This window comes from Clostridium sp. KLE 1755 (assembly GCF_000466465.2).
Classification (GTDB): domain Bacteria; phylum Bacillota; class Clostridia; order Lachnospirales; family Lachnospiraceae; genus Eisenbergiella; species Eisenbergiella porci.
The window spans coordinates 126,813-183,682 of the sequence record NZ_KE992671.1 but is presented as its reverse complement, the minus strand read 5'-3'; the positions used below and the strand labels follow the sequence as shown (position 1 = coordinate 183,682).

Here is a 56,870-nt window from a genome sequence, read left to right as displayed (position 1 = left end):
TGCGGCTGTACACTGGGAGAATATATCCGCTGCCGCAGGCTGACTCTTGCCGGCAAAGAGCTTGCCTCGACGAAATGCAGGGTGATCGATGTGGCGTTGAAGTATGGCTACGATTCTCCGGACAGCTTTGGCAGGGCGTTTTCCAGATTTCATGGGATTACGCCGTCACAGGCCAGGCTGAGCGGGGCAAAGCTGAATTCCTTCTCCCGTCTTTCCGTAAAACTTATTTTAGACGGAGGAAGCACGATGAATTACAGGGTTGAGACAAGAGGAGAAATTGAGGTTATTGTCAGAAAGAGGAACTTTTCCGATAATTTGGAGGAGAACAACAGGCAGTTGCCCGCATTCTGGGAGGAATGCAGGCGGGATCAGACGCTGGATAAGCTTTCTGCCTATCAGGCGGCGGAGGATATTTTTGGAAATGCCCTGATTGGCATGTGCCTGAGTGAGAATGCACAGGAGAAAGAAATCACTTATGCGATAGGCGCAGGCTATCATGGGGAGCCGGTGGGGGAAGGGCTGAGTGTGGAACGGATCGCGGCAAACACCTGGGTGGTTTTTGAAGGCACAGGCCCTATGCCCGGCGCATTCCAGGAGCTGCAGAAAAAAGTATATTCCGAGTTCTTCCCCGGAAGCGAATACCGGCCGCTTAGCGGCATGGATATCCAGGTATACCCGCAGGGCGACATGCAGTCGCCGCAGTACCGGTGCGAGCTCTGGATTCCGGTGGAAACGGATAAGCAGTTCCGTAAAAAAGGATGAGTGATTCCGACAAACAGTTAAGTAATTATAGCAGGGGGATTCAGGCTTTCTCGGGAGCCTGGATCCTCCTCGTTTTTTTCCCGTATTCCCCTGGGGAAAGGCCGGTAATGCGACGGAAGACCTTGGTAAAATAGCTTTGATCATCATACCCAACCATCTGGGAAATGTCCGTCAGGCGGTATTCTCCGCGGCGGATCAGCTCCTTGGCTTTGGTGATGCGCACATTGTTCAGATACCGGTTGAAGGTGGTTCCGGTTTCCTCTTTGAAAATGCGGCTCAGATAATCGGGGGACAGGGAAACGGCGCGGGCGGTATCCTCCAGCGTCAGGTGCTCCGCATAGTTGGTCCCTATGTGCTGGATGCATTTATGTATGATATTGGCATGCTTGGCGTCAGGGTAGGACTGGATGCTGTCCATAAAACGGTCAACCGTATGGTACAGCCAGTTGCTCAGGGCGCTGAAGCTGCCCAGGGAGGGGATGGTTTTCTGGCAGATATGGTTAAAGAGCATCGTCTCTTCTTCATCCGCCCCGTTTTCCGCCGCAGTCCGGGAAATCATGACGATAAGCTCCGAAGCCCTGGATTTCATCCAGTCCAGCCGTCCGCCTCCGGAAGCCAGAAGGGCGGCAAGCAGTTCCTTGAGCTGCTTGCGGGAGCTTTCCCGATCCCCGTGTGAGATTGACAATAGCAGGGCGCGTTCCTTTTCAAAAGGATAGCGGGGCGGGGCGTCCTGGTTTTTCAGGCCGGAGATATAGGCGCTGATCTGCCCCTGCAGAAGGTCGGAACGTTCGGCCTCCAGAAGCCTGTTTTCAGCGGAGACGTTATTCATGAAGCCGACGGCCATAAAAAGAAGAACAGACAGCTCCTGCACTTTTGTGGGCGGCATCTGCGGAACCTCCTTAAGAAGCCGGATCAGCTCCGTACGCGCTTCCTGAGTGAGCGGCAGATTGTCGGTGAGTTCACAGTCGATAAAGTCCTGGAAATCCACCATCATAAACGGCCCCACGGTGATCTTGGCGGTACTTTTCACCTCGCCGATGATAGGGGAGACAAAGCAGGTCAGTCCCAGGGGGCAGAAATAAATATACTTCCCGCCGAAACGCTCCGCCTCAGTCATTCCATAGTTATGGGCGCGGATACAGTTCTCATGGGGAAGCCCCGCCGCCTCGCACAGCGTACAGCTTCCGCATCCCTTCCCATGTTCATAAAAAATATGTCCGGCCGTATCCGAAACCGTACAGCCAAGCCCTGTGGACACCGAAAAAGCCCGTGCGCACTCCTGGGCCAGCTTGTGATCAAACGTATCCTGCACCATTAAAGAAGCCTTCCTTTGTAAAATACCGTGTAATTGTTCTATAAATTTAAGTGATCGTTCTATAAATTTAAGTGATCGTTTTATAAATTCAAAGTAATCCTTCGATCCATCCATAGCACCAATATTGCTCTATCTGCATTATGCCCGTGAATTTTTGGTATGTCAAGGAAACAGGTCGGAAAATTACCAAAACGGGCGAATAACTACAAGGAAAAAGAAAAGGAGGATGCTATAATCAGGGCAAATAATGTAGTCATACTCAGTAAGGAGGATTTTTTTTATGGCTGTCTTGGAGGAAATTTCACAGAATCTGCAGAGAGGCAAAGCGAAGATAGTAAAGGAACTGGTACAGCAGGCGATTGATGAAGGAATCCCTGCGAAGGAGATCCTGGAGAAGGGACTTCTGTCCGGTATGGATATTATCGGGGAAAAATTTAAAAATAACGAAGTTTTTGTACCGGAGGTGCTTGTGGCGGCCCGCGCCATGAATATGGGAGCTTCCCTGCTTAAGCCTCTGTTAGCTGACGGGGACAATACCTCGGCCGGCAGGGTCTGCATCGGAACCGTACGCGGTGACCTGCATGACATCGGAAAGAACCTGGTAAAAATGATGATGGAAGGCAAAGGCCTGGAGGTTATCGATCTGGGAACGGACGTATCTCCTGAAACCTATGTGGAAACAGCGGTTTCCCAGAACTGCCAGATCATCTGCTGCTCCGCGCTTCTGACAACTACAATGTCAGTGATGAGCGATGTGGTAAAAGAAGCTGAAAAAGCCGGAATCCGTGATCATGTAAAAATTATGGTGGGGGGCGCGCCTGTAACAGAAGCCTTCTGCGAACAGATCGGCGCTGATAAATACACAGCTGATGCGGCAAGCGCTGCGGATGCTGCTGTGGAAATCTGCAGGAGCCTGGCAGGTTAAGGAAAACGGCAGACAGCGGGGGAACTATGGAAAAAGAAGCATTGAGAGAAGAAGTGCTGCGCCTGGGAGCTTACCGGGCGGAATTTATTGAGACGGAACGGATTGAGGCGGATGCTTCCTTCCGCAAGCTGTGCGAATCCAACGCCTGCGGCAATTACGGCAGGAGTTACATGTGCCCGCCCGATGTGGGAGAGGTGGAAACCCTCATGGGCAGACTGAAGGATTATCGTCTCGCCCTTGTTTACCAGACAGTGGGAACGCTGGAAGACAGCTACGATTTTGAAGGAATGATGGAGGCCGGAAAACGGCATAATGACCTGGCGCAGCAGGTGCGGCGTCTGACGGAACAGCTTGACTGTGAGAAGACGCTTCATCTTGGGGCCGGCGGCTGCAGGGTGTGTGACGTCTGCGGTAAAAAGACAGGCGATCCGTGCAGGCATCCGGAGCAGGCAATGTCTTCCCTGGAGGCCTATGGAATCAACGTTTCAACGCTGGCTGCGCAGTGCGGAATGCGCTATATCAACGGCAAGGATACGGTAACCTATTTCGGCGCCGTGTTCTTTTCATAAAGCCGGGAACCGGGAGGATGGAGTTCATGAGTAGAAATATGAAGCAATGGCTTGCGCAGTTAAGGGAAATGCCGGAAAAAAAGGCGCTCCCCGTTTTATCCTTTCCTGCTGTGCAGCTGATGGGAATCAGCGTAAGGGAACTGATTTCCGACAGTGACAGACAGGCGCAGGGAATGAAGCTGGTTGCGGACAGGACAGACGCCGCGGCAGCGGTGAGCCTGATGGATCTTTCGGTGGAGGCGGAGTGCTTCGGTGCGCCGATTTCCGTAAGCGATGATGAGGTGCCGACGGTAAAAAGCAGCGTCGTATCCACGCCGGAAGAGGTGGAAGCGCTTGCAGTGCCGGAAATCGGCGCCGGAAGGACGCAGATTTACATTGACGCCATTAAGAAAGCGGCGAAGATGATAGAAGACAGACCCGTGTTCGCCGGGATTATCGGGCCGTACTCCCTGGCGGGAAGGCTTTTAGATGTGACGGAAATCATGTTTTATTGTTATGATGAACCGGAAATGGTGCAGCAGCTTCTGGATAAGGTGACGGAATTCCTGATTGCCTACGGACAGGCATATAAGGAAGCGGGAGCGGACGGCATCGTAATGGCGGAACCGCTGGCAGGCCTGCTCTCACCGGCGCTTGCAGAAGAATTTTCTGCGCCTTACGTCAAACGGATCGTGGAAGCGCTTCAGACGGAGGATTTCCTTGTTATTTATCATAACTGCGGCAACAGCACCATCCAGATGATAGATTCCATACTGGATACGGGCGCCGCGGCCTACCATTTCGGCAACGCCATCAATATGGCGGAGATGATGACCCATATCCCGCCAGATACCATAGCCATGGGAAATGTTGATCCAGCGGGACAGTTCCGGAACGGGACGCCGGAAAGCATCAGGGAGGAGACCTGGGCCATTATGGAGGCCTGCTGCAAATATCCTAACTTTGTCATTTCCTCCGGCTGTGATATCCCGCCGCTGTCCAAATGGGAAAATATCGACGCCTTTTTTGAAGCGGTGCAGGAATTCTACGAAAAAAAGCGGATGGCATGAGGATGCAGGACATGGAAAAGGTAACGGTAAACGGCCGGATTTTTCAGACGGAAAAAGGAACGGTGTTGGCAGATGTCCTCCGGGAAGCCGGAGGTTTGAAAATGCCCTGCGCAGGGAAGGGAATCTGCGGCAAATGCAGAGTCCGGGCGTCAGGGCTGCTCAGCGAACCGGATGAAACGGAAATAAAAAAGCTTACCAGGGCGGAGCGTGAAAACGGCATCCGCCTTGCCTGTCGTACCCGGGTGCTGGGAGAATGTGAGGTGTCCTTTGAAGAGGAGGCTACGCGCCAGACTCCGGAGGAAGCGCTTTTGGGGCTTCAGCCTGTGAGGCCTTTGTTTGAAGGGCTGGGCGCTGCGGTGGATATCGGTACGACGACGCTGGCGGCGGTGCTGTTTGATAAAAACGGCTTCCGGGCAAGGGCCGGGGCGGATAATCCCCAGTCTGTTTTCGGAGCGGATGTGATTTCCCGGATGGAAAAAAGCATGGCAGGGGAGCGGGAGGCGCTGGCCCTGTGTATCAAATCGGGGCTGACGTCCCTTTTGGAGGAGCTGGCAAATAAAGGCGGCTGTTCCCCGGTAGATATTGATACTTTGGTGCTGACCGGAAATACGGCCATGCTTTATTTTTTTACCGGAAGGGATCCTTCCGCCCTTTCCCATGCGCCCTTTGCCGCGGACTGGCTGGCCGGGGAATGGCTGACAGCGGAGCAGCTGGGTCTGCCGGGGATACAGGCGAGGGCCTGGCTGCCGCCCTGCGTGTCCGCTTTTGTGGGAGCGGATATTACCACGGCCATGCTCAGCGTACGGACGGAAAAGCCCGGAAATGACCGCCTTCTTGTGGATATCGGGACGAATGGGGAGATTGTGCTGTGGAGACAGGAAGGAATTTTCTGCTGTTCCACAGCGGCAGGGCCGGCCTTTGAAGGGGCGGGGCTGAAGATGGGAATGCAGGGAACGGACGGCGCGGTTGCCCATGTGCGGGTGGCGGAGAACGGGCTTGCGGCTGAGGTGATAGGCGATAAAGAGCCGATGGGCATCTGCGGCAGCGGCGTCATTGATGCGGTGAGCTGCCTGCTGCAGACGGAGGATCTGGATGAAACCGGCTATCTGGAGGATGAGGAAGCGGTGATTGCCGGGGAGGTCCGTCTGTTCCAGGAGGACATAAGAAAGGTCCAGCTTGCCAAAAGCGCTATCTGTGCCGGAATCAAAACCATGCTGCACCGGGCGGGCATGCAGCCGTCGGAGCTGCAGGAGCTGTTGGTTGCAGGGGGCTTTGGCAGCTTCATCCATCTGGAGAATGCGATTGCCATCGGGCTTTTGCCGGAGGTGGAGTTGGGGAAAATTACGGTGACGGGAAATGCGGCGCTTATGGGAGCGGCCATGCTGCTGCTGGATAAGGAAAAGCTGCCGGAGGCGGAGCGGCTGGCAGCGGTGGCACAGACTGTGGATCTGGCGTCGGATGCGTTCTTCAAAGAATGTTATATGGAAGGAATGCTTTTTTAAAAGCGCTTGTAACTGTTGGATTCCTTCACAGTTACAAGCGTTTTACTACTAAATGGGGATTATAAAATGACGAACAGAGAGAGATTTATACGGACCTTAAAATGCGAGCCCATCGGCGGCCAGGTGCCCACCTTTGAGCTGGTCTTTTTTCTGACCATGGAGGCCTTCGGCAAGGTGCATCCCTCCCACCGTTTTTATGAGCAGTGGAACCAGATGAGTTACCGGGAGCGCAGCCTTCATATGAATGAAATGGCCCAGCTTTATATCGATACGGCAAAAAGATATGGCCACAGCGCTATTTTTATCCATCCCAATCCCGGGGACGTTGAGAATATCCAGTGGCTGCTGGAGCTGATCCGGGAAAAAAGCGGGGATGAATATTACATAATGATGCACGGCGACCCCACCTGGGCCATTCCTGACGGAGAAAATATGATGGAATTTTCGGCCAGAATGTTTGATGAGCCGGAGAAACTGAATGAGGAGAGCAGGATCCGGGTGGACAAGTCCCTGGAGCTTGCCGCAAAGCTTGATGAAAAAGGGCATCTTCTGGACGGCTTTGCGCTTTGCTCGGATTACTGCTTTAATGTGAATCCGTTTTTCAGCCCGGATTCCTTTGATGAACTGATAGGGCCTTTCCTGAAGGAGGTCATTGCGGAGTACCGGAAGCTGGGGTATTATACCATCAAGCATACGGACGGGAATATCATGCCGATTCTGAAGCAGATCGCTGACTGCCGGCCGGACGCCATCCATTCCCTGGATCCCCAGGGAGGCGTTTCCATCCCTGAGGTGCGTAAGATTGTGGGGCCGGATATTGCGCTTGTGGGCAACGTTAACTGCGGGCTTCTGCAGACGGGCACTGATGAGGAATGCCGCGCGGATGTGCTGCGCGCGCTGCGGGAAGGCATGGCGGCGGGCAGGGGATATATTTTTTCCACCTCCAACTGCGTTTACACCGGCCTGCCTCTGGAGCGGTACGAAATGATGATGGACCTGTGGAGGCAGTACGGCAGCTACGATGCTTATGAAAAAAAGCTGAAACAGTAAAAAAGGCGGCTGGGTAACGGCTTGAAAATCCTGTGTGAAGTATCGCGTGAAGTCGCCCCTCTTGTAAATGTACCGTCGGTCGGCTAAAATGGAGCTATCGATGACGGGGAGGGGAATGCTATGGATATGGAAACCTGGTTTGCGCCGGCCATTGAAATGGGGCGGCTGGTCCGGCAGTACCGGATTGCGCAGGAGGACGAAAAAGAGGAACTGGAGCGTCGGATCCAGAATTCCGCGTATATCTCCCGGTTAAATACGATGCAGAGCTTTAACAGCGTGGATTTTTTACGGGGGATAGTGGAGGAGGATGCGGGCGGAGGCAAAGCTGAAGGAGAAGGAGAGCGGAAGCTGCGTCAGCCTGGGCAGCAGCCGTTTCGGCTTCAGGCAGGCCCGGTTTACACCGGAAGGATTTTTCCTGAACGGCGTGAAATGCAAACTCATCGGCCTGAACCGCCATCAGTCATGGCCCTATGTGGGCTATGCCATGCCGGAGCGGATACAGCGCCGGGATGCGCAGCTTCTGCGCCGGGAGCTGGGCTGCAATGTGGTTCGCACCAGCCATTATCCCCAGTCCAGGCATTTCCTGGATGCCTGCGACGAGCTGGGACTGCTGGTAATGGAGGAGATTCCGGGCTGGCGGCGCGTTACAACAGGGAAATATCGGGGCTTATCGGCATGGTGATCAAATCCGCAGGCGGCTGGGGAGAAACGGAAAACAACCTGGTGCTGGAGGGATGGCTTGGGGACCGCATCGTATGTAGAAAGGAAGTGGGTGAAAGCCGGTATGCCGCCGGAATCACCGCCAGGGCTGATGATACCGTCCTGTACGCAGACGGCGATACCTATGACGCCACCCGTATTACGGTGAAGGCGGTGGACAATATGGGAAATCTGCTGCCCTTTACCCAGGAATGTGTGGAAATCCGACTGGACGGCCCTGCCAGGCTGCTGGGCCCTGCGCGGTTCCCCCTTACCGGAGGCGTATCCTCCTTCTGGATCAGAACGGTGGGAAAGACCGGCACGGTGCGGATAGGCGTGTTGGGGGTGGAAAGCAAAGCAGAATGTACAGTTGATGTGAAATAGGGGAAACAGGAGAAAACTATTTCAGATTATGGATGCTCCGGAGGCCATGGGATTGCGTGGCCCGCCGGAGCTTTTTTGCGCCTAAAAATCAGCTCGTGTGTATTCGGAAGGCGTGATATTTTTATAACGTTTGAAAACCTTTACAAAATAGCTGGCATCGTGGAAACCGCAGTCAAAAGCGATTTCCGTAATCGTTTTATTCGTATAAGACAGCTGCTCGCAGGCGGCCTCCACACGGTAATAATTCAGGTAATCCAGTGGTGTGCGGTGGGTCAGCTCCCGGAAATAGCGGCAGAAATAATTGCCGTTCATATTTGCGCAGGCGGCAAGGTCGGAAAGCCGGATATCTTCCGCATAGTGCTCATCTATAAAGGTAAGCACATCCTTCAGATGCAGCACTTTTTTCTGGGTGCTGAGAGCGGGTGCTTCGGAATAAAAATGGTTCTGGAAAAGCTGGCCGAACAGCAGGAAGGTATAGCCCTGCAAAAGAAGCGTATAGCCCTCAGGCTTGAAACGCAGCAAATCCAGCATACTGCAGAGAATATCGTTGATTTGCGTGCATGCTGCAGGAAAATAATTATGGATAAGTATTTTCTGGTTCAGAAGGTCGAAGATTTTATGCTCATAAACTCTGGTGGATGAGCCGGACTGAAAAATAGTATCCAGATCCATCAGCAGACATTCATAACAGCAGCTTTGTGCTTCCAGGGGCGCGCCGCCGTGGGTGACGCCTGAGGAAATAAAAGCGCTGTCTCCGGGAGAAAGCAGCAGTTCACAATCTTCCAGCTGCAGCCGGAAATGCCCGGAGAAAACATGGACGATTTCACAGAGGGGATGCCAGTGATAAGGCATGGTGTAGCGGGGATGAATATAAGTAACATGGTAGAAAAAATAGGGGAAGTCCTGGCTTCCATGTCTTTGCTGCTCCGGATAGTCCAAAAATTTCATAAAAAAACTTCCTTTCCTTTTTCGATGCGGGCCCTAACCATATCTATATTTCCTTACTATAACACGAAAAGTGAATTTATTACCAGAAATCACTAAAATTTTACAAGAAGAAAAGGCTCCGGCACATTAAAATAATAGTATGCACAAGCGGAAAGGCCTGGGAGGAAACGTTTGTAAGTCCTTTCCAACTATGGATGGATACTATATCGCAGGAAAGCCTGCGGTATGCGGGAGGTATAAAAATGAAAAAGACAGTAGCTGCCATGAATAGCAGAAAAAAGAACCAGACCTGGAAACTGATGAAGAGAAACTGGTGTCTGTACCTGTTTCTGGTTCCCGCCGTGGTGTTTATAGGAATATTCTGCTATGCGCCGATGTATGGCGTACTAATGGCCTTTCAGGATTATTCGCCGGGGAAAGGGATAATGGGGAGCAACTGGGTGGGGTTAAAATGGTTCCAGACCTTTTTCCATCTGCCCCGTTTCTGGCAGATAGTGAAGAATACACTGGTGGTGAGCCTCTATTCCCTGGTGGTGGGCTTCCCTATCCCCATAGTGCTTGCGCTTATGATAAACAGTGTAAAAAGTACCAGATTCAAAAAACTGACACAGACGATAACCTATATGCCGCACTTTATTTCCACAGTAATTCTGGTCGGTATGATGTCGGTTTTCCTCTCTCCCAGATCGGGGTTTTTAAATCATCTGATTGCTATGCTGGGAGGACCGGATGACCTGTATTATATGGGCAGCGCCTCAGCCTTTGCACATCTTTATGTCTGGTCGGGGATCTGGCAGAACATGGGCTGGAGCTCCATAATTTATCTGGCAGCGTTGGCCGGCGTGGATCAGGAGCTGCATGAGGCGGCCATGGTGGATGGGGCGAACAAGCTGAAACGGATTATCCATATTGATTTGCCCGCCATTATGCCTACGATGGTTATACTGCTTATCATGAACGCAGGAAACATTATGAGCGTAGGCTATGAAAAAGTATATCTGATGCAGAATGATCTGAATCTTACCACGGCGGAGGTGATCTCCACCTATGTTTATAAAATCGGCCTGAAACAGCAGCAGTACAGCTACTCGGCGGCCATAGGGCTGTTTAACAACGCAATAAATTTTTTCCTGCTTGTGGTGGTGAATAAGATATCGAAAAAGGTATCCGGTTCCAGTCTGTGGTAGGAATAATAGGAGACAGGAGGAGACGATATGACGACGCAGGGATCCCTTTCCCGAAAAAAGAAAAAATTCCGGTTTACCCAGGATACGGTTTTTGACATTGTGGTTGCGGCAGCGCTGCTGTTGATAATAGTTATTATGGCATATCCGATTTATTTCGTTTTTGTAGCTTCTTTTTCGGATCCGGCGTATGTCAATAACGGGAGTATGCTGCTGTGGCCGAAGGGCTTTACGCTTTTGGGATATCAAAAGGTGTTCGAGGATGCCCGGATTTGGATCGGTTACGGTAACACACTGATTTATACGGCCGGGGGTACGGCGCTGGGGACACTTGTAACCATGATGGCAGGCTATGCCCTGTCCAGAAAGGACCTGCCCTTCCGTAATACTTTGATGGGTTATTTTGTGTTTACAATGTACTTCGGCGGCGGCCTGATTCCTTTTTATATGGTAATAAAGAAGCTGCAGCTGACCAATACAAGAACCCTGATGGTAATTATCAGCGCAGTGGCAGTCTATAATATCATTATTACCCGCTCCTTTATGGAAAGCAATATACCAGAGGAACTGCGGGATGCGGCCAGAGTGGACGGCTGCGGAAACGGACGGTTCTTTTTCAGAATTGTAATGCCGCTTTCCAAGGCGATTATGGCGGTACTGGTACTTTATATTGCGGTAACCTACTGGGATTCTTATTTTAATCCCATGATATTCCTTACCGACAGAAGCAAATATCCGCTGGCGCTGTACCTGAGGGAGATCCTGCTGACAGCGGCGACCGGGGCCGCCAATTCCATGACCACAGATGCGGATGCGGCGCGCAAGCTGCAGACCATGGTGCAGGTGATTAAATACGGCGTAATTGTAGTATCCACGCTGCCTATTATCTGTGTATATCCTTTCCTGCAGAAGTATTTTGTAAAGGGCGTCATGATTGGCTCTATTAAAGGGTGAAATCAATGGGTGACAATCCATTTTGATGAATAAAGAAGGAGGAATAGTAATGAAAAGAAAAGTACTGGCGATTTTAATGGCGGCGGCTATGACTATGACCGTCATGGCTGGCTGCGGCGGCGCGGCACCGTCGGAAACAAAGGATCCGGGGGCCCAGCCGCAGACCGGAGCCGATGCGGCGTCCGGTGAAAAGACAGGGCAGGAGGAAAAAACCACCTTTAAGATTGCAGTGGTGCTCCATCCCCTGACCAAAGATGAGGATTTTAATAATAAGGAAATCTACAAAAAAGCAGAGGAAGCCACGGGCGTACATATTGAGTGGATTCCCATTGCCTCCTCGGATGCGGAGGATAAGGTGAATATTATGCTGGCTTCCGATTTGCCGGATGCATTTCTCGGTCTGATAGGCGAGAACCAGATTGCGAATAATATGGATTCTTTTGCGGATCTGGCAGCTGACGATGTCCTGAAAAACTATGCGCCCCATGTGTATTCAGACTATGAAACGATTCCGGGCGGCCTTGACCTGGTAACTTGGCCCGACGGCTCCATCCGTTCCCTCATGACAGGCAGACAGACCAGCTATGAAAACGACGCTATGGGCATTATGTTTATGAACAAAGAATGGCTGGACAAAGCAGGAAAGGAAATCCCGAAAACAACAGAAGAATTTATGGATGTGCTCAGAGCCTTCCGGGATGGGGATATGAACGGCAATGGAGATCCTGCAGATGAAATTCCTTTTGAGCCTTCCCAGAGTGACTGGTGCTCCAAAATTATGAATGCGGCAAATCCCTGGGGAATTGCAGGAACCGATTCCGGGGATGAAGAAGCCTATAAGATGGTAAAGGACGGCAAAGTGGTGGGAACCGTCAACACAGATGAATTCAGGAGCTTCCTGGAATTTTCCCATCAGATGATCGAGGAAGGGCTGCTGGATATGGAAGCTTTTTCACAGACCTCGGAACAATACCATGCGAAATTGAACGAAGGAGTGGTAGGCTGTTATTATACCTGGACTCCCAATGGGGACATGAGCGATGCCGCAGCCGCCAATTATGTGCCTGTGGGAGAAATAAGGGCAGAGGACGGACCAGGCTACAAGAAGACCGGTGCACAGGATAAATTTGCGGCCAACCGGACAGGCTTTACCATTACCAGCGCATGTAAGGATGTGCCCAAATTGCTGGAGTGGTGGGATTATATATCCAGCACCACAGAACTGAAATATATCTCCCGTTTCGGCCCGAAGGGCGAGGCCTGGGATGTGGATGAAAACGGGCAGGTGTTCGAAAAGCTTCCCGACAGCCTGACAGATGATTTTACTATTGAAAATTATAAATATACCTATGGCATGGTGGATTACGGCCCGTTGATCAGGAAGGACGAAAATGCAGAGGTACTGGAGGATATTGCATGGACCTCCTGGTATCGGATCGAATGTGTGAAGGAAGTCCATGATTTCTGTATACCGGTGGAAGATCAGATCCCAATCCGGTTCGTGGATCCTGCCAAAACGAGTGAAAGAGCTTTTATGGAAACGGAGCTTTTTTCCTATATTAAGAATTTTACTGCCACAAGTATTCTGGAGGGAATCGATGATGCGGCCTGGGAGGCCCACCTGAAACAGCTGGATGCGATGCAGTATGGCGCCTGGCTGCAGTGGTATCAGGATTTCCTGGATCAGAAATTTTAAACTAAAGTAAGGGAGCAGGAGAGCGCCGGCAGTGTCTTCCGGCCGCTCTCCTGCACGGACAAATGTATGAAAATCAGAGAAATTACAGGAATAGATGGTGACAGAAGAGATTATTATTTGTACCCGAAGGCAGTCCCTCCATATGAAAAATCAGATTATATCGAGCAGGTGCTCCCGGATCGTTTCCGTTATCACAGCGGGGATGGGGATATGTGGCCGTTAACCTGGGCAGAGGATGATATGATTTACGGCGGCGCCGGGGATAACCGGGGCTGCCCTATGAATATCTGGAGAATAAAGACGCTCCGGTTTTTACCGGAAAAGCTGACCTGCACGGGACACTGGTGTATGGATGTAATCAATGAAAAGCCGGTGGATTTGAATAAATACTGCACGCCCGCGGCTCCTTATGTGAAGCCGTCCGGCCTTCTGGATATCGGCGGAACCCTCTATCTGAGCATTGAAGCTCAGAATTATGGGGATAACCCTTATTTTTGCAGACAGAGAAATCTTCATGGCTGGATTGTAAGATCAACGGACGCCGGCAGAAGCTTTGATCCGGAAACGACGCCCCGGGATTTTTTCCGGGGAAGGCTGTCTTCCTGCCATTTCCTGCAGTTTGGAAGAGGCTATTCGGGGGCGAGGGACAGTTATGTATATGCTTATTTTCCCTGTGATTTGGAGGATGGCGGCAGCTATTGGGAAAATAACGACGCGCTGCTGTTGGGACGGGTTCCCAAAGAAAAACTGACTGTGCGGGATTCCTGGGAATTTTATTGCGGGAAGGACTCCCTGCATCCGGCATGGAGCCGCGAAGAAGAGCTGGCCGTACCGGTATTTTCCTATTATAAAATGACCGGAGCCAATCATGTGGCCTATAATGCGGGCATACAAAGATATCTGATGGGAAATTACAGCTTTGTGGATGAGAACCTGAATCCCCGCCCGATTCATCAAATGCGCTATCCGGAATCCCATTACAGCCAGCTGACGCTTTATGAAGCGCCGGAGCCCTGGGGACCCTGGAAGCTGTTTTACCGGGATGACCGGTGGGGCAGCTATGGAGATTATCAGCCCAACTTTCCTGTGAAATGGATGACTGAGGATGGACGGATTGTTTATATGGTATCCTCCGGTTCCTGGGATGATTATAATTTTGTTGTGCAGAAGTTTGCGTTGAAGCTGAAAGGAGACAAAGCGTTTCCGGAAAAAGCGAAATATTTTTCCTATAAATTATAATGGGAAAGGTGCGTTATGGCAGCCGGATTCCCGGACGGGGGAGACGTCTCCTATTCCCCCATCTGGGTCCGGTACATCCCGGCATACCTGCCGTTGAGCTCCATCAGCTCTTCGTGGGTGCCTTTCTCGGCGATCCGGCCATCTTCTATCAACAGGATAAGATCCGAATCCCGGATGGTGGAAAGCCGGTGGGCGATAATAAAGGAAGTCCGCCCACGGGTGATTGTCAGCATGGCCCGGCGGATCCGCTGCTCCGTTACCGTATCCACGGAGCTGGTGGCCTCATCCAGAATCAGAATCGGGGCCTCCTGCAGTACGGCGCGTGCAATGGTGAGAAGCTGGCGTTCCCCCTGGCTCAGGGCGGCGCCGCCCTGGGTGAGTATTGTATCGTAGCCCTGGGGCAGGCGGCGGATGAAGGAATCAGCGCCGGCGGTTTTCGCTGCGGCCCGGATGCGTTCCGGCAAAACGTCCTTATTACCGTAGCTGATATTGTCCCGGACGCTCATGCCAAACAGCGCCGTATCCTGAAGCACCACGCCGAAGGTACGGCGCAGATCCTGCAGCCGGTACTGCCGGAGATCGCGGCCGTCTAACAGGATGCTGCCGCTGTTGACATCATAAAAACGGGTCAGCAGGTTGATGAGCGTGGTTTTTCCCGCGCCGGTGGATCCGACCACCGCCACACGGGTTCCGGCGGGCACGCGGAAGCTTACATCCTTTAAGACAGGTTCCTGCGCCTGATAGCCGAAGGTGACATGGGAAAATTCCACTTCCCCGCGGGGAGCCGTAAGCGGCAACGCGTCCGGCGCATCCGCAGGCTCCGGTTCCTCCTCCAATATTTCGAAGATACGTTCCGCGCCTGCCACAGCCGTCTGAAAGTTATTGTAAATATTTGCAATGTCAACAAAGGGCCTTGAAAACTGCCTGGAATACAGCAGGAAGCTGGAAATCAGCCCCACGCTGATCCGGCCGTAAGCCGCCAGGATACCGCTGACGACCGCCACAATGACGAAATTCAGGTTGTTGATTACATTGGTGAGTGGCATGAGGAAACCGGACCAGATTTGTGCCTTTGTAGCCACCTGGCAGAGCCTGGCGTTGCTTTCCTCAAACTGCTCTGTCATTTCGGCTTCCCGGCCAAAGGCCTTTACCATGTTCTGTCCGGAAATACTTTCCTCCACCTGTCCGTTGAGCTTTCCCAGAATCTGCTGCTGTTGGGCAAACAGCTTCCTCGTATGCTTTGTAATCGTGCGGGTCAGCAGAAAGATAAGCCATACGGATATAAAGGCAATACAGGTCAATGGCAGGCTGAGCCGCAGCATAATGCACAGTATGCCTATAATCGTAAAACCATATGTCATCAGCTGCGTAAGCGAATCCGAAATGGTGGTGCTGATATTGTCCACATCATTGGTCAGACGGCTCATCAGCTCGCCATGCTGCCGGCTGTCAAAGAAGGAAAGCGGAAGTGCTTTCATTTTTTCAAACAGCGTGCTGCGGATATGAAGAATGATTCTCTGCCCGATGGCCGCCATAAAAAACTGCTGTAAAAACCGTACCAGCCAGTCCGTCAGGTAAAGCGCCGCCAGCAGTATCAGAAGCTGCAGCGCGGGGTTACCCGTATCAATGGCGGTTACGGCCGTTCCGATAAGCAGAGGCGAGAGGATGGTTGACGCGCTGGCAACTGCGGAAAGCAGCATCAGCCATCCAAGCCCCTGTCGCTGGCCCTGTGTCAGCTCCCACAGCCTGCGCAGGGTTCCCTTCATATCCTTCGGCTTTACCACCGGCTTGCCGCGCTGGCCTTTTCCGAAGGAGGAGGGCGGCGGCGCCATTTCCTTACTCATGCCGGTCACCTCCAATCTGTGAAGTATAAATTGCCCGATATACCGGACAGCTGTCAAGCAGCTCCCGGTGGGCTCCAAAGCCCATGACCCTGCCGTCCTCCAGGCAGAGGATCCGATCTGTACGCATAACCGTGGAAATCCGCTGGCTGATGAGCAGTACTGTCATGCCCGAGCACTGTTTCCGCAGCATGGAGAGCACAGAGGCCTCCGTGGTGGCGTCCAGGGCGCTGGTACAGTCGTCGAGGATGAGGATTCGCGGATTTTTCAAAAGGGCGCGGGCAAGGGAAAGCCGTTGCTTCTGCCCGCCGGAAAGGTTGACGCCGCCCTGGCCGAGGTTCGTCTCATAACCGTCGGGAAAGCTTTGCACAAAGCCATCCGCACAGGCGATTTGGGCCGCCCGCCTTATTTCTTCGTCTGTGGCATCCGGCTTCCCCCAGCGGAGGTTTTCGGCGATGGTTCCGGAAAACAGCAGCGCTTTCTGAGGAACCACGGCGATTTCAGCCCGCAGCTTTTCCTGGGACAGCAGCGTAACATCCACGCCGTCTACAAACAGCGTTCCCGAGGTAGCGTCATAAAAACGGGGAACCAGATTTACCAGTGTGGATTTCCCGGAGCCTGTAGGCCCGATGATCCCTATGGTTTCTCCGGGCATGGCCGTAAAGGTCACATGCTCTAAAGCCGGCTCCGGCGTACCCGCATAGGAGAAGGTTACATCACAGAAGGAAACGCCGCCCTCCCCGGAGGGGGACTTGGCCTGGGGCGCCTGCTTCTGCGCGGGCTCTTCCATGAGGATTTCCTGAACGCGTCCGGCGGAAGCCACGGCGCGCACGGCCGTATTCAGGATATTGGAAACCATGCCCAGGGAGAAAAGCACCTGGGTCATGTAGTTGACCGAAGCCATCAGCCGTCCGATCTGTCCGTTATCCTGGCTGCCGGACAGCCAGAGCAGAACAACGATGCCCGCATTTACCGTCAGGTTAATCAGCGGCGAAAATACGGCGGCCACCCGCATGGCGGATACACCGGCGCCGGCAAAATCCTCTGCGGCACTCCGGAATTTTTCCCCTTCCTGCTCCTGGGCACAGAAGGCCTTGACCACCCGCACGGAGGATAAAAATTCGCGGCTGACCTCATTGAGCCGGTCCAGCTTACGCTGCAGCCGCCCAAACCTGGGATAGCCAAACCCCATATTGGCCGCTATCAGCAGAAAGGAGATACATAAAATTAAGATCATCATGGGAATCTGTTTCGGTGTCTGGAGAATGATCAGAGCGATTGCGCCGATGCAGGTAATGGGAGCCTTCATCATAATGCGCATGCTGCCGTTGATGAAATTCTGAATCTGTGTCACATCATTGGTGATACGCGTAATGATGGAAGATGGCTGCAGCCGGTCAATATTTTCAAAAGAAAGGGTCTGGACTTTCCTGTAAATATCGCTGCGCATTTCCATGCTGATTTGCTGGGAGGTGCGGCTGGCATAAATGTTGCGCATCACGGCGCCAAGGGCGCCCAGGGCGGCGATTCCCAGCATCATTGCGCCGTACATCAGTATTTTGGAGATGCTTTGTCCTTTAACCCCGTTGTCCACGATGTAGGACATGAAGGTGGGCTGCATCAGATCCGCCAGCGTTTCCAGGCTCAGGAAAAAAAGAGCCGTGGCAAACATACCGATATGCCGCCGGATATAAGTCAGGATCAGATTCATAAAGCTGCCTTTCCGATGCGGCATCTATAGGAGTGTCGTGCGCATCTTATCATAGTTTTTATTTTATATACGGAGAACCGTTCGTGTCAAGAAAGAAACGCACACAAAAAACTGCCGTGTACATAAAAAACTGCCGCTGCGGATCCAGATGAAAGTATTCCGGGCGGATAAAAATATTCCGGGCAGATAAAAATATTCCGGGCACGCAATATTATTCCGGGCACACAATATTATTCCGGACAGGAAGGGATTGCGCAGTCCTGGAAAAAGGAATAGAATCATTTTATAAATAAAAGCCCTGAAATCAGCAGAAAATTATGGTAACTGTGAAGGAGACTGAACGGTTATAAAATAGGTAGGATAGGGCGCTGGGGTCAGGAGAGGCAGCATATGGACAAAACGAAGGGTAAGGATCTGCACAAAGCAGTGAGAAACCGGGGAATGGTGCTGATAGCAATAGGAACGGCCGTGATGGGATTGGCGGTCTTTTTTTTGCTGCATATATATCAGAACAAGAATGAAGAAATATTCCGCACATTAATAGAGGAAAACCTGACCTCCACCCATCAGGGACAGGCGTCGGACATCAGGGGAATCATCCGGGAAACGGGAGGGCTGCTGGAGAAGCTGGCCGACGTGTACGCAGATACGGCGGAGGGCGGAGGAAGCGGTGCCTATCTGGAGGCCATACGGGAATTGGAATATTTGTATGAGGTTGATTATTACCCGGCGGAGGGGCTGCAGGAGGCGCTGAAGGCGGCCGGACTAACGGAGGGCGGCCGGGAAATCAGGAATCGCCTGGAAAAAGGGGAGACGGTGGTAAGCGATATTTTCCTGCATGGCGGAAAGGAGCCTGTCTATGTATTTTCCATTCTGGCACCGGCGGAAAGGGACGGCAGCTTCACAGGGGTGTTCTGCGCCTATCTGAACGCGGATTTGCTTTTGTGGACCTCGGAAAAACAGAAGTACGATCATGCGGACAATATGCTTTTAAGGCGCGGCGGTGAGCTGATACTGGACGGGAGTGACTATGTGGAGGGACTTTACAACCTGTATGACGATTTGGAGGAAATGAAAATTCCGGTGGCAAAGGTAGAGTTGGTGCGCGATGCCATGCAGTCGGACGAGACGCGGCTGGTGGTGCTCAAAAGCCCGCGGCAGGGAGAATTTTATATGCTGACATCTCCTTTGGGCTATAATGACTGGATGCTCCTGTCCATCACGCATTCCAATGAGGTGAGGGGCTATGCGGCGCCCATTATGAAGAATACGGTATTGCTGGTGGCGGTGCTTCTTATTTTTCTGGCGCTGCTTCTTGGCGGCGGCTGGTGCGTGTATGCCAGGCAGCGGGAAAAAATCCTGCACAGCCAGGCCAGGTATGAGCTTCTGGCGGAATTTTCCGACACCGTGCTCTTTATTTATGACTGCGCCGCCAAAAACCTTGTGTTTACGCCGAATATCACAAGCCGCTACCAAATCCCCAAGTCCGATGTCATCCGCCCCTTTGACGGGAATGCGCTTCTTACGCTGCTGCATCCGCAGGATGCGGAAATTCTGCGGGATATGCTGAAAAATACGGATCAGTTTGGGAAAAATCAGGCAAAAAGCGTAACGCTGCGATTCCTCAACAGGGAAGGGGAGTACCGGTGGATGCGCTGCCAGGGGCAGCTGCTGCAGGATAAGCACGGCAAGCCGCTTTCCGTGGTGGGGAAGCTTTCGGATGTGCATGAAATGAAAGCCAAGGAGCAGGAGCTGATTGAAAGCTCCTCTGCGGATGCCCTGACCGGCGCATTGAACCGGAGGGCGGCGCAGGAACGGATTGAAGAGCTGCTGACGCATGTGCGCTGCGGTTTCCTTTTCATGCTGGATGTGGATGATTTCAAGAAAATCAATGACAGCAGGGGACATACCGCAGGGGATGCGCTTCTGGTCAGCCTTGTGGAGGGGATCAGAAAGGAATTCCGGCAGGAAGATATTACGGGGCGTATCGGCGGCGATGAATTCGTGATCTTCATGCCCGACACCGGGGACGCCGCGGTGGCCTGCCAGAAGGCGGAATCGCTCCTGGCCAGGCTTCCCGCATTAGGAGAAGGAATGTCGGTCAGCATCGGCATCGCCGCGTTTCCAGCGGACGGCGATACCTACCAGGCGCTTTACGAAAAAGCGGACGCCGCCATGTATCAGGCAAAAAGGCTGGGGAAGCACAGATATTCTTTATTCACGGAAGACTCTGCCGGCAGCTGAAATAGGCTGCCCGGCCTCAGGGCTGTTTTTCACGAAGCGGCAGCAGCAGATCCAGCTGGAAATCTTCCGGCTCCGTGTTTTCCAGCTCCACATGGTTCACATAGTTCAGATGCTCCTCCAGCATGCCGCACATATGCTCCTGATCCTTCATATCCCCGGCAAATTCATATTTTTCGCTCTGATTTGCCCAGATAAAGAGCTGTTCCCATTCATTAAAATTGCCGAAGGCAATCATATGGGCGGCATACAGGCCGCCGGCAAAATGTTTTTTGATGAGCGGGGCGGGAACCTCCATATCCTCGGGAATGGTTACCCACGCTTCATAGCCATGATAGCCTGTTTCGTCAACCGGGTTAGGATGGTTGAAGCCATAGCGGCGCAGATCGGGCTTGATTTTATGAAGCTTATTTTCCCTTACAAAGCCGTCAAGCAGGGTATTTACGTGGTTTTCAGGCTCGTCCCCCACATAGTGGGCTGCGGCAATGGCGGCGGGGGGCAGGTAGATGACCCGTATATCTGTGGGCTGCGACAGGCTGATGTTGGCCTGATTCAATTTTTCCATAGTCTGATCCTCCTTAAAATTAATGCTGACAAGGGCAAGGGATTCGATGGATTCCAGCAGAATATCGTCCTTTTCCAGGAGGCTCTGCAGCGGAAGCCCTGTGGCGTTGGCAAGCTCGTTGGCAAAACGGCTGAGAATTTCACGGATGGTGGAAAGCGCGGTGATTTCCTCGTCCAGTTCGTTGATGTTTTTCTGAAAAATCTCCACGGCTGTGGCGGCATTGGGATTTTGCAGGATAATCTTAATCTGCCGGACAGGAATGCGCAGCTTGCGCAGCAGCAGAATCCGGCGGAGGCGGCAGACGGTGTTTTCATCATAGATGCGGTAGGCGTAGCCCTCCTTCCGGCGGCTTTCGATTAATCCGGCTTTTTCATAATAACGCAGCATTCTTGTGGAAATCCCCAGGATTTTTGATACCTGGCTGATAGTCATGGGTTCCATATTTATTACCTCCCTGTAAATGCAGTATAAACTACGACACGGTGTTAAAGTCAAGGCTTTGTTACAGCATACGCCTGCCCTGTGCAGGCTGCTACACCTGGCCGGGGCTGTGGCTGTTATGCCTGGCCGGGGCTGTGGCTGCCATACCTGGCCAGGCGCGGCATTGACAGAAAAATGCGCCGACCTTACAATGGGAAGAAAGATAATTACGGAAGAGAAGGGAAGAAAAACGGTGCGTATATTGATAGCGGACGATGAAGAGGAAATGACGCAGGCGCTGTCTGCGATCCTGAAGCATGAGCATTATTCGGTGGATACGGTCCATGACGGACAGGCGGCGCTGGATTACGGCATGGCGGAGAGCTGTGACTGTCTTGTGTTGGATATCATGATGCCGGGGCTTGACGGCCTTCAGGTCCTGAAGAAGCTGCGGGAGAACGGCATTTCCACCCCGGTGCTGCTTCTGACGGCAAAGGGGGAGGTGGAGGACCGCGTCGCAGGACTGGACTGCGGCGCGGATGATTATCTTCCCAAGCCCTTTGATGTGCGAGAGTTCCTGGCGAGGGTGCGTTCGCTCACCCGCAGAGGCGGCACCTTTACGCCGCAGATTCTTACGGTTGGGAATATAAGCCTCAACCGTTCCACCTTTGAGCTGAGCAGCGGCGGGACAGCCGTGCGGCTGGGAAACAAGGAATTTCAGATGATGGAGCTTCTGATGCGCCGTCAGGGGCAGTTCATTTCCACAGAACAGTTTATGGAGCGGATCTGGGGCTACGAATGCGACAGTGAAATCAATGTGGTATGGGCATATATCTCCTATCTGCGCAGGAGGCTTGCCTCCCTGGGAGCCGATGTGAAAATAACGGCCAGCCGCGGGCGGGGGTACATGCTGGAGGCGGAGGGCGGACAATGAACCGGCCGGGCAGAGGAAGCCAAAGGGGCGGAGGAAGACATAAAAGGGCTGCGGATTTTAACGGCGTATTAACGGAGGATTTTAAATGATACAGACGCTTCGCAGAAGGTTTATTCTGACGGCAATGCTTTCCCTGATGGGGACGCTTTTTTTGATTGGGATTGCCATTAATCTGGGAAACCTGTTCCGGATTATCCGGCTGGCGGATACTGCCATTGAGCTGCTTTACCGCAATGGCGGCGCCTTCCCTCTGCCGGATGCCGTTGTCCCCAATGTGGCCGGGGGGTTCCAGATTACGGAGGAGACGCCCTTTGAGACTCGTTACTGCATCGTCTACCTCACAAAAAAGAGAGAGGTGATAGAGGTTGATATCGAGCACATTGCGGCCCTGGATAGGGATCGTGTGGAGGAGCTGGTGGGAGATATCGTAAAAGAAGGGAAGAAAAGCGGTTTTGTGGGCTATTACCGCTACCGGGTCTATGAAGAGGCGGACAAAAATACGATTGTGGTGCTGAACTGTTTTTTACAGCTCCAGTCGGCCCATAACGTGCTGCAGGTAACCCTGCTGGTGTTCCTGTGCTGTGTGGCCATTGTTTTTTTCCTTCTGCTGCTTCTCTCAGGCAGGGTGATGCGTCCCTTTGCGGAAAACATGGAGCGCCAGAAGCGTTTCATCACGGATGTTTCCCATGAGCTGAAAACGCCCCTGGGCATCATTTCCGCCAACATGGGAGTGCTGGAAATCGTAAACGGAAAGGATGAATGGATCGAAAGCACCCAGAACCAGGTCAGGCGGCTGGACAGCCTGATCAGGGATTTGATTGAGCTGGCAAAGTCCGAGGAAATGGGGAAGGCCGGGGAGCTGCGGGTTTTTAACGTAAGTGAAGCTGCCCGGAATGCGGCGGATACCTTCCGTACGTCGGCGCAGGCGCAGGGTAAACAGCTGGAAACCGCAATAGAGCCGGAGCTTTATATGAAGGGGCAGCAGGAGGCCATCCTGCGTCTGCTGACGGTGCTTCTGGACAATGCGGTAAAATACTGCGATGACGGAGGAACGGTGAGGCTGACGCTGAAAAAGAAGGGACGCCAGCTTATGCTTCGGGTTTCCAATCCCTGTGCGGATCTGGATGCTTCCCAGCTGCCGCGCCTGTTTGACCGTTTTTACAGGGCCGACAGTTCACGCTCCCGTAAGAGCGGGGGCTACGGCATCGGCCTGTCCATTGCCAGGGCGGTGACGGACGGGCATAAGGGAAAAATCAGCGCGGAATATGAGGACGGGACCGTCTGCTTTACAGTGACGCTCCCCAGGCAGTAGTTCACAAAACTTTCACATAAGATCCTGCGGACCAGGGCGGTCTGCGGGATCTTTTTTTAAGTTCATTTATACTTCGCGGGCTATAATCGGAAGCAAAGAAAAGGCGGCTTACCGCCGTTTCATAAACCGAAAGGAAAAGGAGAGAGAATTATGAAAGCTATCACAGCAACGCAGAACAAAACAGCAGCGCAGATAATAACGGCCCTTTTTATCATGGCTGTCCTGTTTTTTACCGCCGGAGGGAAAGCATCCGCCGCTGGAGGGCTGCAGATGAGCACGGGCTATCCGGGCATGACGGTAAATGCAGGGGATGATCTGAGCTTTTCCCTGGATTTTTCCAATACCACGGGAGCGGGGATGGCGGTATCACTGGAAACGGTTTCCCTTCCTGAGGGCTGGGAAGGTTATTTTACAGGCAATGGAAGCGAAGTGAGCCAGGTCTATGTAAAGAGCGGCGACAATGCGGGGGCGGCCGCCTATTCCCTGTCCATCCCGGACGATGCGGCCAGCGGAGATTACGAGGTGGTGCTGCGGGCCTTTGCGGGCGCGGAAGCAGAGGATACGCTTACATTAAAGCTGAAGGTTGCGGCGGAGGAAATCGGAAGCAGCAGCTTCGAATCCCAGTATCCGGAGCAAGAGGGCGCATCCGGAGCCAGCTTCAGCTTTGAAGCTTCCCTGGTGAACAACAGCGCGTCCCAGCAGAACTACAGCTTTTCCTCCAATGCGCCTGCCGGCTGGACGGTGAGCTTCACCCCTTCCGGAGAGAGCAGCCCGGTGAACAGCATTACGGTGGAGCCGCGCCAGAGCCAGACGATCACAATCGGCGTGACGCCCTCCGTGGATGCGCAGGCCGGGGATTATACCATTTCCTGCTCTGCAGTTTCTGCGGGAGAAACGTTGAAAACAGATCTTAAGGCGACGATTACGGGAAATTACTCCCTGGATGTTTCCACGCCCAGCGGCAGGCTGAGCACCGAGGCGTATCCCAACAAGCAAAAGGAAATTACGCTGAAGCTGACCAATAACGGCAATACGGATTTGAAAAATGTCAACCTTACAGCAACCACGCCGGACGGATGGAGCATGAGCTTCAGCCAGCCTGCGGTAGAGGTCATCGAAGCGGGCGCTTCCGTTGAAGTTACGGCCAGACTGACACCCGGAAAGGATGCGCTGTCCGGTGACTATGTGGTGACAGTAAAGGCGGCCGGCTCCGAAACCTCAGATACAGCGGAATTCCGTATTTCCGTCAAGACGGAAACGGTATGGGGGATCGTGGGAGTTCTCCTGATTGTCTGTGTATTCGCGGGCCTGGGCTGGGTATTCCATAAGTATGGGAGACGATGATTATGGAAGATACAATCATTAAAATAGAAGGGCTGACCAAGCGCTACGGCAGTATTACCGCGGTGGACAGTCTGTTTCTGGATATCCGGCGGGGCGAGGTATTCGGCCTGCTGGGGCCCAACGGCGCGGGGAAAACAACCACAACCCTGATGCTTCTGGGGCTGACGGAGCCTACGGCCGGAACTGCCTTCATCGGAGGCTTCGACTGTACCCGGAACTCCCTGCAGGTAAAAAAAATTACCGGTTATCTGCCGGACAATGTAGGCTTTTATCCGGATATGACGGGCCGCCAGAATCTTCGTTTCACCGGCCGCCTGAACGGCCTGGACGGGGAAGCGCTGGAAAAGCGGATTGAGGAGATGCTAAAAAAAGTGGGCATGTGGGAAGCCGCAGACCGGAAGGCGGGCACCTATTCCAGAGGAATGAAGCAGCGGCTGGGGATTGCGGATGTGCTGATGAAGGATCCACAGGTAATCATTATGGACGAACCCACATTGGGAATTGACCCGGAGGGTATGCGGGAGCTTCTGGGGCTGATTCACAGGCTGGCAAAAGAGGATAAGAGAACCATCCTGATTTCCTCCCATCAGCTGCACCAGATTCAGCAGATCTGTGACCGGGTGGGCATTTTTGTCAAAGGGAAACTGATTGCCTGCGGCTCCATAAACGATCTGGCGGTACAGCTGCGCAGCGCAGGCAATTATGTGCTGGAGCTTGAGGCATGGCCCAACGACAGGGCACTGGAACGCCTGCTGGCCGGTATGGAGGGCGTTAAACGGATTACCCGGGAAAACGGAATGCTTCTTGTGCATTCGGACAGGGACTGCCACACTGCAGTGATCACGGCGCTGCTTACCAATGGCTATGATATGCGCAGGCTGCGCCAGCGCGGCGGTGATCTGGATGAAATCTACAGTAAATACTTTGAAATGGCAGGTGAACAGTATGAAGGCTATACAGATAAAAGAAAGACTTTCAGGGACGGCATCAGGAGCGCTGTCAAAGCTAAAATCGGAAAGAGATAACAGCTCCATGCACGGCCTGCTGGTGCTGTTTCGCAAGGAACTGACGGATCATCTGAAAAGCGCCCGGTTTCTTTTGATGCTGGCTCTTCTGACGCTGACGAGCATGGCAAGCCTTTACGGCGCGCTGGGCAGTGTCCGTGATGCCGCGACGGAGAGCAGCGAATTTATTTTTTTAACGCTGTTTACCACAGGAGGAAAATCCATTCCCTCCATCTCCACCTTCCTGGCCTTTTTGGGGCCGCTGGCAGGTATCGTCTTGGGTTTTGACTGTGTGAACAGGGAACGTTCGCTGGGAACGCTGAACCGCCTGACGTCACAGCCCATTTACAGGGATGCAATCATTAATGGGAAATTTATGGCAGGCTTTGCGGCCGTTTTTATGATGGTGTTTTCCCTGGGGATACTGGTGAGCGCCATCGGACTGCTTGCCATCGGGCTTCCTCCGTCGGTTGAGGAAGTGCTTCGTATTACGGCGTTTTTGCTTTTTACGGTATTTTATATTTCCTTCTGGCTGGGGCTGTCCATTCTGTTTTCCGTTTTGTGGAGACATGCGGCGACAGCGGCCCTGGCGGGAATCTCCATCTGGATTTTCCTGTCCTTTTTCATGAGTATGGTGGCGGGAGCGGTTGCCGATCTGGTCTATCCTACGGAGGGCATAGAAGGCATGTTCCATATGATGGATAATTATAACCTTCAGCTGGGACTGAACAGGATTTCCCCTTATTATCTGTTCGGGGAGGCGGCGGCCACCATTTTAAATCCCAACATCAGGAGCATAGGCGTAATCACCAATTCCCAGCTTTCAGGCGCCATTGCGGGATATCTGCCCTTTGGGCAGAGCCTGCTTCTCGTCTGGCCCCATCTGGTGTGTATGGTGGCGCTGACGGCGGTATGTTTTGCACTGTCTTATATTGGGTTTATGAGGCAGGAGATCAGGGCATAGGACAGATGTATATAAAAATAAAGAGAGGCCTCCGCAGTCACGGGAGCCTCTTTTTTAACGCCCGGCTGAACATGGGGGATTATCCGGCCGCAGGGGGAGCCGCCATATTCATATTTCACGGGAAGAAGAGTTAAGCTGGGAATCATGGAATAATCCTGCGTCAGAACCCTTTCCATGCATTTTCCGCCAGCTGCTTAATGAGATGGCAGACAGGGGAAACGAACAGCCTGCCGTCCTCATTTCATTTCCGAATTTGCGGATACTGTCAAAGGAATCAGCCATTCTGGCCAAATAAACACAGTTTTTTGCACTTAAAGGCGGAAAATAATTGTGACCCTTGTGATTTGAAAGGGTCTATGTTATATTTACTGAGAGATAAACTTTGATAAAGTACAGTATTAACAGGGACCGGAGCCTGGATCAGACTGCAACGCTGTACCGGAGCAGACAGAAGGAACGGATTTTAATTGAGGGTATCCTACAAAGGAGTATAGCACCATGAACGTTTCCAAGAGAAAAAATTCCAAATTAATGCTGGCTGGGATTACGGGGATCTGCGCTTTGGCAGTCCTGCTTACCATAGCCGGCATTTTGTCTGTACGGCGGATGCAGAATACCGCAACCATGATTTATGAGCATCCCTACACAGTGTCCAATGAAGCACGGGCCATGCGGTCAAGGCTTTTGGACATGAAGGGTTTCATAGCCACCCTGCTGGCAGACACCAGGGAGGATCCCGAACAGCTCGCCAGCAAACTGGAAGAGCGCTATGAAATGCAGGAAGAATCCATAGGCATTATCACGCAGAAGTACCTGGGACCGGAGGAGGATACGGCTGCCTTAAAGGAGGCCATGCAGGCTCTGGAAGATGCGCAGGAGGAAGCCGCGGCCGATGTTTCCGGAATGACTGAAGAGGAAATCCTCCAATATGTGGATGAGAAGCTGCATCCTAAATATGATGCTGTAAATGACTGCCTGATTACTATTATTGCGTTTGCGGATAAAAAGGTGCAGGGACTGGAAAAGGTATCGGCGGATACCGCCAGTATGACTGTGGCATCCCTGGCACTGCTGACCATTGTGCTGCCTGCTTTTTTCCTGGGCCTGATGCTGCGGGAAAGAAGGGGGATACAGGAGATCAGGTACCGGGAGCGTCTGTTTGACATACTTTCCACCAATGTGGACGATATCTTTTTTATTTATAATAAGGAAAAGGATAACCTGGAATATATCAGCTCCAACCTCTGTCGGATCACCGGCATTGAAAAAGAAGCCTTTGATCTGGCCCCTGATTATATGGAGCAGCTGATCCTGGAAGAAGATAAGCCTGCCTACAAAGAATTCCAGCGCCAGGCAGGTTCCGGGACTTCCAGGGTAGTGGATCTGCGAATCAGCTTTGTCCCCGGGGAAATCAAATGGATGCGGCTGCAGCTGTATCCGGAAAGCGTAAAGGGCAAGGTAGTGCGCTATGTTATTTCCCTGTCGGATCAGACGGAAAGCATGAAAATCCAGCAGGCGCTGAAGGATGCCCTGCTCAATGCGCAGAATGCCAATGCGGCCAAGCAGAATTTCCTTTCCCGCATGAGCCACGAAATCCGTACACCCATGAATGCGATCATCGGCATGACCACCATTGCAGGCGCCTATATTGAAGACCGCGGCCGCGTGGAGGACTGTCTGGAAAAAATCGGTTATTCCTCCAAGCATCTGATGTCACTGATTAACGATGTGCTGGATATGTCCAAAATAGATGAAGGAAAAATGACCATTGCCCATGAGGTATTTAACCTGGAAAATGTAGCGGAGTCCATCACCTCCATCATCTATCCCCAGGCGGCGGCCAAAGGGCTGAAATTCACCATGCCCCTGGTGGATCTTACCGAAACAGTCCTGAAGGGAGATTCCCTGCGGCTGAACCAAATCCTGCTGAACCTGCTGTCCAATGCGCTTAAGTTCACGCCGGAGGGCGGAAAAATCAGCCTGGAAATCAGACAGCTTCGGAAAAAAGACGGAAAGGTGCGGCTGCGCTTTACGGTGAGTGACGACGGCGTGGGTATGAGCAGTGAGTTTATGGACCGGCTGTTCCTTCCTTTTGAGCAGGAAAGCGCTGTGACCGGGCAGAAATACGGCGGAACCGGCCTGGGAATGTCCATTACCAAAAACCTGGTGACCCTGATGGGCGGAACCATCACCGTGCACAGCCAACAGGGAGAAGGCAGCTCCTTCATGGTGGAACTGGATTTTGATATTGCTGAGAGCGAAGAAAAAAAGACGGCAATCGGCGAACAGGAGCTGGCTGCGCTGAAGGTGCTCATAGCGGATGATGACAAAGACAGCTGCATCCATACCTCGCTTCTTCTGAAGAATCTGGGGATCGTGTCAGACTGGGTGCTTAACGGAACGGATTGTGTGGAAAAGGTGCGTATTTCCCACAGGACCGGGGAGGACTATGACGTCTGCCTGATTGACTGGAAGATGCCGGATATCGACGGTGTGGAGACAACACGCCGGATTAGGGAGTTTGTAGGCCCGGATACGCTGATTATCATCATCACTGCCTATGACTGGTCCTCCATTGAGAAGGATGCCAGGGCGGCAGGGGCGAACGCCTTTTTATCCAAGCCAATCTTTGAGTCCATGCTTTATAATGTGCTGCTTTCAGCCACCGGGATTGACAAAACGGTGAGATTCCAGCTTTCCCAGATGGAAATAAAGCATCCGGAGCTGGAAGGACGCTGCATCCTGCTGGCGGAGGACAATCTGCTCAATCAGGAAATCGCTGTGGAATTGTTGAGAATGAGCGGAATTGAAGTGGAATGCGCCTGTAACGGCAAGGAAGCGGTGGACAAGTTCCTGATGGAACCGTTAAAATATGACGCCATCCTTATGGATGTGCAGATGCCGCTGATGAATGGCTATCAGGCCACGGAGCTGATCCGCCGGGCAGAATGTCCCAGGAGCGCTACGATCCCTATCATTGCAATGACGGCGGATGCGTTCCATGAGGATATGGTCAAGGCTGCCGCATCGGGAATGAATGCCCATATGGCCAAGCCGATAGACCCGGAGCAGCTTTACCATCTGCTTAAGGAAAAGATTTTGAAAGAGTAGGAACGGCCGTATATTTGATAAAAATAAGCCCCCCGGAGAGTTTCCGGAGGGCCTTTTTATGATTAGGGCAATGCCGTTCCCTATTCCTGGGGGCCGGCAGTATGGTGCATGGAAAGGGGTTTTACATTAAAGTTGGAACGATACTCCGTCTCCTGCCAGAAGATATCCTCCGCTACCAGACATTCCGGGTTTAATGTAACACCGTCAAGCATCAGCTCCTTGAACTTTTTGTAGCCGGCGCGGTCAATGAGGTGGCCGCCGTGGAGATATTCGGGCTTGTAGTTCATTACCCAGGCGGAGAACTTCTGCCAGTTTCCAAGAACGCTTAATACCACATCCTCAGTGGCCCAGTTGAGGAACATTTTTCCTGTACGGGGTGTCTGACGGCCGGTGCGTCCTCCCAGGATCACGCGGTAGAACTTGGTTTCCTGACGTGTCCAGGCGCTTGCAGGACAGGCTCGTACGCATTCTCCGCAGCCCACGCAGCAGCAGGTGTCCTTTTCTATTTTCCCGGTATCCTCGTTGAGCTTGAGAACCCGGGTGGCTCCCTTTTCACAGGCCCGGACGCAGGCGCCGCAGCCGATGCAGCGTTCCGGGTGATAGGTCATGCGGGCGGTGCCGATGATGCCGAAATCGCATATATGCGCCTTATTGCAGTCATTGGGACAGCCTGCGATATTGATTTTGATATGATAATGGCTGGGGAAAATGAGCGGTTCAATTTTCCTGGCCAGCTCAAAGGTGTTGCAGTTGCCGCATATACAGTGGTAATTGCCCACGCAGGCGGTGATGTTACGGGCGCCGATGGTGGGATAGCCTCCCTCCGGATCCCACTCCTGGGGCTGTCCGGCAACCGTGTCCATATCCACGTCACACAGAGAGGTATCCACCTCTTTTATGTAATCCTCCAGATAGGCGTTGACCGCAGGAATATTCTCGTACCGGATTCCCGTAATATCAAAGGTCTGGCGGGTGCCGAAATGGAAATTGCCGTCACCCCAGGTGTTGGCGATGTGTTCCACCGTGCTGAGGTACTTCGCATTGATCATCCCGCCGGGCACACGCATCTGCAGCATGAATTCCCCCGGAACCTTTGACTGGCGGAAACAGTTCAGCCGTACCTTTTTAATGTCTATATCTTGATTCATCGTTTTCCACTCCTTCCTCAGTCCACCAGATTGCGGGCAACCGTATAAGGGAACACCGGGCCGTCCAGGCACACATAAACCTCATCGATCCGGCAATGGCCGCATTTGCCTACCGCACAGGACATTTTACGCTCAAAACTCATCCAGATGTTTTCCGGCGCCACGTCGTTTTTCAAAAGCTCAAGCCCCGTAAATTTCATCATCGGAGGCGGCCCGACCACAATCACGGCGTAATTTCCGTCAAAGGAAGCAAAAGGTATTTCCTTTACGAATTCGGTTACAAGACCGGTGCGCCAGCCTTCCTTTTCGCCGGTATCCAGCGTATAAATTGTATGGAACGTTTTCCTCCACTCTTCCAGGTCATTGTGAAAAACAATGCCGGATTCATCCTTAAAGCCGCTGATCAGATGGATGTCCGGAACGAAGCCGGGCGTCTGCGCGCACATGCGCAGCAGGGAACGGACAGGGGCGATGCCGGTGCCGCCGGTAATGACAACGAGATGCTTCCCGGCAAATTCCTCCACAGGCCAGCCTTTTCCGTAAGGGCCGCGCAGGAAGAGCGTGTCTCCTGCTGTTTTATGAAAAATGGAATCGGTCACCTTGCCTACCGAACGTATTGTGAATTCCAGCCAGTCATCCCCCTGGGCGGAAACGGATATGGGAGCCTCGCCGATTTTAGGGATGGAAAGCTGCATAAACTGTCCGTGCGAGGGTTTGGCATCCGACTGTACCCGGAAGGTCCACTCATGCTCGCTTTCCCTTGTTACGCCCAGAATTGTGCAGGGCTTGGGCTGAACGGGATTTATCATCATAATGTCACACTCCTTTCCGGGCCATGTCGGCCTTGATTTCTTCCACGGCGGCATTCATCTTATTTACCGTTGCGGAGATGGAAATAAACTCCGGACAGCGGTTCGTGCAGCGGCCGCAGCCAACACACATATGGCTTTCTTTAAAACGGGCCTTATAATCATAAAATTTATGTAAAACCTTGAAACGCATCCGGTCGCCCGGGGTAGAACGCAGCTCCCGCTGTCCCGCCATCTGATCAAAGCCCTCTATCTGGCAGGAAGCGCTGACGCGGCGGCGTTCGCCGACCTCCGGATTATCTCCGTAAATTACGTCCCGCGTGGTAAAACAGGTGCAGGTGGAGCAGGCTACCGTGCAGCTGCCGCAGGAGATGCAGCGGGAATCGAATTCCTTCCACATAGGATGCTTTTTCAACGCCTTGCGCACCTCAATGTCGCTTAAATCAGGCGGCGTCACCTTTAATTCATTTTCCTCCACAAAGGCAGGCGTATAGTCTTCCTGGGGCATTCCGTCAAAATAAGGGGCAAAGCTTTCATCCTCCACACCCACGACAACGCCCTCCGGTGAGAAGCGCAGGGCAATGGCGTAATCATCCGTCCGGTTCGTGCCCATGGAAACACAGAAGCAGGTATCGTCACCGCCGCCGCATTCCATCAGGGCGAAGGTCACCAGCTCCCTCATCCGGGTATAGTAAAAATCATCATAGCCGCCGTTGCCCGCATATATCCTGGCCTGGATCTTCTGCGCATTGATATCGCAGGGCCTTGCCAGAAGAAGAATCGGTTTTGCGGCCACCTTGCTTGCCCGGTATTCATCCTCTGTAAAATAGAAGATAGTCTGTTGAATCGGAGTAAGAACCTCCTTGGCGGGGTAGTCTGATTTCACATCCCATACGATGTCGGAAAAACGTTCCACCTCGGCGTATCGAACAATATCGGTATCCGAATAACGTCCCTGCTTGGGAAAACGTCTGGGTGCGAAGACGCGGTAATCCTTCCGGAGCTTCTCCAGAACCGCGTCAGCCTGTGTGATATTGAGCGAGTAACCCATGCTGCTGACCTCCTTAATTCCCGCAGACAACGATCCGGATAGATGTGATAACATCTGGCCGGAACCTGCTGTGAGGGTCCATTGCCTCGCAGCTTGCTGCGTATCATGTTTGATGGACTTTTTTGTAGCGGTACTGATTTAATTTTAACACCCTTCTCTTATGATAGATAATGATTAATAATTATCGAATCATAAATTAAACTTATGAGTTGAACACGCCGGACATGCAGAAACTTTTTCCGTAACTGTCCGGACATCTGAATTGTTACACTTTTTCCCTTTTATACGTGCATAAGTGACAATTTTTCTTTCTTTTGTGATATAATCTTTAAATGTATATAAAAAGAAAGCTTGCGTTGAATTGCTGCGGCTAAGAACGGAAAAATACGGGACAGAGGAGGAAAGGCAGTATGGCAGAGAACGTTTTTCTGGAGAACAAAAGAAAGCTCAGCCTGACTGAATACATGAATTATAATACCAACGACAGGGGAAATCTGGGGGATCAGCTCCCGGTGGCCGTATACAGGCTTATGGAATATTCCATACGCGAACAGCTGGCGGAACAGCTGGGGGAAGAGGAGCAGGTGCGTATTTTCCGAAAGGCCGGTTTTAAGGCCGGCGCCTATTTCGCGGAGAACATACTGGATATATCCCTGCCGCTCAACGCATTCATAGCGTCGCTGCAGTCCAAGATGGAAGAGATGAAAATCGGCGTCCTGCGGATAGAAAAATTCGATGAAGAAACAGGAAGGATCATGCTTACCGTATCGGAGGACGCGGACTGCTCCGGCCTTCCGCTGCTGGGGGAAACGGTATGTAATTATGATGAAGGCTTTATCGCCGGTATTTTATCCTCTTATACGGGAAAAGAGTATTCTGCCGTGGAGGTTGATTGCTGGGCGACAGGGGATCGTGTATGCCGGTTCCGTGTGGAACCGGAAGAGAAGAGGTAGGAGATGGAAAAGGATAATTGTGAGCTGCTGTTTGAATACCTGAGAAGTATTCTGTATGATCAGCAGATCCATGCGCTTGATGTCAAGGAGCTGGACGAGCCTTATCAAAAGCTTGGGAAGGGGCTTGCATTCCTGCAGCAGGCGGTGGAGGAAATGCTCGCGTATACGGAAGACCTTTCCCGGGGCAATCTGTCCGGGGCTTATCCGTCCCGGGACAATTTCCTGTGCGTTAATCTGAAAAATCTCCATGCCAACCTGAATCATCTGACCTGGCAGGCAAAGCAGGTGGCGAGCGGGGATTACTCTCAGCATGTTTCCTATTTGGGAGAATTTTCGGAGGCCTTCAATACCATGACGGCCCAGCTGAAGGAGCGGGAGACACAGCTGAAGGAGGAAGCCCAGAAGGTCCAGAAGCGGGCGCAGGTCATTGAGGAATATAATGATCTGCTTGTGGAGATGACGCGCAGAAGGAAAGAATGGATTGTGGTGGTGGATGCACAAAACAGGGATATTGTTTACTGCAACAAGAGAAAGGATGAAAAGCGGATCGATCCTGAGTTCTGTGAAAAATGCCGGCACAGGCTTTCCTTCAGAAATGATATTTTGAACTGGCAGGACAGCGAACAGTATAAGGTATGGGAGGCGGGAGATGAGGAGCAGGGATATTACCGCATCACAACCTTCCATATAGAATGGCGGGGACAGAATGCCTATGCCCATATCGTGGTGGATATTACCGATGAAAAGCAGGCGGCCAACCGCCTGAACAGCAAAGCGTATATGGACCCGGGCACCGGCATCCATAACAGGCTGTTTTTTGATGAATATATGGAAAGCGTGCTGGAGGAGGGCAGGGAAGTGACTCTCTGCTATCTGGATCTGGACGGCCTGAAATATGTAAATGACCATTACGGACATAACCAGGGGGATAATTATATCCGCAGCTTTGTTTCCCTTATGAAAAGTTCGGTCCGCTCCACGGATATTTTCGCCAGGATCGGCGGGGATGAATTCTGTGTGGTGATACCGGAGGTGGAGAAGGAAACGGCGGAGAAGAAGTTTGCGGAGCTTCTGGAGCTTTTTGTGGCGGAAAACAAAGAGGAGTATCCGGTGAGCTTCAGCTACGGCGTAGTGGAAATCAGGAGAATTGGAAAACGGATGACGCTGGAGGAGATTATCAAAACGGCGGATGCGCAGATGTATGAATGCAAAAGGCGGAACAAGGAGCGGTATCCCAGGGGCTGAGAAGCCGCCCTTCCGGCAGTGGATATATTTTTTATTCCCAGGTTCTTTTTAATACGTAAGAATAATAATAAAAGAAAGTAAAAACAGAAAAAACTTATGAAACGGAAAGCAGACACTTCATTTTACAGAAAATTTTTAACTATCTATGTGGCTCTTGTACTGCAGAATGTGGTAACTCTGAGCGTTAACCTGGCAGACAATATGATGCTTGGCTCCTACAGCGAAACGGCGCTGTCCGGCGTGGCGGCGGTGAACCAGATCCAGTTTATTTACCAGCAGCTGCTTATGGCCCTGGGAGACGGGCTTGTTATTTTCTGCAGCCAGTACTGGGGAAAGCGGCAGACGGAACCAATGAAAAAGATTTCGGCAACGGCCATGCATGCGGGCCTGCTGATCGCGATACTGCTGTTTGCGCTTGTCAGTATTTTCCCGCGCCAGGCGGTGGGGATTTTTACGACAGAGGAGAGCATCATCCGTGAGGGCGTAAGCTATCTTTCCATTATCCGCTTTACCTATCTCTTTTTTGCTGTCACCCAGATTCTGCTGGCCACGCTGCGCAGCGTGGAGGTGGTGAAAATCGCCTTCTACCTTTCGGTGATGACGTTTTTTGTCAACTGCGGAATCAATTACGTGCTGATATACGGCCATTTCGGTGCGCCGGAAATGGGGGCCGCGGGTGCGGCGATAGGGACGCTGGCGGCGCGTATGACGGAGCTTGTAGTACTGATTATCTACATTATCAAAAAGGAAAAGCAGCTGCATCTGAGCATTCGCAGCTATCTGCAGCATGACCGTGTCCTTTCCGGGGATTACTTCAGAGTGACGGCGCCCATGCTGGTGGTGCAGGGGCTGTGGGGCGTGAATACCGCGCTGCAGACCGTCATCCTGGGCCATATGACTGCGGCGGCCATTGCAGCAAACAGCGTTGCCTCCACTATTTTTATGATGGTCAAGTCCATGGCTGTGGGTGCGGCCTCCACCGCTTCCATCATCATCGGGAATACGATAGGTACGGGGGATATCGCTCTGGTAAAAAAATATTCCGGAAGGCTGCAGCGTATTTTTGTGGTTATCGGCCTGGTGTCAGGGCTTCTTCTGTTCCTTATCCGGGTGCCCATTCTGCAGCTGTATGATCTGTCCGCCTCCACCAAGGAGATGGCCAATACCTTCCTTATCATACTGAGCGTTGTGGTCATCGGCATGTCCTACCAGATGCCGACCAACAACGGCATTATCCGCGGAGGCGGGAACGCCATGTTTGTTGTGAAGATGGATCTGATCAGCATATGGGGAATCGTGATACCGCTGTCATTTGTCATGGCCTTTGTGGTGAAGGCTTCGCCGGCGGTAGTGGTCTGCTGCCTGAATGCGGATCAGATCTTCAAATGCATTCCGGCGTTTCTGGAATCCCATTATGGGAACTGGATTCGGAAGCTGACAAGGGAATAGCGGGGATCCGGCAGGGCCGTGAAAACATTATAAACATTATTAATAAGGAAAAGAGAGGGATTATTTCATGAAAGAAACAGAATATGCAAGGGCAATGAAGGATCAGGCCTGGGTGAAAAACAGCGATATCGCCGCGCAGGCCTGTGCGCCGGGTGTGGAGCGTAAGGTGCTTGCGTTCACGGACGGGCTGATGTGCGTGGAGAATCATTTTATGGAAGGGGCCAGGGGCGCTGTGCATCACCATCCCCATACCCAGATAACCTACGTGGTATCCGGGCAGTTTGAGTTTCAGATAGCAGGTGAGAAAAGAATTGTGAATCCGGGTGACAGCATGCTGAAAAAGGATGGTGTGGAGCATGGGTGCGTCTGTCTGAAGGAGGGAATTCTGCTGGATATTTTCACTCCGATGCGGGAGGAGTTTTTGTAATAAAGTGTCGTTGACAACGGCTGAGCGGTGTGATATGCTGGTTGGCAATATATAAGAACCGGTTAACTGTCAGGAAGGGAGAGTTGATATGGCATTTTATTACGAGGAACCATCCAGAACGTTCAGTGAATACCTTTTAGTTCCGGGGTATTCATCCACCAGGTGCATTCCGTCTGAGGTCAGTCTGAAGACCCCGCTGGTCAGATTCGCCAGGGGCGAGGAACCTGCGTTGTCCATCCAGATACCCATGGTGTCCGCGATCATGCAGTCTGTTTCGGATGACAGGCTGGCGGTGGCGCTGGCGCAGGAGGGCGGCCTGTCCTTTATTTATGGTTCACAGTCCATTGAGGATCAGTCGGAGATGATCCGGAGGGTGAAGCGCTACCGTGCCGGCTTTGTGGTGAGCGACTCCAACGTATCACCGGATATGACGCTTCAGGATGTGCTTCGGATCACTGAACAGACCGGCCATTCCACCATTGCCGTTACGGAAGACGGCAAAGCGGGTGGCAGGCTGCTGGGCATTGTGACGAATAAGGATTATCGTGTCAGCCGCATGGAGCCGGATATGAAGGTAAGCGAATTTATGACGAAGTTCGAAGACCTGATTTATGCGGACGAGGATACAACGCTCAAGGAAGCCAACGATATCATCTGGGATCATAAGATCAACTGTCTCCCTCTGGTGAATAAGAAGCAGGAACTGGTTTATCTGGTATTCCGCAAGGACTATGACAGGCATAAGAAGAACGAGCATGAATCCATCGATGCCTCCAAGCGTTATCTGGTGGGCGCGGGCATCAATACCAGGGACTATGCGGAAAGGGTTCCGGCGCTTCTGGAAGCCGGCGCGGATGTGCTCTGTATCGACAGCTCGGAAGGCTTTACGGAATGGCAGAAGATCACCCTGGATTATATTAAGAAGAATTACGGGGACAAGGTGAAGGTGGGTGCAGGCAATGTGGTGGACGCCGAAGGCTTCCGCTTCCTGGCTGATGCCGGAGCCGACTTTGTAAAAATCGGAATCGGCGGCGGGGCCATCTGCATTACCCGTGAACAGAAGGGTATCGGCAGAGGCCAGGCGACAGCCGTAATTGAAGTGGCGAAGGCGAGGGACGAGTATTATAAGGAAACCGGTATTTACGTTCCCATCTGCTCCGACGGCGGCATTGTACATGATTATCACGTTACGCTGGCGCTGGCCATGGGCGCGGATTTCGTTATGTTGGGCAGATATTTTGCGAGATTTGATGAAAGCCCCACCAAGAAGGTGAATATCAACGGCAGCTACATGAAGGAATACTGGGGGGAAGGAAGCGCCCGGGCCAGGAACTGGCAGCGCTATGATATGGGCGGAGACAAGAAGCTTTCCTTTGAAGAAGGCGTGGACTCCTTCGTGCCCTATGCCGGGAGCCTGAAGGATAATGTAAATCTTACGCTGAGCAAGGTGCGTTCCACCATGTGCAACTGCGGTGCATTGACCATCCCTGAGCTTCAGGCAAAGGCCAAAATCACCCTTGTTTCCTCCACAAGCATTGTGGAAGGCGGAGCCCATGATGTTATGCTGAGGGATAAACGTTAATATTGGGTAACTGTGGGTGTAACGAATAGTTACCATATTTGATAAAAAAGGAGAGGAGCCGCCGGCGCCTCTTCTTTTTTATCAGTTGCGGTGTTTTGGACAGGACCGGCGGAAGGGAAAGGTTTTTTAATCGTTGTCATTCTTTTATGCTATGATATAATTAACTGAGCATAAGTGATAGCATTTATTTTGTTGGGAAAAACATGGCATAATTATTAAAGCGGTCAGAAAAGCGGCAGGGCAGGGAGCTTTCGGCACAGGCGCAGCTGCCCAGGGGACTGATTAAAAGATTTCGGATCAACGGGGAAGGATGAAAGCAGGAGAGCAGATATGAGCGGACAGAAGATAAGGATAGTGAAAAAGAACGATGAATTTTCCATGGAATATCAGGTGGGCGATATTTTTGAAATAGACAGTACCTGGTATGGCGGAGTGAATGTGACCAGCAGGACGGGCATTCCCCTTTCCCTGGACAAGGAGGAGTATGAGCCATGGGATGAGGAAGCCGCCGGGGAACGTGAGGTTGACCGGTATTCCTATGAGCTGGGCGTAATGGATGTTTTCTGTGAGATGACGGCGGCGGGAGTGAAGAAGCTGGCCATGAGCCATCCCTGTGACACCAGGCAGGAACGCAACAGCTATCTGCCGGAAGTAAAGAAGCTTTGTAAAAAATACGGGGTAAAATATTACCCGGAAGACGAGGCCTTTATCACGGAGTTATTCCCTGCGCAGGCCAACCGGGGCAAATATAATTTCCTTTTTTACTATACTGACGATGTGCTGGAGGAATATCTGCGGCTGAAGGAGGAACAGCGGAGGCTGCAGGAAACCGGCGGGTATACAAAGCAGAAAAGCTATGAGACAGCCTGTGCGTTCGGGCGGCTGCTTTCCTATTCTCAGGAGGGGATAGAGCGGCTGATTCAAAAGGCGGCGGAAGCGGACAGGAAGGAATAGGAGAGGCGGGTGAAAAGACTTGCTGTATGAAAAAATAAGAACCCGCCTGGCCCGGGGCGCATGTATCCTCCTGACAGTGTTTCTGTGCTGTCCGCTTTCCCTGCAGGCTGCGGGAACGGAAAAAGAAAATGAGGATCCGGCACAGCCGGCGCAGGAATACCAGGCGTACAGGCAGCGGTTTGACGCGATTGACAAGCTGGGGGATATTCCGGCGCAGGGGTTTAGGATCATTGATACCCAGGCGTTTCCGGTAACGCTGGAGCCTTATGGGGAAGTGATTTTCATTCCGGCGCTAGATACGGAATATAACCGGTTTGCCCTGTTCCTGACGGACGGGGAGGACCGGGTGGTATACAAAACCGACAGACTGGAAACCAACAACCGGAACCGGGGCATGCTGGAGCAGCCCAATAAAGGCATGGCTGCGGTTTCCTTCCAGGATTTGAACGGGGACGGCTACACGGATATTGTGCTGATTACCTCCTGCATCAATGAAAACAGCTCCCGCCCGGAGAAAACCTATAAGGTAGGGGATGTTTTGTTCGGAAGCAGGGACGGCTTCTACCAGGACTGGCGGATTTCCGATAAAATCAACCGCTTCAGCATGAATAAAAGCATCCGGTTCATCACCTCCTTTGTGCGGGACGGCAATTCCACGGAATTCCTGTATACGGCCATGACGCAAAAGGAGCTGCTGGATCATGGCTTCCGGATTATAGAAGAACAGTGCTACTGGCGGAATTTTGAAAAAATGGGTAGGCTTCAGGTGGTGCCGGGAACCTATACCATGGCGGATTATAATGTATTTATGATTTATCTGGTGAATGAGCAGGGTTACATCGTCTGGAGCTTCCAGCCCATGGGGGAATATGATAATCTGTATGCGCTCAAGGGCCTTGTCTGCAAGGATGTGGACGGGGACGGCCTGAAGGACATCATCGTGCTGGGCCGCTACAGCTATGAAAGCGAACAGGCGGAGGCGGTGATTGGAACGGAGTTTGAGATCTATTACCAGAGAACGGGAGGTTTTTCCGCCGATACGGAGTATAAGAAGCTGTACCGGATTGGGGAAAACGTCACGACGGAGGAGCTGGTGCTAAGGGCGCGCGCCTATTGGGGCTGGTCCGTGTAAACAGGGGCCGGAAGGGGCCGGAGCCTGCCGGGAAACAATTGTTTGGGAAAGGAGCATCATTGTACCGATGATAAAAATACTGATAGTGGATGACGAAAAGCCCATCTGCGATTTGATAGATCTGAATCTTTCCGCCTCAGGCTACCAGTGCCGGACTGTCCAGGACGGCCTGGAGGCGCTTAAGCTGATAGAGGAGGAGAACTTTGACCTGATTTTGCTTGATATCATGCTGCCGGGTGCTGATGGCTACGACATCATGGAATACATCCGGCCCATGGGCATTCCGGTCATTTTCATCACCGCAAAGCATGAGGTGCGCGACCGGGTGAAGGGGCTGAAGCTGGGGGCGGACGATTATCTGGTGAAGCCCTTCGACGTGGTGGAGCTTGTGGCCAGGGTGGAAGCGGTGCTGCGCCGCTATAACAAAACGGAGAGGCTGCTCAGCGCGGGCGATGTGGTGGTGGATGTGGAAGCGCGCCGGGTGACCAGGGCGGGAGTGCCCGTGGAGCTGACGAACAAGGAATTCGGCCTGCTGGTGCTTTTTATGAAAAATAAAAATGTAGCGCTGTTCCGGGAGACCCTGTATGAAAAGGTCTGGGAGGGCGAGTACTACGGGGACAGCCGGACGCTGGACCTGCATGTACAGCGCCTGAGAAGGAAGCTGGGATGGGAGCATAGTCTGGTAGCGGTATACAAGGTGGGATACCGCTTAGAGGTGCCGCAATGAAATTTTCAATCAAGCTGCTGCTGTGTACGATGATCGTCATGGCGATTGCCTTCGGATTCAGCGGATTTTATTTTGTCAATTATGTGTTTGAGACCGCGCTGGACCGGGAGGTGGGGCAGGCGCTGGATGAAAACAGCATCCTCCGGTTCGCCTTTGAGACGGCCGCGCTTAACGTGCCCGCAAAATACGATGTGCTTCAGGATCATACCATAGAGCAGATCGCCTCCAACATGGAGACCGGCGGCCATGACAGCAGCCGTCTGCTGCGCCTGTCCGACGAGGAAAAAAACGTGCTCTATATCAGCAGCGGCTTTGAAGCGGACAACGGCCTGCTGGGCCAGACGGATGAAAATACCAAAACCTACAGGGTGATCAGGCAGGAGGACAGCTATTATATCCAGACCGGGATAACGGTGAATGCGCTGGACAGGATCCTGTATCTGGAAACGCTGAAGGATGTGTCTGAGGTTTTCCGGGAAAGGCAGCTGGGCTTTTCCGTGTACCGCCGGGTGACGATACTGATGCTGGTATTCGGTACGGTGCTGATGCTGGTGATTTCCTCCTGGCTGACCAAGCCCATCCGCCTGCTTACCAGGGCGACGAAGCGGATGGCGGCGGGAGATTATGGTTATCGGGCAAGGCAGATCAGCAATGACGAGCTGGGACAGCTGACTACGGATTTTAACCATATGGCAAATGTGCTGGAGGAAAATATCAATAAGCTGGAGGAGGAAATCCAGGCCAGGGAGGATTTCGTGGCTGCCTTTGCCCATGAGCTGAAGACTCCGCTGACGGCTATCATAGGCTATGCGGACATGCTGCGTTCCCGTAAGCTGGATGAGGAAAAAAGCTTCCTGTCCGCCAATTATATATATACGGAAGGAAAGCGGCTGGAGGCCATGTCCCTGCGGCTTCTGGATATCATTGTCACCAAGAAGGAGGAAGTGCAGTTCCAGCTGGTGCCTGCCGCTTCCCTTTTCGATTATCTGAAGGATATGTTTGCATCCCATACGGAGATGGAATTTCATTTTCAATATGAGTCGGGTATGGTGAGGGCCGAGGCCAACCTGATCAAGTCGGTGCTGGTGAATCTGCTGGATAACGCCTGCAAGGCTTCGGAGCCGGGAAGCCCTATTGAGGTGAGGGGGAAGCTCACGGAGAGAGGCTACCGTTTTGAGGTAAAGGACATGGGCGTGGGGATCCCCAGGGAAGAACAGAAAAATATCACCAAAGCCTTTTACATGGTGGATAAGTCACGCTCCAGAAGCAAGAACGGGGCCGGCCTGGGCCTGGCCTTGTGTGCGGAAATCCTTCTCCTTCATGGGAGCAAGCTGGAAATAGAAAGTGAACCGGGGAAAGGCTCCTGTATCAGCTTTGTCCTCCCGGATAAAGGAGGAATGGAATGAAAAAAAACATGAGGAACATTGCCTTTCTTCTGTTTGTGTGCCTGGTCATGGCTTTTTCCATCTGGGGGCCGGAGGCCATTGCGGAATACCGTGACAGGGAGATTCTGGGCGTGACCCATGCCCAGACAGTGGAAACGGCAGGCGAAGGCTACCGCTATACCTTAAGCAGCAACGAGCGGCTTTATATTCTGGCGAAATGCCTGAACAGCCAGTCCTTCCCGGAAAGCGATCAGAACGCCATGACCCGGAAGGACGAGGACGGCCTGGAATATCAGGAGCCGGAAGGAAGCTATGCCTTTGTAGTCAATCACAGAGGGCCTTCCGGAAAGGAAATTACGGATGCGGAAATCATAGAATCCTGTAATGAAGGACTGCAGATATTGAAGGATTTGGGGATACTTCCGGATTCCGTCAGAAAGGTGGAAGCCTCTGCCTACGACGCGGTGCTGTATTCCGCCATTGACGTGCCGGAGCCGCAGAACAACGTGGCGGTCTGGAAGGTGAGCCTGTCAACCAGCCAGAAAAATGCCAGAAAAGAAAACCGCCTCATTGATGCCTATATTGACGCGGATGATGGCAGAATTTATGAATTTTACGCCAGATCCTCCATGCGCTGGGAGGAAATGGACCCCGATGAAATCATTGCCCGGTGGAGCGAGTACATGGGCCTTGAGGCGCCGGAGGTTTATGAGGATCAAAATCCCCTGCTGGAAACCACCCCCTACTTTAAAAAGTATGTGTTTGCAGGCATGGGAAACGAAAAAACGATAGTCACAATCGGCTTCTATGAGGGGATTAACGAATTTTTCCTGAAGGTATCCAAATGATGAGACTTTGATGCAGATATGAGGCGGAGCCGGTGCAGTTTCGGGGGAAGGGCTGAACCGGCTCCGGTAATGTCTGTACAATAAATTACTTTACCCGGAAGGCCTTCGGCGAACGAAAATATACAAGAACAAGCGCCGCCGCAATATATATCACCGTAAAGCCGAGTACGCCCAGCGTAAACAGGCTTCCGGTCACTTTGATTTCCAGGCAGAGGAAACAGAGAGCATACATAATGATATTGATGACGGAAAAAAACGGGTTTTTTATCTGCAGGCTCTCCGAATAAGGCTGGAAAATGTAGTACAGGCACAGGTGATGGGCGGTAAAAAGGACGGAAAGCAGCAGGATGGCCAGACAGAACAGCAGCATATCCGCCGTAAAAATGCTGACGCCGCACAGCAGGCGGAAAATAACGGCGCAAGGGCACAGGGCGCCGGCTATGACCGCGTCATAAAGGGATACATACATCAGCCGCACCCGGAAATTCTTCAGTATGGTATCCGGCCTGCGGTAAAAGGAATAATGGAGCATATCCTTGTCGCAGTTATAGAACATGGCCCGGCAGGCTTTGTCCGCTACCGTGAGAAAATACATGATATAGACGAAGGAGGGCAGCAGGGAGGTCATGTTTTGCCCAAGCTTCACTGCCGCGGGCCGGTTCAGAAGCAGGAAGACAACGGAGAGCGCAAAGATGGCAGCCACTGCGATCAGGCGGTAGTACACCGGGCGCAGGAGCTGTCGTCTGTGTCTGGCAAAAAACAGGCTGTTAAAATAGGCATAGCCCCGCAGCGCCGATGTATGCTGTTTTACGGACAGGGAAAGCTCCGCGTCCTTTTCCCGGACCTCCACCTCTTTGAAGGAAGAAGCGGAAGAGGATTTCATTATGGTTGTCAGCAGAAAATTAATATCAATGGAATGAATCAGTTTTTGCTCATAACCTTTATAGCCAGTAATAATGTAATACAGACTGAAGCCGCCGCAGGCCAGCCAGAATACCATACTGACCGGATGCAGCAAAAATGACGCCGGCAGGGAAATCCCTGACAAAGGAAGCAGGTAAGCCCCGGCCAGTCCGATACCGATAATGGCCCAGCTGCATGCCATATTCCGGTAGTACACCTTGCCGGTCCTGTCAAAAACAAACAACTGGAACGCTTCTCCCATACCGCGGGCAGCCGCCAGCAGAATCCACAGAAACAGCCCCTGTACCGCCGTCCCTCCACAAAGTAAGGAAAAGAGGATAAGAAAAGGCAGGTAATAGAGGAAAAAAGGGACATATTTCAGACAGAGGGCCGCATGCGTATAGCTGCGTACATCGCCCTTCATATATTTCAGCAAGGTGATTTTATCCCTGGTTACGGTGAAGATCTGGCTGTCTCCCAGAGAACCGATAATACAGTTTAAAAAGAAAAGGATATGCGCCATCAGGGAAAAGGTCTGTCCTTTCCATACGGGTACTTTTCCGGACAGCAGCTGCGCTGGCAGCAGGACAAAAAACAGAAGATACAGCGGCTTGCCTGTAATGTCAACAAGCTGGCGAACCAGGAAGGCGCCGGCAGCCAGTATTTTTTTCGCGGAATAATTGGCGTACACCGAATCAGGGACCAGTTTACCCGCCAGGGGAAGGCGTTTCAGATAATAGAGAAAGGCGTTAACCCAAAGGGCGGTCCTCATAAAAATGATTTGTTTCAGTGTATTAATCATGGGCATTTTCATCCTTTAATAATTCTATCAGCCTGGCTTCAAAGTCAGGGCTATCCAGCAGGGAATGGTCGAGCCGGCTGAGCCGCCCGTCACTGAGCACTACGATTTCGTCACACAAATCTGTGGCAAGCTGCAGGATATGGGTGGAAAAAATAAGAATATGATCCGGCCGGATTTCACGGAGAAGCTGTTTGATTTCCAGGGCCACCACCACGTCGAAGGAGGTAAGCGGCTCGTCCAGTAAAATCACAGGCGGGCGGGCTATGAGGAGCATGAGCATCTGCACCTTGTTTTTCATTCCGTGGGAATACCCCTTGATCAGCTTGTGCCTGTCGTGGGCATCGATTTTTACCATATCAAAATAGTCATCAATTGTCTTTCCCACAGGGACATTTCCTTCATGAAGATCCATAAAAAAACGTATGAATTCATAGCCGGTAAGAAAATCCGGCAGAATGGGCGTGGAATATACATACCCCACCTGATCCGGCGTAAGCGGCCGCGGCGCGCCGTCGCCGTCAAAAAGCAGCGCGCGTCCTCCGTCCGCGGGCACCTCATCTGTCAGGCAGTTAAAAAGAGTGGTTTTGCCAGCTCCGTTTCTGCCCAGGAGGCCGTATATTTTGCCTTTTTCAAAGGCAAAGGTGCAGTCCCTGAGCACCTGCTTGTCGCCATAGGCTTTTCTTATGTTTTCCAGTTGCAGATCCATGCTTTTTCTCCTTTTCATCTCGCAGGACACAAAAAAGCATGGCCCGTATTCCCGGAGGAACGCGGACTATGCCTGTGTGTTCCTGTTTTTAACAGGCTGCCGTTTAAAAAACAGGTATGTGTATATATGTTTGGGGCAGCGTCACTGTGGGCGTCGTCCATGGGGAAATTCCTTTCTTTGATAAAACACTGAGGATTAATGTTGTCCCTATTATAGGGGAGCGGGTGAGGGAGAGCAAGAGACAGGGCGGTTTCTTTACATAAATTTTACATGGGAGAACCGTTGTTATGGCTTTCATTGTCAGCCTGCAGGCGCAGGGAAATGCAGGCTGGCAACGAAAGCAGAAAGACGCCGGATTTTCTATACGTACCGGAAGCGATTACGGAAAAAGCATTGCTTTTGCCCCTTTATAATGAAGCAGCAGGTGTTCCAGGGGTGTGCGTCCGGCAGGAATGACGGCGCTGTCGCTTTCCAGGGTATAGGAGCCTTCATAGGAGGAGGCATCGATAATATCCCTGACGTTTGCCCAGTTTACCATTCCTTCTCCGGGAGCGAGGTGTTCATCGTTGATACCCATGTTATCGTGAAGGTGAACCGCAAACAATCGGGATTCTTGTGCCGTTCTTCAGAAGGGGTGAACAGTAACCAGAGGGGCGCGAAGGAAGGTGGTCTTTTTAGTAGTTTTAGTAGTTGTTGATAAAGGCGGAGCAGGCATGGTAGAATGAAGAAAACAATTATTTTACTGTACATATTTGGGCGTAACAAGGGAGGGCGGTGCATGAAAAGATTAAATTATGGGATATTGCTAGCAATCAGTATTTTGGTTGCAATATGGTTTTACTGGACGGGAATGGGGGAGGAATTACTGAATCGGATATCAGATAAATTTATGGAAGAAAGAGGCGATAAGTCTCTGCTTGACGCCGCAGTGAGAAAATTCAAAAGAGGCCGGGAACGTTGAATGAATTCGGAAAATCCCGGATAAAGATATAAAATATTCTGAACAGATATGAAATCGGGGAGAAAAATTTGTATAAGGACACTAAATGGGCGAAAGAAATTCTGGCGCAGCAGGATGAAAATGGTCTGTGGGGAAATTTCCATACATTAAGTAAGCCATCCAAAGCGCCAATCACAACGGAACAGGCGCTGCGCAGACTGTATGTTTTAGGCTTTGATATCAATGATGAGGTGATTGCCAGAACCGTTACATATATGAGCGATTGCCTGAAAGGCAGGAAACAAATGCCGGACAGGCGGGAAAAAATGCATAACTGGGATATTTTTACGGAGCTGATGCTCGCTGTCTGGATCAGGAAATTCACATTGGCAGATAGGAGCGCGAACCGTGTTGCCGGGAAATGGGCCGATATTATAACCCGGGCGTTCTCTTCCGGGAGCTTCAGCCATGAGGACTGTGCTTTGGCATATACGGAGATTTTCGGAGAACCGCCGCGAGGCGGACGGCTGGTGGATTTTGTGACTTTTTATCAGCTTTCCCTCCTTCCCGGCATGCTGAATGAAAGAACGGAGCGCCTGATGATGGATTATGTGCTTCATTATGACAAAGGAATTTATTATGTTTTTAGCAGACCCTCGGGAGATTCCCGGATCTGTAATGTACCGGAAACGTTTGCATCCAGAGAGGCGGGAAGATATCTGGCGGCGCTGGAACTGCTTGCGGAATACAGGAACAGCATCGACATGCTGCATTTTGCATCAAAATGGCTGTATGCAAATCAAAGGGAAGAAGGAAATTGGGATATGGGAAGCGAGGTAAAAGACGGGATATATTTTCCACTTTCCGACAATTGGAAAAAGAAAGAAAACAGGATTGCCGACTGTACCTGGCGTATAAGGAGGCTGCTTGATAAGCTTGAGGACAGAAATTAAGAATCAGAAATCAGAGGTTGGAACAGGGAGGACAGGCAATGAAGGAAATAAACGGCTTTCAGGATTTTGTAGACGATCTGAGGATAGCGGGCTTTACAATCGGCGGTGAAAACGGAGAAGGGGTTTTTACATTAAGCGATTACTTTAGTGATAAAATACACTGGCATACGGAGGACGATGATACGGATCCATGGGAATGGAGGATACGGGTCCTGGATGAGTATCGTGATATTGCCTATGGAAAGCTCTTTTTTAAGAAAAGCGGTTATATAACGAAAGAATGGTTTCCCTATTTCCTGGCAGCCAGGAGGGGAAAGGCGGACCTTTACGAGGAATATGAGGAAGGTAATGTTACCCTGATGGCGAAACGGATTTATGATGTGCTCAGTGAGGAAAAGGAGCTTCCGGTGCATCTTCTGAAGCAGTACGGCGGTTTTTCCAGAGAGGACAAAAGCGGATTTGATAATGCGCTGACTGAGCTGCAGATGAAATTTTACGTTTCACTCTGCGGCAGGACAAGAAAGAAATCCCGGAAGGGTGAGGAATACGGATGGTCTTCAACGGTTTTCTGCCTGACGGAGGATTTGTTCGGGGAAGAGGTATTTGACGCGGCCGCGGGGATTTCCGGTGAAGAAGCCTTCCGAAAGATTGAAAAACAGATTTATAAACTGAATCCCCAGGCGCCGGAGAGGAAAGTGAAGAAGTATATTCTCGGATAAAACGGCAGATATGGCGTCGTCTGCACGCAGAATGTATACAGAAAAATACGAAAATACATATAGAGATTATCTCCTTCCTGTGATAGTATTTATCTGTAATCAGAGACAGCAGGATAATGGCTCCGGAGGCCTGTAATGCACAAAGAAGCTGAAAGAAAAACACTTTCAGCTGTAGGTTTGTTATGCGGATTAGAGCGCAGATAAGGAGTAAAATGGACGAGAAAGTACTGATAAACGTATTGTCAGGATTATTAGATGAAAAATTGCAGCCCGTACATAATCGGCTCGACAGGTTGGAGGGCCGGCTTGATGGTATGGATAGCCGCCTCGACAGAGTGGAAAGCGAAATCGGAGCCCTGAAGGAAGGCCAGCAGAAGCTGCGTCAGGAGTTAAAACGTGTATCCGATAAAGTATATGAAACATATGAGCTTGCCCTTGAAAACTGGGGCCAGGTACAGGAATCAAAAGCAAGGCTGACTGCTTTGGAGTCCTGAATTATATAAGAAGCCAAAAGGTGATGCCCTCACACAGAGGAAAGCATCACCTTTTTTCATGCCAGGCTTGAGGCCCGGACTACAGCCGTTGCGCCACCCGTCTGTTCCACCGGGCGAAAAGCATGGTAGCCGCAGCGGTCACAACAAACACGATCCACAGCATCCCGCGCAAATGCTCCAGCAGGAAGCCATACATGATCTGCCCCAGTGGCTGCGCACAGGTGGAAAGAGCGATAATCCATGAGATTACCTTGCCGATCAGCCCGGGTGGCGTCGTGATCTGGATATAAGACATTACCTGAATCGTATAAAGGGATGCCATCGCCATGATAAGAATCCCCGACACCGCCAGAATCAGATAAGCCAGATATACCGGAAGCCCCTTATAAAGAGCCGCGCCCATGGGAAGCAGCAGCATTCCGCAGCAAAACAGCAGCTTCCAGGTGCTTCTGACATTCAGCCGTTTGCTTAAAAGCCCTGCGCCAAGCCCGCCCAGCAGTCCCCCTCCCGCCATGAGGGCTTCCAGAAAACCATACATTTCCGAAGCATTGTTCCGGGGGAAAACGAGTACCTGTGTAACAATAACAGGCAGGCTGACAATCATAAGAGCCGATAGGAAAAGGTTTACCGCAGCGCAGCAAAATGTCAGCTTTCCGATTTCTTTTTTTTCACGTCCGATAAAAATAAGGCTGCTCTTCATATCTGCGATAGTTTCATGAAGCAGCGTATCCGTGCGCACCCTTTTAACGAACGGAATATGGATAAAAATTTCCATGACCGCAGACAGGAAAAAACAGCCCATGCAGACATAAAGTATGGGGGTGATGCCCCAGAGACCGTAAGCAATGCCGCCCAGGGCAGGCCCCAGCAGGCCGGAAAGGGAGGACACCATATTGATAATGGCATTGGCAGGCATGACGGCTTCCTCCGATACCAGCAAAGGAATGCTGGCCTGCACGGAAGGCTGATAAGCGCCGGAAATCCCATACAGGAGAAAAAGCATAATCAGGATGAGCGAAACCAGGCTGCCCCTCCCGCTTAACACCAGGAAAAGAAGAACCAGGCCTGCCGTAAAGAAATCCAGCACAACCATGATATTCCTTTTATTCATCCGATCCGCAATCAGGCCGCCGATGGGAGACATGACAACAAGCGGAAGGAACGCTACGCCGGATACCACACCCAGAAGCGCCGCCGATCCGGTAACGGAAAGCAGGTGCAGCGGAAGGGCAAACCGGATGACCGCATTTCCGAACAGGGAAATGATCTGACCGATTACAACGAGATAAAAATTCTTGGAAAATCCTTTTTTCATATAAACCTCCAGACGAAACTGTCGGCGCATAAAACCAGATGCGCCGGAAAATGTATTCATGCTGCCAAAACTCTGGCGGCGGCCGGCATTTACATCAGCCGCCCGGTTCCAAAAACAAGCTGTACATCAGCCGCTTTGCGTCAGGTTCACAGAACCTCCATGAGAGAAACCTTACGGGAAAGGCTCCGGTAAACAATAAAATACAGCGCTCCCATGACCGCGGCAAAGCCTGCCAGGCTCATCCAGCCGTACATGCCCGCGGATGCAAAATTAGTCATTGGCGCGGTGAGGATAAGCGCTGAAATGATGACAGTTGTCGCGCTTTTTTTCCGGAAACCGAACCATACGGCGATAAGAGAAGTACAGGCGGTCAACAGGATAGGAAAAAAGCAGCAATACTTTTTTCCCAAGATAACCGTCCAGAATGACTTTGGAGCCAAGAACCGCCCCAAAAATGGTAAAGGAAAACATGCTGACGCAGGAAACCAGCAGAATCAGGGAATTCCAGCTGCCGGAAAACTGCGCGTCATCCACGCCCCGTTCCGACTCGGGAAGAAAGCAGAAAAGCAGGGCGATGAACAGCCCGAAGGCCAGCAGACCGCAGGCCGCGCCCAGATAAGGCCTCCAGTTTATTTTTTTCAATTCCAGCTGCATCAGTTTCATAAAACGTCTCCTTTCATTTCAGCAAGTACTTCTTTTTCAAACAGTTCCTTTCCTGCCCCCTGATAGTCATTCATATGGAATTCCCTGTTTTCCCAGACAGGCATATCCTGAAAACATATTTCTCCATAATCAGGACAAAGAAAACCTGCCGCCAGCTTCAGCAAGGTGGATTTTCCCGCCCCGTTCTTTCCCACCAGCGCATAGACGCTCCCTTCCGGTACGCTGAGTGAACAATGCGCTAACACCGGCTCATCCGTTTGATAAGCTTTTGTTACATCTGAAAATTTTATCATAGAATCCTCCTTTAAACTTTGATACCGACCGTTGGTATGAAAAACTGCCAAAAATAAGCTGCCCATGAAGAGCAGTTATTTTTCTGAACATAAGACAAATTCTCAAAGAACGGCTGCCGCCGTATTATCTGCGACCCTGATGCTCCTGATAAAGCTGTGCGTACTTTTCCAAAGGAATGAACATTTCATCATCAATAATATCCAGTCCCAGGAGACGGAGCATATGCTGGAAAAATCTCATTCTGTTTATCAGTTGCAGCGTGTCACAATGATAAACAAGCGGATTCAGCCAGAGATTGCCCATCAGCATAAGCACCTCAGACAGCTCCTTCGGATAATCCGTACAAATTGAACCGTCCGCGATACCCTCCTCTAAAATAGGCTGTATCATGGCCGGAGCCTCCTGCTGCACGGAATTCCGGATAAACAGCGACAGAAGCTGCGGATTATCCAGCATATCCGGGGCCGCGGCAAACAGCTCCTCCTGCGCCGAGGAATAAATAGACGCCTGAAATACCATCCGGAGCTTCTCAAGCCCCGTCAGATCCTTACGCCGGACAATCTCATTCATTTTTTCCGTAGCCCCCGCATAAAGCTTATCGGCCACCGCATTCATTATCTCATCCTTAGATTTAAAATGATGATAAATAGCTCCCTTGCTCAGTCCGCCCAGATTATTAATAATGTCCTGGATGGAAGTACGTTCATACCCCTTCTCCACAAACAGCCTGGCCGCCGTATCCACAATCAGATTACGCGTTTCCTCCGGATACTTATTCCTCGCCATGAGAACCCTCCTTCACACTATGTACAATAAACATACCATCGGTATGTCTGATTATACATACCAGCAGTATGTATGTCAACTTATTTTTGAAAAAAATAAAAAACGCGGCAAAACTTTTCATGTTCTACCGCGCATCAATCTTTCTTAAAAGTTATTATATCTGGCACATCACAGTCCATCAACGTACACAACCTGTCAATGGTAACAGTACTGCAGGGCTTCCCCTTCCTCAATGACTCGTAAGTTCCCTTGGAAAGTCCGTGCATAATTAACCAATAGGAAGAAATATTTTTCTTTTTCATAGTATCAAAAAATGGTTCATAACTAATCATACGCCACTACCTCTGACGTAATTATATTTCCCGTTTTTTTTCTTGAAAATACCCATCGAAATGGGTATAATATAAAAAGGGTATAAAATCAACCAAAAAGCGGTCATCCTGTCTATATAAGGATGGCCGCTTTTTTGATGCCATATCATATCATTTTATGTAAATTCGCCAGGCCCGGGAGGAAGAAAGCGCCAAAGCACTGATTGCTGGCATTCTAAATCATAAATTTTCAATTATAATCTTTCAACACAATCCTGTGCGCCTGAAATTTATACACTTTTCCCCTTTAATATGGTAAGATAAAATATGCGTGGAAAACCGCTTGTAATGTAAGGAGGTTAGGCAACTGAAGCTGCCCTTTCTTTAAGGATGCATTGCCTTTGGCCGGTTCTGTATGCCCCATCCCTTTCCTCCCGGACACTGTAAGCGGTACACATTATACATTTTTATCTATCCCAAATGGAGTTAATAACATGGAAAATACAACGAATTTTCAGCCTTACCGCTGTGTTCTCACGGGAGGCACCGCTGAAATAACAGAAAAGAAGTCACGCTTCATAGCCACAGTGCGCAGAACCGAATCGGAAGAAGAAGCCGTCAGCTTTATAGAAGAGATGAAAAAGAAATACTGGGACGCTTCCCATAACTGTTCGGCGTTTGTCATCGGCCGGCGCGGGCAGCTGACCAGATGCTCGGATGACGGAGAACCTTCAGGAACAGCAGGCCGTCCCATGCTGGAGGTACTGCTGGGGGAAGGCATCTGCGATGCAGCGGTGGTGGTAACCCGGTATTTCGGAGGAACCCTGCTGGGCACCGGCGGGCTGGTGAGGGCATATGGTGCGGCGGTGAAGGCCGGGCTGGAGGCGAGCCAGACGGCGACGATGCGCTATGGAAGCCGGATACGCATTGGAACGGATTATTCGGATATCGGCCGGATACAGTACCTTCTGGGACAGAAGGGCTATCCCCAGGAAAATGCGGAATATACGGAACGGGTGGCGCTGGAAACAGTGGTGCCTGCCCCGGAGGAGGAACGGCTTATAAAGGAACTGACGGAGGCAACCGGCGCGCGGGCGGAGTTGGAAGTGGTTGACAGGTACTATTTTGTTGACAAAGATTAAGCGGGAAGTTATAGTGTAAAAGTATTAAATAAGTAAAAGAGGCACTAATTGCCTGACAGACCGGCGTTTTTACGCGCGGACACAAAAATAATTTTCCGGAAGGTGGTGGTTTTAATGAAGAGCAAAAAGGCAAGCAGCGGTGATGTTCCTGTCCCCGGGCGAAGTTGGAAGCAAAACAAAATAACGTGTAAGGCGGATGTGATGCTTTCCGGGGATGCTGCCGGATGCACCCCGCCGGGGATGAAGCCATGCCTGAAAGCTGTCATGACACCGCCGGAAGGAGATTGTCATGGAAGAAAGCAAGGAAGTAAGGGAGCTGCTTGACAGCAAGCAGTATACAAGGCTCCGCCAGATGCTGGCAGAGCTGAACGACGCTGATATCGCAGTCCTGCTGGAGGAGCTGGAAGAGCAGGATATGCTGAAGGTTTTCCGTATTCTGCCCAAGGATCTGGCGGCTGACGTCTTTTCCTATATGGATGTGGACAATCAGCAGTTTATCATCACCTCCCTGTCAGAAAGGGATGCCGCGGGAATCGTGGATAACCTGATGGCGGATGATGCGGCCGATCTTATGGAAGAGATGCCGGCCAATGTAGTAAAGAAAATCCTGGCAAACGCCAGCCCGGAGACACGGAGGGATATCAATCACCTTCTCCGATATCCTGAGGATTCCGCCGGAAGCATAATGACGGTGGAATATGTGGATCTCAAGGAAAATCTGACTGTGGACGAAGCCATAGCCAGGATCCGGAAAATCGGCGTGGACAGTGAGACTATAAATATCTGCTATGTGCTGGACAGCAGAAGAAAGCTGGTGGGAACGGTGGCCCTGCGCTACCTGCTGCTGAGCCAGCCGGATGAAATCATTGCGGATATCATGCATGAAAACGTAATCTCCATCAATACCCTGATGGACCAGGAGGAGGTTGCCAGACAGTTCCAGAAATACGATTTTACGGCCATGCCTGTCGTGGATAATGAAAACAGGCTGGTGGGCATTATTACGGTAGACGATATCGTGGATATCCTCCAGGAAGAAGCGACAGAGGATATTGAGAAGATGGCGGCTATCGTGCCCAGTGACAAACCATATATGAAGACAGGCGTGCTGGAAACCTGGAAAAAAAGGATTCCCTGGCTGCTTCTGCTGATGGTGTCCGCCACCTTTACCGGGCGGATCATCGCCAGCTATGAAACGGCGCTCAGCGCCTGTATGGTGCTTTCCACCTTTATCCCCATGCTGATGGATACGGGCGGAAATGCAGGAAGCCAGGCAAGCGTATCCATCATCCGTGGTATTTCCCTGGATGAAATACAGTTTGCGGATCTGCCCGGGGTTATCTGGAAGGAAGCCAGGGTGTCCCTGCTGTGCGGCGCGACTCTGTCGGCGGCCAATTTTGTAAAGCTGATGCTTTTTGACAGGGTGGGAGTCATGGTCGCCCTTGTTATCTGCCTGACCCTCATCGTAGCTGTATTTGTAGCAAAGATTGTGGGCTGTACGCTTCCCATGTTTGCCAAAAAGGTGGGCTTTGACCCGGCCGTTATGGCAAGCCCTTTTATTACAACAATTGTGGATGCGCTGTCATTGATCATTTATTTCCAGATTGCGACCAGGCTGCTGCATTTTTAGTGCGCCTGCCGGAAACGGAATCAGGAAGCCGAGGAGAATAATATGAAGCTGATATCATGGAATGTAAATGGCCTGAGAGCCTGTATGGGCAAGGGCTTTATGGAATTTTTTGAGGAAGCGGACGCGGATATTTTCTGTATCCAGGAGAGCAAGCTGCAGGAAGGACAGATCTCCCTGGAGCTGCCGGGCTATCATCAGTACTGGAATTATGCGGTAAAGAAGGGCTATTCCGGGACAGCTGTTTTCACAAAAAAAGAGCCGCTTTCCGTTTCCTATGGAATCGGGATAGAGGAGCATGATCAGGAGGGCAGGGTGATTACCCTGGAATTCCCTGATTTTTATATGGTTACCGTGTATACGCCCAATTCCCAGGAAGAGCTGGCAAGGCTGCCCTACCGTATGACCTGGGAAGAAGAATTCCTGAAATATCTGAAGAAGCTGGAAGAAACCAAACCGGTGATATTCTGCGGGGATTTGAATGTGGCCCATAAGGAAATCGATCTGAAGAACCCGAAGACCAACAGGAAAAACGCGGGCTTTTCGGACGAGGAGAGGGAGAAGTTTTCCGTGCTGCTGGAAAACGGCTTTATTGATACCTTCCGGTATTTTTACCCGGAGGCTGAAGGTGCCTATTCCTGGTGGTCCTACCGTTTCCATGCGAGAGAGAAGAACGCCGGATGGCGCATTGACTATTTCCTGGTATCCTCTCAGTTAAAGGAAAGGCTGGAGGATGCGGTGATCTATAAGGACGTAATGGGTTCCGACCATTGCCCGGTGGGGCTGTTCCTGAAAGAGGAATGAGCGGTCCCGGTAACTGTAAGGGAACGGAATAAGGGACAGCTGCCGGCCTCTGTTTTAAAAGCACGCATGACGTGCGGATGGGAGTATATATGAAAAAAATAAGTTTGGCAAAGAGAAAGGCGGCAGGTGCATTTCTGCTTGCGGCGCTCATGATATCCGGCCTTGTTTTTACGGCCTGCGGGAAAAAGACGGAGACTGTGACGCAGCCTGCGGAGGAAGTGGCGGAAACGGCGGGCGCCCAAGCGACGCAGACAGGATCCGCGCAGGAAGGCACTGAGGAAACAGGAAGTACACAAGAGACAGGAAGCACAGAGGAAAGCGGGACCTTTGACATGGCATCGGAGGAAATCCCCATGGCAGTATCCGGAACCTATGACGGAATTGTTGTGGATGCGGCCATGAACAGCCTGGTTATTGATACGGCGGAAGGGATGATGTATGCAGTAAGCCTTCCTGAAACTGAAGATGTGGTGGAAACCAGTGACGGCATCCTTCTTGGGCAGGCGGTGACGGTCACCTGCGAGGACGGCGTTGCTTCCAGTATAACGGACTGTGCCGTGAAGCCTGCGGCGGATCGGGAAGCGCTGGCTTTTGCAGCGGATATCCTGTTTGCCTGTAAATACAGGGATATCAATTCCCTTTCCTCTCTGGCCGGATATCCTCTTTATGTGAATCTGGGAGATGAGGATCAGACGATTGAAAACGGAGGAGATCTTCTGAAGCTTCCTGTATCGGAGGTATTGTCGGACGAACGGGTGAAGGCCGTGCTTTCCACCAATCTTTTCGAAGTAAAGGAGCTTTCCGGCGGAAAATATGTGCTGGGAGCTGAGGAAGGCCGCCCTAACATTATTTTCCAGAAGGATGAAGGACGGGACAGCGGATTTGCCATTACCGGAATTAATTAAAGGATAAAGGTAGCTGGTTAACACAGTTACGCATATAAAATAAGCCCCGCCCCAGGATACCCTGGGGCGGGGC

The 56,870-nt window shown here is 51.6% G+C and carries 53 protein-coding genes and 1 pseudogene (1 of these 54 only partly in view); 37 read left to right on the top strand and 17 right to left on the bottom strand.

Translation table 11 applies throughout. The annotated features are described in order from the left end of the window. Positions 1–762, top strand: the 3' portion of a protein-coding gene (locus tag HMPREF1548_RS06460; RefSeq protein WP_035321289.1) for an AraC family transcriptional regulator. The gene continues 135 nt to the left of window position 1, outside the view; the window shows 762 of its 897 coding nt (coding positions 136–897); its start codon lies off the left edge, out of view; it ends in the stop codon at positions 760–762. A 40-nt stretch (positions 763–802) separates the two neighbouring features. On the opposite strand, the gene HMPREF1548_RS06455 is transcribed toward HMPREF1548_RS06460, so the two are convergent. Beyond that, positions 803–2,077 carry a helix-turn-helix domain-containing protein gene (locus tag HMPREF1548_RS06455; RefSeq protein WP_035321288.1) on the bottom strand — a complete coding sequence of 425 codons (1,275 nt, stop codon included), beginning with the start codon at positions 2,075–2,077 and terminating at the stop codon, positions 803–805. Positions 2,078–2,357: 280 nt separating this feature from the next. On the opposite strand from HMPREF1548_RS06455, the gene HMPREF1548_RS06450 reads away from it, so the two are divergent. The 7 genes and pseudogenes from HMPREF1548_RS06450 (at position 2,358) to HMPREF1548_RS06420 (ending at position 8,255) form a co-directional block, all read left to right on the top strand. After that, positions 2,358–3,002 (top strand): cobalamin B12-binding domain-containing protein, encoded by a 645-nt coding sequence (locus tag HMPREF1548_RS06450; protein WP_021635072.1) that lies wholly within the window; start codon positions 2,358–2,360, stop codon positions 3,000–3,002. Between the two features lie 26 nt (positions 3,003–3,028). Beyond that, entirely contained in the window at positions 3,029–3,571 is a 543-nt protein-coding gene (locus tag HMPREF1548_RS06445) for a DUF2284 domain-containing protein (protein ID WP_021635071.1), read from the top strand. Positions 3,572–3,597: 26 nt separating this feature from the next. Next, positions 3,598–4,620, top strand: a complete 1,023-nt coding sequence (locus HMPREF1548_RS06440) for a uroporphyrinogen decarboxylase family protein (protein ID WP_035321286.1) — start codon at positions 3,598–3,600, stop codon at positions 4,618–4,620. Between the two features lie 11 nt (positions 4,621–4,631). Next, a complete protein-coding gene (locus tag HMPREF1548_RS06435) occupies positions 4,632–6,122 on the top strand; it encodes an ASKHA domain-containing protein (protein WP_051358330.1) in 1,491 nt (496 codons plus the stop codon). 66 nt (positions 6,123–6,188) lie between these two features. Next, positions 6,189–7,172 carry a uroporphyrinogen decarboxylase family protein gene (locus HMPREF1548_RS06430; protein ID WP_035321284.1) on the top strand — a complete coding sequence of 328 codons (984 nt, stop codon included), beginning with the start codon at positions 6,189–6,191 and terminating at the stop codon, positions 7,170–7,172. Between the two features lie 370 nt (positions 7,173–7,542). Next, a pseudogene (locus HMPREF1548_RS06425) lies at positions 7,543–7,818 on the top strand (glycoside hydrolase family 2 TIM barrel-domain containing protein); the annotation flags it as partial. Between the two features lie 29 nt (positions 7,819–7,847). Then, positions 7,848–8,255: a hypothetical protein gene (locus HMPREF1548_RS06420; RefSeq protein WP_035321280.1), complete on the top strand. Its 408-nt coding sequence runs from the start codon at positions 7,848–7,850 to the stop codon at positions 8,253–8,255. Between the two features lie 81 nt (positions 8,256–8,336). On the opposite strand, the gene HMPREF1548_RS06415 is transcribed toward HMPREF1548_RS06420, so the two are convergent. Further along, positions 8,337–9,203 carry an AraC family transcriptional regulator gene (locus HMPREF1548_RS06415; protein ID WP_021635065.1) on the bottom strand — a complete coding sequence of 289 codons (867 nt, stop codon included), beginning with the start codon at positions 9,201–9,203 and terminating at the stop codon, positions 8,337–8,339. Between the two features lie 242 nt (positions 9,204–9,445). Here HMPREF1548_RS06415 and HMPREF1548_RS06410 point away from each other — a divergent pair, with 242 nt between their 5' ends. From HMPREF1548_RS06410 to HMPREF1548_RS06395, 4 genes are all read left to right on the top strand, one after another. Beyond that, entirely contained in the window at positions 9,446–10,390 is a 945-nt protein-coding gene (locus HMPREF1548_RS06410; protein WP_035321347.1) for an ABC transporter permease, read from the top strand. 27 nt (positions 10,391–10,417) lie between these two features. Continuing rightward, the gene (locus tag HMPREF1548_RS06405) at positions 10,418–11,341 is read left to right on the top strand and encodes a carbohydrate ABC transporter permease (protein WP_021635063.1); all 924 of its coding nucleotides are present in this window, start codon (positions 10,418–10,420) and stop codon (positions 11,339–11,341) included. 49 nt (positions 11,342–11,390) lie between these two features. Next, positions 11,391–13,037 (top strand): extracellular solute-binding protein, encoded by a 1,647-nt coding sequence (locus tag HMPREF1548_RS06400; protein WP_035321278.1) that lies wholly within the window; start codon positions 11,391–11,393, stop codon positions 13,035–13,037. Positions 13,038–13,103: 66 nt separating this feature from the next. Beyond that, a complete protein-coding gene (locus tag HMPREF1548_RS06395) occupies positions 13,104–14,276 on the top strand; it encodes a glycoside hydrolase family 183 protein (protein ID WP_021635061.1) in 1,173 nt (390 codons plus the stop codon). A gap of 50 nt (positions 14,277–14,326) precedes the next feature. On the opposite strand, the gene HMPREF1548_RS06390 is transcribed toward HMPREF1548_RS06395, so the two are convergent. Both HMPREF1548_RS06390 and HMPREF1548_RS06385 read right to left on the bottom strand, forming a co-directional pair. Next, entirely contained in the window at positions 14,327–16,120 is a 1,794-nt protein-coding gene (locus HMPREF1548_RS06390; RefSeq protein ID WP_021635060.1) for an ABC transporter ATP-binding protein, read from the bottom strand. Continuing rightward, entirely contained in the window at positions 16,113–17,828 is a 1,716-nt protein-coding gene (locus HMPREF1548_RS06385; protein WP_035321277.1) for an ABC transporter ATP-binding protein, read from the bottom strand. The genes HMPREF1548_RS06390 and HMPREF1548_RS06385 overlap by 8 nt, the downstream gene beginning before the upstream one ends. Before the next feature lie 390 nt (positions 17,829–18,218). Between HMPREF1548_RS06385 and HMPREF1548_RS06375 the strand changes: the two genes are divergently transcribed. Further along, positions 18,219–20,072 carry a sensor domain-containing diguanylate cyclase gene (locus HMPREF1548_RS06375; protein WP_021635057.1) on the top strand — a complete coding sequence of 618 codons (1,854 nt, stop codon included), beginning with the start codon at positions 18,219–18,221 and terminating at the stop codon, positions 20,070–20,072. 16 nt (positions 20,073–20,088) lie between these two features. On the opposite strand, the gene HMPREF1548_RS06370 is transcribed toward HMPREF1548_RS06375, so the two are convergent. Next, positions 20,089–21,075, bottom strand: coding sequence for a MerR family transcriptional regulator (locus tag HMPREF1548_RS06370; RefSeq protein ID WP_035321276.1), 987 nt, complete (start codon positions 21,073–21,075; stop codon positions 20,089–20,091). 232 nt (positions 21,076–21,307) lie between these two features. On the opposite strand from HMPREF1548_RS06370, the gene HMPREF1548_RS06365 reads away from it, so the two are divergent. The 6 genes from HMPREF1548_RS06365 to HMPREF1548_RS06340 all read left to right on the top strand — a co-directional run bounded on the left by HMPREF1548_RS06365 (position 21,308) and on the right by HMPREF1548_RS06340 (position 29,723). Continuing rightward, entirely contained in the window at positions 21,308–21,988 is a 681-nt protein-coding gene (locus HMPREF1548_RS06365) for a response regulator transcription factor (protein ID WP_025491628.1), read from the top strand. 85 nt (positions 21,989–22,073) lie between these two features. Then, the gene (locus tag HMPREF1548_RS06360) at positions 22,074–23,300 is read left to right on the top strand and encodes a sensor histidine kinase (RefSeq protein WP_021635053.1); all 1,227 of its coding nucleotides are present in this window, start codon (positions 22,074–22,076) and stop codon (positions 23,298–23,300) included. A 150-nt stretch (positions 23,301–23,450) separates the two neighbouring features. Further along, complete coding sequence (locus tag HMPREF1548_RS06355; protein ID WP_021635052.1) at positions 23,451–24,644, top strand: COG1470 family protein; 1,194 nt, start codon at positions 23,451–23,453, stop codon at positions 24,642–24,644. A 2-nt stretch (positions 24,645–24,646) separates the two neighbouring features. Beyond that, positions 24,647–25,669, top strand: coding sequence for an ABC transporter ATP-binding protein (locus tag HMPREF1548_RS28835; RefSeq protein WP_083492929.1), 1,023 nt, complete (start codon positions 24,647–24,649; stop codon positions 25,667–25,669). Then, positions 25,590–26,612: an ABC transporter permease gene (locus HMPREF1548_RS06350; protein ID WP_081745578.1), complete on the top strand. Its 1,023-nt coding sequence runs from the start codon at positions 25,590–25,592 to the stop codon at positions 26,610–26,612. Before HMPREF1548_RS28835 ends, HMPREF1548_RS06350 begins: the two co-directional genes overlap by 80 nt. 498 nt (positions 26,613–27,110) lie before the next feature. Continuing rightward, positions 27,111–29,723, top strand: a complete 2,613-nt coding sequence (locus HMPREF1548_RS06340) for a hybrid sensor histidine kinase/response regulator (protein ID WP_021635046.1) — start codon at positions 27,111–27,113, stop codon at positions 29,721–29,723. Positions 29,724–29,803: 80 nt separating this feature from the next. On the opposite strand, the gene asrC is transcribed toward HMPREF1548_RS06340, so the two are convergent. Genes asrC through asrA form a run of 3 tightly spaced genes read right to left on the bottom strand, consistent with a single transcriptional unit; the run spans position 29,804 to position 32,731 of the window. Further along, positions 29,804–30,871: a sulfite reductase subunit C gene (gene asrC / locus HMPREF1548_RS06335; protein WP_021635045.1), complete on the bottom strand. Its 1,068-nt coding sequence runs from the start codon at positions 30,869–30,871 to the stop codon at positions 29,804–29,806. A gap of 17 nt (positions 30,872–30,888) precedes the next feature. Then, complete coding sequence (asrB, locus tag HMPREF1548_RS06330; protein ID WP_035321338.1) at positions 30,889–31,680, bottom strand: anaerobic sulfite reductase subunit AsrB; 792 nt, start codon at positions 31,678–31,680, stop codon at positions 30,889–30,891. Between the two features lie 7 nt (positions 31,681–31,687). After that, positions 31,688–32,731: an anaerobic sulfite reductase subunit AsrA gene (asrA, locus tag HMPREF1548_RS06325; RefSeq protein WP_021635043.1), complete on the bottom strand. Its 1,044-nt coding sequence runs from the start codon at positions 32,729–32,731 to the stop codon at positions 31,688–31,690. Positions 32,732–33,141: 410 nt separating this feature from the next. Between asrA and HMPREF1548_RS06320 the strand changes: the two genes are divergently transcribed. The 10 genes from HMPREF1548_RS06320 to HMPREF1548_RS06275 all read left to right on the top strand — a co-directional run bounded on the left by HMPREF1548_RS06320 (position 33,142) and on the right by HMPREF1548_RS06275 (position 43,433). Continuing rightward, positions 33,142–33,684 (top strand): V4R domain-containing protein, encoded by a 543-nt coding sequence (locus HMPREF1548_RS06320; RefSeq protein WP_021635042.1) that lies wholly within the window; start codon positions 33,142–33,144, stop codon positions 33,682–33,684. Positions 33,685–33,687: 3 nt separating this feature from the next. Then, positions 33,688–34,929 (top strand): sensor domain-containing diguanylate cyclase, encoded by a 1,242-nt coding sequence (locus HMPREF1548_RS06315; protein WP_021635041.1) that lies wholly within the window; start codon positions 33,688–33,690, stop codon positions 34,927–34,929. A gap of 96 nt (positions 34,930–35,025) precedes the next feature. Then, positions 35,026–36,378 carry an MATE family efflux transporter gene (locus HMPREF1548_RS06310; protein ID WP_021635040.1) on the top strand — a complete coding sequence of 451 codons (1,353 nt, stop codon included), beginning with the start codon at positions 35,026–35,028 and terminating at the stop codon, positions 36,376–36,378. Positions 36,379–36,445: 67 nt separating this feature from the next. After that, positions 36,446–36,805 (top strand): cupin domain-containing protein, encoded by a 360-nt coding sequence (locus HMPREF1548_RS06305; protein WP_021635039.1) that lies wholly within the window; start codon positions 36,446–36,448, stop codon positions 36,803–36,805. A gap of 88 nt (positions 36,806–36,893) precedes the next feature. Beyond that, on the top strand, positions 36,894–38,387 hold the full coding sequence (locus HMPREF1548_RS06300) for an IMP dehydrogenase (RefSeq protein ID WP_021635038.1): 1,494 nt from the start codon (positions 36,894–36,896) through the stop codon (positions 38,385–38,387). A gap of 330 nt (positions 38,388–38,717) precedes the next feature. Next, positions 38,718–39,341 (top strand): hypothetical protein, encoded by a 624-nt coding sequence (locus HMPREF1548_RS06295; protein WP_021635037.1) that lies wholly within the window; start codon positions 38,718–38,720, stop codon positions 39,339–39,341. Positions 39,342–39,360: 19 nt separating this feature from the next. Then, positions 39,361–40,473, top strand: a complete 1,113-nt coding sequence (locus HMPREF1548_RS06290; RefSeq protein WP_021635036.1) for a hypothetical protein — start codon at positions 39,361–39,363, stop codon at positions 40,471–40,473. A gap of 67 nt (positions 40,474–40,540) precedes the next feature. Beyond that, a complete protein-coding gene (locus HMPREF1548_RS06285; RefSeq protein ID WP_021635035.1) occupies positions 40,541–41,200 on the top strand; it encodes a response regulator transcription factor in 660 nt (219 codons plus the stop codon). Then, positions 41,197–42,606, top strand: coding sequence for a sensor histidine kinase (locus tag HMPREF1548_RS06280; RefSeq protein ID WP_021635034.1), 1,410 nt, complete (start codon positions 41,197–41,199; stop codon positions 42,604–42,606). The genes HMPREF1548_RS06285 and HMPREF1548_RS06280 overlap by 4 nt, the downstream gene beginning before the upstream one ends. After that, the gene (locus tag HMPREF1548_RS06275; protein ID WP_021635033.1) at positions 42,603–43,433 is read left to right on the top strand and encodes a hypothetical protein; all 831 of its coding nucleotides are present in this window, start codon (positions 42,603–42,605) and stop codon (positions 43,431–43,433) included. The genes HMPREF1548_RS06280 and HMPREF1548_RS06275 overlap by 4 nt, the downstream gene beginning before the upstream one ends. Positions 43,434–43,518: 85 nt before the next feature. On the opposite strand, the gene HMPREF1548_RS06270 is transcribed toward HMPREF1548_RS06275, so the two are convergent. The 3 genes from HMPREF1548_RS06270 to HMPREF1548_RS29380 form a co-directional block, all read right to left on the bottom strand. Further along, positions 43,519–45,138, bottom strand: a complete 1,620-nt coding sequence (locus HMPREF1548_RS06270) for a hypothetical protein (RefSeq protein ID WP_025491638.1) — start codon at positions 45,136–45,138, stop codon at positions 43,519–43,521. After that, on the bottom strand, positions 45,131–45,844 hold the full coding sequence (locus tag HMPREF1548_RS06265; protein WP_025491639.1) for an ABC transporter ATP-binding protein: 714 nt from the start codon (positions 45,842–45,844) through the stop codon (positions 45,131–45,133). Before HMPREF1548_RS06265 ends, HMPREF1548_RS06270 begins: the two co-directional genes overlap by 8 nt. Positions 45,845–46,223: 379 nt before the next feature. Then, the gene (locus HMPREF1548_RS29380; protein WP_270493274.1) at positions 46,224–46,448 is read right to left on the bottom strand and encodes a TIM barrel protein; all 225 of its coding nucleotides are present in this window, start codon (positions 46,446–46,448) and stop codon (positions 46,224–46,226) included. Positions 46,449–46,622: 174 nt separating this feature from the next. Here HMPREF1548_RS29380 and HMPREF1548_RS06260 point away from each other — a divergent pair, with 174 nt between their 5' ends. The 4 genes from HMPREF1548_RS06260 (at position 46,623) to HMPREF1548_RS06245 (ending at position 48,950) form a co-directional block, all read left to right on the top strand. Next, positions 46,623–46,805, top strand: coding sequence for a hypothetical protein (locus tag HMPREF1548_RS06260; protein WP_147332367.1), 183 nt, complete (start codon positions 46,623–46,625; stop codon positions 46,803–46,805). 68 nt (positions 46,806–46,873) lie between these two features. Further along, positions 46,874–47,737 carry a hypothetical protein gene (locus HMPREF1548_RS06255; RefSeq protein ID WP_021635026.1) on the top strand — a complete coding sequence of 288 codons (864 nt, stop codon included), beginning with the start codon at positions 46,874–46,876 and terminating at the stop codon, positions 47,735–47,737. Between the two features lie 38 nt (positions 47,738–47,775). Further along, positions 47,776–48,456: an AlkZ-related protein gene (locus HMPREF1548_RS06250; protein WP_021635025.1), complete on the top strand. Its 681-nt coding sequence runs from the start codon at positions 47,776–47,778 to the stop codon at positions 48,454–48,456. 212 nt (positions 48,457–48,668) lie between these two features. Next, a complete protein-coding gene (locus HMPREF1548_RS06245; RefSeq protein ID WP_051358328.1) occupies positions 48,669–48,950 on the top strand; it encodes a hypothetical protein in 282 nt (93 codons plus the stop codon). Between the two features lie 79 nt (positions 48,951–49,029). On the opposite strand, the gene HMPREF1548_RS06240 is transcribed toward HMPREF1548_RS06245, so the two are convergent. The 6 genes from HMPREF1548_RS06240 to HMPREF1548_RS06220 form a co-directional block, all read right to left on the bottom strand. Next, entirely contained in the window at positions 49,030–50,265 is a 1,236-nt protein-coding gene (locus HMPREF1548_RS06240; RefSeq protein WP_035321269.1) for an MFS transporter, read from the bottom strand. A 146-nt stretch (positions 50,266–50,411) separates the two neighbouring features. After that, on the bottom strand, positions 50,412–50,543 hold the full coding sequence (locus HMPREF1548_RS30425) for a hypothetical protein (protein WP_021635022.1): 132 nt from the start codon (positions 50,541–50,543) through the stop codon (positions 50,412–50,414). Beyond that, on the bottom strand, positions 50,536–50,928 hold the full coding sequence (locus HMPREF1548_RS06235; protein WP_021635021.1) for a hypothetical protein: 393 nt from the start codon (positions 50,926–50,928) through the stop codon (positions 50,536–50,538). The genes HMPREF1548_RS30425 and HMPREF1548_RS06235 overlap by 8 nt, the downstream gene beginning before the upstream one ends. Further along, entirely contained in the window at positions 50,925–51,221 is a 297-nt protein-coding gene (locus HMPREF1548_RS06230) for an ATP-binding cassette domain-containing protein (RefSeq protein WP_025491647.1), read from the bottom strand. Before HMPREF1548_RS06230 ends, HMPREF1548_RS06235 begins: the two co-directional genes overlap by 4 nt. Before the next feature lie 124 nt (positions 51,222–51,345). Next, positions 51,346–52,008: a TetR/AcrR family transcriptional regulator gene (locus tag HMPREF1548_RS06225; RefSeq protein WP_021635019.1), complete on the bottom strand. Its 663-nt coding sequence runs from the start codon at positions 52,006–52,008 to the stop codon at positions 51,346–51,348. 134 nt (positions 52,009–52,142) lie between these two features. Further along, on the bottom strand, positions 52,143–52,310 hold the full coding sequence (locus HMPREF1548_RS06220; protein WP_268890951.1) for a helix-turn-helix domain-containing protein: 168 nt from the start codon (positions 52,308–52,310) through the stop codon (positions 52,143–52,145). Between the two features lie 503 nt (positions 52,311–52,813). Here HMPREF1548_RS06220 and HMPREF1548_RS06215 point away from each other — a divergent pair. The 4 genes from HMPREF1548_RS06215 (at position 52,814) to HMPREF1548_RS06195 (ending at position 56,797) form a co-directional block, all read left to right on the top strand. After that, positions 52,814–53,461, top strand: a complete 648-nt coding sequence (locus tag HMPREF1548_RS06215) for a YigZ family protein (RefSeq protein WP_021635015.1) — start codon at positions 52,814–52,816, stop codon at positions 53,459–53,461. Between the two features lie 289 nt (positions 53,462–53,750). Then, positions 53,751–55,091 carry a magnesium transporter gene (gene mgtE, locus HMPREF1548_RS06205; protein ID WP_021635013.1) on the top strand — a complete coding sequence of 447 codons (1,341 nt, stop codon included), beginning with the start codon at positions 53,751–53,753 and terminating at the stop codon, positions 55,089–55,091. A gap of 42 nt (positions 55,092–55,133) precedes the next feature. Continuing rightward, positions 55,134–55,892, top strand: coding sequence for an exodeoxyribonuclease III (gene xth, locus HMPREF1548_RS06200; RefSeq protein ID WP_021635012.1), 759 nt, complete (start codon positions 55,134–55,136; stop codon positions 55,890–55,892). A gap of 89 nt (positions 55,893–55,981) precedes the next feature. Continuing rightward, the gene (locus HMPREF1548_RS06195) at positions 55,982–56,797 is read left to right on the top strand and encodes a hypothetical protein (protein ID WP_035321265.1); all 816 of its coding nucleotides are present in this window, start codon (positions 55,982–55,984) and stop codon (positions 56,795–56,797) included. Positions 56,798–56,870 lie beyond the last annotated feature (73 nt).

What these genes read in the sequence shown, in the direction of transcription:
- HMPREF1548_RS06230 (WP_025491647.1), bottom strand. Translation starts at nt 51,221, where the DNA reads ATGATAAAATTTTCAGATGTAACAAAAGCTTATCAAACGGATGAGCCG.
- HMPREF1548_RS06410 (WP_035321347.1), top strand. Translation starts at nt 9,446, where the DNA reads ATGAAAAAGACAGTAGCTGCCATGAATAGCAGAAAAAAGAACCAGACC.
- HMPREF1548_RS06260 (WP_147332367.1), top strand. Translation starts at nt 46,623, where the DNA reads ATGAAAAGATTAAATTATGGGATATTGCTAGCAATCAGTATTTTGGTT.
- HMPREF1548_RS06275 (WP_021635033.1), top strand. Translation starts at nt 42,603, where the DNA reads ATGAAAAAAAACATGAGGAACATTGCCTTTCTTCTGTTTGTGTGCCTG.
- HMPREF1548_RS06320 (WP_021635042.1), top strand. Translation starts at nt 33,142, where the DNA reads ATGGCAGAGAACGTTTTTCTGGAGAACAAAAGAAAGCTCAGCCTGACT.
- HMPREF1548_RS06370 (WP_035321276.1), bottom strand. Translation starts at nt 21,075, where the DNA reads ATGGAACCCATGACTATCAGCCAGGTATCAAAAATCCTGGGGATTTCC.
- HMPREF1548_RS06225 (WP_021635019.1), bottom strand. Translation starts at nt 52,008, where the DNA reads ATGGCGAGGAATAAGTATCCGGAGGAAACGCGTAATCTGATTGTGGAT.
- HMPREF1548_RS28835 (WP_083492929.1), top strand. Translation starts at nt 24,647, where the DNA reads ATGGAAGATACAATCATTAAAATAGAAGGGCTGACCAAGCGCTACGGC.
- HMPREF1548_RS06285 (WP_021635035.1), top strand. Translation starts at nt 40,541, where the DNA reads ATGATAAAAATACTGATAGTGGATGACGAAAAGCCCATCTGCGATTTG.
- HMPREF1548_RS06400 (WP_035321278.1), top strand. Translation starts at nt 11,391, where the DNA reads ATGAAAAGAAAAGTACTGGCGATTTTAATGGCGGCGGCTATGACTATG.
- HMPREF1548_RS06450 (WP_021635072.1), top strand. Translation starts at nt 2,358, where the DNA reads ATGGCTGTCTTGGAGGAAATTTCACAGAATCTGCAGAGAGGCAAAGCG.
- HMPREF1548_RS06300 (WP_021635038.1), top strand. Translation starts at nt 36,894, where the DNA reads ATGGCATTTTATTACGAGGAACCATCCAGAACGTTCAGTGAATACCTT.
- HMPREF1548_RS30425 (WP_021635022.1), bottom strand. Translation starts at nt 50,543, where the DNA reads ATGACTAATTTTGCATCCGCGGGCATGTACGGCTGGATGAGCCTGGCA.
- HMPREF1548_RS06195 (WP_035321265.1), top strand. Translation starts at nt 55,982, where the DNA reads ATGAAAAAAATAAGTTTGGCAAAGAGAAAGGCGGCAGGTGCATTTCTG.
- HMPREF1548_RS06250 (WP_021635025.1), top strand. Translation starts at nt 47,776, where the DNA reads ATGAAGGAAATAAACGGCTTTCAGGATTTTGTAGACGATCTGAGGATA.
- asrA (WP_021635043.1), bottom strand. Translation starts at nt 32,731, where the DNA reads ATGGGTTACTCGCTCAATATCACACAGGCTGACGCGGTTCTGGAGAAG.
- HMPREF1548_RS06280 (WP_021635034.1), top strand. Translation starts at nt 41,197, where the DNA reads ATGAAATTTTCAATCAAGCTGCTGCTGTGTACGATGATCGTCATGGCG.
- HMPREF1548_RS06445 (WP_021635071.1), top strand. Translation starts at nt 3,029, where the DNA reads ATGGAAAAAGAAGCATTGAGAGAAGAAGTGCTGCGCCTGGGAGCTTAC.
- HMPREF1548_RS06430 (WP_035321284.1), top strand. Translation starts at nt 6,189, where the DNA reads ATGACGAACAGAGAGAGATTTATACGGACCTTAAAATGCGAGCCCATC.
- asrC (WP_021635045.1), bottom strand. Translation starts at nt 30,871, where the DNA reads ATGAATCAAGATATAGACATTAAAAAGGTACGGCTGAACTGTTTCCGC.
- HMPREF1548_RS06375 (WP_021635057.1), top strand. Translation starts at nt 18,219, where the DNA reads ATGGACAAAACGAAGGGTAAGGATCTGCACAAAGCAGTGAGAAACCGG.
- HMPREF1548_RS06340 (WP_021635046.1), top strand. Translation starts at nt 27,111, where the DNA reads ATGAACGTTTCCAAGAGAAAAAATTCCAAATTAATGCTGGCTGGGATT.
- HMPREF1548_RS06295 (WP_021635037.1), top strand. Translation starts at nt 38,718, where the DNA reads ATGAGCGGACAGAAGATAAGGATAGTGAAAAAGAACGATGAATTTTCC.
- HMPREF1548_RS06270 (WP_025491638.1), bottom strand. Translation starts at nt 45,138, where the DNA reads ATGATTAATACACTGAAACAAATCATTTTTATGAGGACCGCCCTTTGG.
- HMPREF1548_RS06455 (WP_035321288.1), bottom strand. Translation starts at nt 2,077, where the DNA reads ATGGTGCAGGATACGTTTGATCACAAGCTGGCCCAGGAGTGCGCACGG.
- HMPREF1548_RS06305 (WP_021635039.1), top strand. Translation starts at nt 36,446, where the DNA reads ATGAAAGAAACAGAATATGCAAGGGCAATGAAGGATCAGGCCTGGGTG.
- HMPREF1548_RS06350 (WP_081745578.1), top strand. Translation starts at nt 25,590, where the DNA reads ATGAAGGCTATACAGATAAAAGAAAGACTTTCAGGGACGGCATCAGGA.
- HMPREF1548_RS06395 (WP_021635061.1), top strand. Translation starts at nt 13,104, where the DNA reads ATGAAAATCAGAGAAATTACAGGAATAGATGGTGACAGAAGAGATTAT.
- mgtE (WP_021635013.1), top strand. Translation starts at nt 53,751, where the DNA reads ATGGAAGAAAGCAAGGAAGTAAGGGAGCTGCTTGACAGCAAGCAGTAT.
- xth (WP_021635012.1), top strand. Translation starts at nt 55,134, where the DNA reads ATGAAGCTGATATCATGGAATGTAAATGGCCTGAGAGCCTGTATGGGC.
- HMPREF1548_RS06420 (WP_035321280.1), top strand. Translation starts at nt 7,848, where the DNA reads ATGGTGATCAAATCCGCAGGCGGCTGGGGAGAAACGGAAAACAACCTG.
- HMPREF1548_RS06315 (WP_021635041.1), top strand. Translation starts at nt 33,688, where the DNA reads ATGGAAAAGGATAATTGTGAGCTGCTGTTTGAATACCTGAGAAGTATT.
- HMPREF1548_RS06390 (WP_021635060.1), bottom strand. Translation starts at nt 16,120, where the DNA reads ATGAGTAAGGAAATGGCGCCGCCGCCCTCCTCCTTCGGAAAAGGCCAG.
- HMPREF1548_RS06235 (WP_021635021.1), bottom strand. Translation starts at nt 50,928, where the DNA reads ATGAAACTGATGCAGCTGGAATTGAAAAAAATAAACTGGAGGCCTTAT.
- HMPREF1548_RS06435 (WP_051358330.1), top strand. Translation starts at nt 4,632, where the DNA reads ATGGAAAAGGTAACGGTAAACGGCCGGATTTTTCAGACGGAAAAAGGA.
- HMPREF1548_RS06310 (WP_021635040.1), top strand. Translation starts at nt 35,026, where the DNA reads ATGAAACGGAAAGCAGACACTTCATTTTACAGAAAATTTTTAACTATC.
- HMPREF1548_RS06415 (WP_021635065.1), bottom strand. Translation starts at nt 9,203, where the DNA reads ATGAAATTTTTGGACTATCCGGAGCAGCAAAGACATGGAAGCCAGGAC.
- HMPREF1548_RS06405 (WP_021635063.1), top strand. Translation starts at nt 10,418, where the DNA reads ATGACGACGCAGGGATCCCTTTCCCGAAAAAAGAAAAAATTCCGGTTT.
- HMPREF1548_RS06360 (WP_021635053.1), top strand. Translation starts at nt 22,074, where the DNA reads ATGATACAGACGCTTCGCAGAAGGTTTATTCTGACGGCAATGCTTTCC.
- HMPREF1548_RS06220 (WP_268890951.1), bottom strand. Translation starts at nt 52,310, where the DNA reads ATGAAAAAGAAAAATATTTCTTCCTATTGGTTAATTATGCACGGACTT.
- HMPREF1548_RS06240 (WP_035321269.1), bottom strand. Translation starts at nt 50,265, where the DNA reads ATGAAAAAAGGATTTTCCAAGAATTTTTATCTCGTTGTAATCGGTCAG.
- HMPREF1548_RS06440 (WP_035321286.1), top strand. Translation starts at nt 3,598, where the DNA reads ATGAGTAGAAATATGAAGCAATGGCTTGCGCAGTTAAGGGAAATGCCG.
- HMPREF1548_RS06265 (WP_025491639.1), bottom strand. Translation starts at nt 45,844, where the DNA reads ATGGATCTGCAACTGGAAAACATAAGAAAAGCCTATGGCGACAAGCAG.
- asrB (WP_035321338.1), bottom strand. Translation starts at nt 31,680, where the DNA reads ATGATAAATCCCGTTCAGCCCAAGCCCTGCACAATTCTGGGCGTAACA.
- HMPREF1548_RS06355 (WP_021635052.1), top strand. Translation starts at nt 23,451, where the DNA reads ATGAAAGCTATCACAGCAACGCAGAACAAAACAGCAGCGCAGATAATA.
- HMPREF1548_RS06385 (WP_035321277.1), bottom strand. Translation starts at nt 17,828, where the DNA reads ATGAATCTGATCCTGACTTATATCCGGCGGCATATCGGTATGTTTGCC.
- HMPREF1548_RS06245 (WP_051358328.1), top strand. Translation starts at nt 48,669, where the DNA reads ATGGACGAGAAAGTACTGATAAACGTATTGTCAGGATTATTAGATGAA.
- HMPREF1548_RS06215 (WP_021635015.1), top strand. Translation starts at nt 52,814, where the DNA reads ATGGAAAATACAACGAATTTTCAGCCTTACCGCTGTGTTCTCACGGGA.